This is a genomic window from Pseudomonas sp. Pseusp49 (assembly GCF_059491875.1).
The window spans coordinates 4,254,354-4,311,694 of record NZ_CP168514.1 but is presented as its reverse complement, the minus strand read 5'-3'; the positions used below and the strand labels follow the sequence as shown (position 1 = coordinate 4,311,694).

Annotated in this window: 50 protein-coding genes (2 of these 50 cut by a window edge); 10 read left to right on the top strand and 40 right to left on the bottom strand. The window is 60.0% G+C overall.

What is annotated here, in order from left to right; all coding sequences use genetic code 11:
• The 7 genes from ACEN83_RS19265 to ACEN83_RS19235 all read right to left on the bottom strand — a co-directional run.
• Window positions 1-518, bottom strand: partial view of a polysaccharide biosynthesis/export family protein gene (locus tag ACEN83_RS19265; protein WP_116581611.1) — the 5' portion only. The gene continues 511 nt to the left of window position 1, outside the view; 518 of the gene's 1,029 nt are visible here — the first part of the coding sequence; its start codon is at window positions 516-518; the stop codon falls past the left edge of the window.
• A gap of 22 nt (window positions 519-540) precedes the next feature.
• The gene (locus tag ACEN83_RS19260; RefSeq protein ID WP_495578103.1) at window positions 541-1,188 is read right to left on the bottom strand and encodes a CpsD/CapB family tyrosine-protein kinase; all 648 of its coding nucleotides are present in this window, start codon (window positions 1,186-1,188) and stop codon (window positions 541-543) included.
• Window positions 1,189-1,935, bottom strand: coding sequence for a sugar transferase (locus ACEN83_RS19255; protein ID WP_495578102.1), 747 nt, complete (start codon window positions 1,933-1,935; stop codon window positions 1,189-1,191).
• A 144-nt stretch (window positions 1,936-2,079) separates the two neighbouring features.
• A complete protein-coding gene (locus ACEN83_RS19250) occupies window positions 2,080-3,096 on the bottom strand; it encodes an NAD-dependent epimerase (protein WP_495578101.1) in 1,017 nt (338 codons plus the stop codon).
• Window positions 3,093-4,445, bottom strand: coding sequence for a UDP-glucose dehydrogenase family protein (locus tag ACEN83_RS19245; protein ID WP_495578100.1), 1,353 nt, complete (start codon window positions 4,443-4,445; stop codon window positions 3,093-3,095). The genes ACEN83_RS19250 and ACEN83_RS19245 overlap by 4 nt, the downstream gene beginning before the upstream one ends.
• 481 nt (window positions 4,446-4,926) lie before the next feature.
• The gene (locus ACEN83_RS19240) at window positions 4,927-6,867 is read right to left on the bottom strand and encodes an acyltransferase family protein (protein WP_495578099.1); all 1,941 of its coding nucleotides are present in this window, start codon (window positions 6,865-6,867) and stop codon (window positions 4,927-4,929) included.
• A 724-nt stretch (window positions 6,868-7,591) separates the two neighbouring features.
• The gene (locus tag ACEN83_RS19235; protein ID WP_495578098.1) at window positions 7,592-8,656 is read right to left on the bottom strand and encodes an AraC family transcriptional regulator; all 1,065 of its coding nucleotides are present in this window, start codon (window positions 8,654-8,656) and stop codon (window positions 7,592-7,594) included.
• Window positions 8,657-8,727: 71 nt separating this feature from the next.
• Between ACEN83_RS19235 and ACEN83_RS19230 the strand changes: the two genes are divergently transcribed.
• A complete protein-coding gene (locus ACEN83_RS19230; RefSeq protein WP_495578097.1) occupies window positions 8,728-9,642 on the top strand; it encodes a LysR family transcriptional regulator in 915 nt (304 codons plus the stop codon).
• A 201-nt stretch (window positions 9,643-9,843) separates the two neighbouring features.
• Here ACEN83_RS19230 and ACEN83_RS19225 read toward each other — a convergent pair whose 3' ends face one another.
• Complete coding sequence (locus ACEN83_RS19225; protein WP_495578096.1) at window positions 9,844-10,761, bottom strand: LysR family transcriptional regulator; 918 nt, start codon at window positions 10,759-10,761, stop codon at window positions 9,844-9,846.
• A 97-nt stretch (window positions 10,762-10,858) separates the two neighbouring features.
• Between ACEN83_RS19225 and ACEN83_RS19220 the strand changes: the two genes are divergently transcribed.
• Complete coding sequence (locus ACEN83_RS19220; RefSeq protein WP_495578095.1) at window positions 10,859-11,698, top strand: AraC family transcriptional regulator ligand-binding domain-containing protein; 840 nt, start codon at window positions 10,859-10,861, stop codon at window positions 11,696-11,698.
• Window positions 11,699-12,361: 663 nt separating this feature from the next.
• Here ACEN83_RS19220 and ACEN83_RS19215 read toward each other — a convergent pair.
• The 8 genes from ACEN83_RS19215 to ACEN83_RS19180 form a co-directional block, all read right to left on the bottom strand.
• Entirely contained in the window at window positions 12,362-12,925 is a 564-nt protein-coding gene (locus tag ACEN83_RS19215; protein ID WP_258681567.1) for an NUDIX hydrolase, read from the bottom strand.
• Between the two features lies 1 nt (window position 12,926).
• Window positions 12,927-13,679: a GntR family transcriptional regulator gene (locus ACEN83_RS19210; protein ID WP_007978695.1), complete on the bottom strand. Its 753-nt coding sequence runs from the start codon at window positions 13,677-13,679 to the stop codon at window positions 12,927-12,929.
• Window positions 13,680-13,767: 88 nt separating this feature from the next.
• Window positions 13,768-14,157, bottom strand: coding sequence for a carboxymuconolactone decarboxylase family protein (locus tag ACEN83_RS19205; RefSeq protein WP_495578094.1), 390 nt, complete (start codon window positions 14,155-14,157; stop codon window positions 13,768-13,770).
• 110 nt (window positions 14,158-14,267) lie between these two features.
• On the bottom strand, window positions 14,268-15,719 hold the full coding sequence (locus ACEN83_RS19200) for an NAD-dependent succinate-semialdehyde dehydrogenase (RefSeq protein ID WP_495578093.1): 1,452 nt from the start codon (window positions 15,717-15,719) through the stop codon (window positions 14,268-14,270).
• Window positions 15,720-15,866: 147 nt separating this feature from the next.
• Entirely contained in the window at window positions 15,867-16,352 is a 486-nt protein-coding gene (locus ACEN83_RS19195) for a flavin reductase family protein (protein ID WP_007978701.1), read from the bottom strand.
• A gap of 12 nt (window positions 16,353-16,364) precedes the next feature.
• Entirely contained in the window at window positions 16,365-17,846 is a 1,482-nt protein-coding gene (locus ACEN83_RS19190; RefSeq protein ID WP_495578092.1) for an aldehyde dehydrogenase, read from the bottom strand.
• Complete coding sequence (locus tag ACEN83_RS19185; protein ID WP_007978706.1) at window positions 17,843-18,676, bottom strand: alpha/beta fold hydrolase; 834 nt, start codon at window positions 18,674-18,676, stop codon at window positions 17,843-17,845. Before ACEN83_RS19185 ends, ACEN83_RS19190 begins: the two co-directional genes overlap by 4 nt.
• Window positions 18,677-18,720: 44 nt before the next feature.
• A complete protein-coding gene (locus ACEN83_RS19180) occupies window positions 18,721-19,311 on the bottom strand; it encodes an amino acid synthesis family protein (RefSeq protein WP_007978708.1) in 591 nt (196 codons plus the stop codon).
• Between the two features lie 1,088 nt (window positions 19,312-20,399).
• Here ACEN83_RS19180 and ACEN83_RS19175 point away from each other — a divergent pair.
• Window positions 20,400-21,800 (top strand): J domain-containing protein, encoded by a 1,401-nt coding sequence (locus ACEN83_RS19175; RefSeq protein ID WP_495578091.1) that lies wholly within the window; start codon window positions 20,400-20,402, stop codon window positions 21,798-21,800.
• Window positions 21,801-22,479: 679 nt separating this feature from the next.
• A complete protein-coding gene (locus ACEN83_RS19170) occupies window positions 22,480-22,839 on the top strand; it encodes a DUF6124 family protein (protein ID WP_495578090.1) in 360 nt (119 codons plus the stop codon).
• 154 nt (window positions 22,840-22,993) lie between these two features.
• Here the strand turns inward: ACEN83_RS19170 and tssA are convergent, their stop codons facing one another.
• The 15 genes from tssA to ACEN83_RS19095 form a co-directional block, all read right to left on the bottom strand.
• On the bottom strand, window positions 22,994-24,091 hold the full coding sequence (gene tssA, locus ACEN83_RS19165; protein WP_495578089.1) for a type VI secretion system protein TssA: 1,098 nt from the start codon (window positions 24,089-24,091) through the stop codon (window positions 22,994-22,996).
• Between the two features lie 94 nt (window positions 24,092-24,185).
• Window positions 24,186-24,704, bottom strand: a complete 519-nt coding sequence (locus tag ACEN83_RS19160; protein WP_495578088.1) for an Hcp family type VI secretion system effector — start codon at window positions 24,702-24,704, stop codon at window positions 24,186-24,188.
• 163 nt (window positions 24,705-24,867) lie between these two features.
• On the bottom strand, window positions 24,868-27,342 hold the full coding sequence (gene tssM / locus ACEN83_RS19155; RefSeq protein WP_495578087.1) for a type VI secretion system membrane subunit TssM: 2,475 nt from the start codon (window positions 27,340-27,342) through the stop codon (window positions 24,868-24,870).
• Complete coding sequence (tagF, locus tag ACEN83_RS19150) at window positions 27,339-28,265, bottom strand: type VI secretion system-associated protein TagF (RefSeq protein WP_495578086.1); 927 nt, start codon at window positions 28,263-28,265, stop codon at window positions 27,339-27,341. Before tagF ends, tssM begins: the two co-directional genes overlap by 4 nt.
• Before the next feature lie 31 nt (window positions 28,266-28,296).
• Complete coding sequence (locus tag ACEN83_RS19145) at window positions 28,297-32,184, bottom strand: type VI secretion protein IcmF/TssM N-terminal domain-containing protein (protein WP_495578085.1); 3,888 nt, start codon at window positions 32,182-32,184, stop codon at window positions 28,297-28,299.
• A gap of 30 nt (window positions 32,185-32,214) precedes the next feature.
• Window positions 32,215-32,928: a type IVB secretion system protein IcmH/DotU gene (gene icmH / locus ACEN83_RS19140; protein ID WP_495578084.1), complete on the bottom strand. Its 714-nt coding sequence runs from the start codon at window positions 32,926-32,928 to the stop codon at window positions 32,215-32,217.
• Window positions 32,925-34,268 carry a type VI secretion system baseplate subunit TssK gene (tssK, locus tag ACEN83_RS19135; RefSeq protein ID WP_007978722.1) on the bottom strand — a complete coding sequence of 448 codons (1,344 nt, stop codon included), beginning with the start codon at window positions 34,266-34,268 and terminating at the stop codon, window positions 32,925-32,927. The genes icmH and tssK overlap by 4 nt, the downstream gene beginning before the upstream one ends.
• Complete coding sequence (gene tssJ / locus ACEN83_RS19130) at window positions 34,265-35,011, bottom strand: type VI secretion system lipoprotein TssJ (protein WP_495578083.1); 747 nt, start codon at window positions 35,009-35,011, stop codon at window positions 34,265-34,267. The genes tssK and tssJ overlap by 4 nt, the downstream gene beginning before the upstream one ends.
• Window positions 35,012-35,034: 23 nt before the next feature.
• Complete coding sequence (gene tssH / locus ACEN83_RS19125; RefSeq protein ID WP_495578082.1) at window positions 35,035-37,638, bottom strand: type VI secretion system ATPase TssH; 2,604 nt, start codon at window positions 37,636-37,638, stop codon at window positions 35,035-35,037.
• A complete protein-coding gene (gene tssG, locus ACEN83_RS19120; protein ID WP_495578081.1) occupies window positions 37,635-38,705 on the bottom strand; it encodes a type VI secretion system baseplate subunit TssG in 1,071 nt (356 codons plus the stop codon). Before tssG ends, tssH begins: the two co-directional genes overlap by 4 nt.
• Window positions 38,669-40,501 carry a type VI secretion system baseplate subunit TssF gene (gene tssF / locus ACEN83_RS19115; protein WP_116581629.1) on the bottom strand — a complete coding sequence of 611 codons (1,833 nt, stop codon included), beginning with the start codon at window positions 40,499-40,501 and terminating at the stop codon, window positions 38,669-38,671. Before tssF ends, tssG begins: the two co-directional genes overlap by 37 nt.
• Window positions 40,501-40,983: a type VI secretion system baseplate subunit TssE gene (gene tssE, locus ACEN83_RS19110; RefSeq protein WP_102701753.1), complete on the bottom strand. Its 483-nt coding sequence runs from the start codon at window positions 40,981-40,983 to the stop codon at window positions 40,501-40,503. The genes tssF and tssE overlap by 1 nt, the downstream gene beginning before the upstream one ends.
• Window positions 40,984-41,008: 25 nt before the next feature.
• A complete protein-coding gene (tssC, locus tag ACEN83_RS19105) occupies window positions 41,009-42,511 on the bottom strand; it encodes a type VI secretion system contractile sheath large subunit (protein WP_007978737.1) in 1,503 nt (500 codons plus the stop codon).
• Window positions 42,512-42,521: 10 nt separating this feature from the next.
• Window positions 42,522-43,055, bottom strand: coding sequence for a type VI secretion system contractile sheath small subunit (gene tssB, locus ACEN83_RS19100; RefSeq protein ID WP_007978739.1), 534 nt, complete (start codon window positions 43,053-43,055; stop codon window positions 42,522-42,524).
• Between the two features lie 68 nt (window positions 43,056-43,123).
• Complete coding sequence (locus ACEN83_RS19095) at window positions 43,124-43,876, bottom strand: hypothetical protein (protein WP_007978741.1); 753 nt, start codon at window positions 43,874-43,876, stop codon at window positions 43,124-43,126.
• A 698-nt stretch (window positions 43,877-44,574) separates the two neighbouring features.
• Here ACEN83_RS19095 and ACEN83_RS19090 point away from each other — a divergent pair.
• The 4 genes from ACEN83_RS19090 to ACEN83_RS19075 all read left to right on the top strand — a co-directional run bounded on the left by ACEN83_RS19090 (window position 44,575) and on the right by ACEN83_RS19075 (window position 48,675).
• On the top strand, window positions 44,575-46,740 hold the full coding sequence (locus ACEN83_RS19090; RefSeq protein ID WP_495578080.1) for a M48 family metallopeptidase: 2,166 nt from the start codon (window positions 44,575-44,577) through the stop codon (window positions 46,738-46,740).
• A 126-nt stretch (window positions 46,741-46,866) separates the two neighbouring features.
• On the top strand, window positions 46,867-47,409 hold the full coding sequence (locus tag ACEN83_RS19085) for a CbrC family protein (RefSeq protein ID WP_495578079.1): 543 nt from the start codon (window positions 46,867-46,869) through the stop codon (window positions 47,407-47,409).
• 19 nt (window positions 47,410-47,428) lie between these two features.
• A complete protein-coding gene (locus tag ACEN83_RS19080; RefSeq protein ID WP_495578078.1) occupies window positions 47,429-48,196 on the top strand; it encodes a hypothetical protein in 768 nt (255 codons plus the stop codon).
• 5 nt (window positions 48,197-48,201) lie between these two features.
• Complete coding sequence (locus ACEN83_RS19075) at window positions 48,202-48,675, top strand: hypothetical protein (RefSeq protein WP_495578077.1); 474 nt, start codon at window positions 48,202-48,204, stop codon at window positions 48,673-48,675.
• A gap of 269 nt (window positions 48,676-48,944) precedes the next feature.
• Here the strand turns inward: ACEN83_RS19075 and ACEN83_RS19070 are convergent, their stop codons facing one another.
• The 9 genes from ACEN83_RS19070 to ACEN83_RS19030 all read right to left on the bottom strand — a co-directional run bounded on the left by ACEN83_RS19070 (window position 48,945) and on the right by ACEN83_RS19030 (window position 54,680).
• On the bottom strand, window positions 48,945-49,223 hold the full coding sequence (locus tag ACEN83_RS19070) for a DUF6966 domain-containing protein (protein ID WP_495578076.1): 279 nt from the start codon (window positions 49,221-49,223) through the stop codon (window positions 48,945-48,947).
• Window positions 49,224-49,242: 19 nt separating this feature from the next.
• Window positions 49,243-49,590 carry a DUF7957 family protein gene (locus tag ACEN83_RS19065; RefSeq protein ID WP_495578075.1) on the bottom strand — a complete coding sequence of 116 codons (348 nt, stop codon included), beginning with the start codon at window positions 49,588-49,590 and terminating at the stop codon, window positions 49,243-49,245.
• A 39-nt stretch (window positions 49,591-49,629) separates the two neighbouring features.
• On the bottom strand, window positions 49,630-50,538 hold the full coding sequence (locus ACEN83_RS19060) for an immunity protein Tsi6 family protein (RefSeq protein ID WP_495578074.1): 909 nt from the start codon (window positions 50,536-50,538) through the stop codon (window positions 49,630-49,632).
• A gap of 61 nt (window positions 50,539-50,599) precedes the next feature.
• Entirely contained in the window at window positions 50,600-50,863 is a 264-nt protein-coding gene (locus tag ACEN83_RS19055; protein ID WP_495578073.1) for a hypothetical protein, read from the bottom strand.
• Window positions 50,850-51,200, bottom strand: a complete 351-nt coding sequence (locus ACEN83_RS19050; protein WP_495578072.1) for a hypothetical protein — start codon at window positions 51,198-51,200, stop codon at window positions 50,850-50,852. The genes ACEN83_RS19055 and ACEN83_RS19050 overlap by 14 nt, the downstream gene beginning before the upstream one ends.
• Before the next feature lie 24 nt (window positions 51,201-51,224).
• Window positions 51,225-52,352 carry an ADP-ribosylarginine hydrolase Tri1 gene (gene tri1, locus ACEN83_RS19045; RefSeq protein WP_495578071.1) on the bottom strand — a complete coding sequence of 376 codons (1,128 nt, stop codon included), beginning with the start codon at window positions 52,350-52,352 and terminating at the stop codon, window positions 51,225-51,227.
• Between the two features lie 42 nt (window positions 52,353-52,394).
• On the bottom strand, window positions 52,395-52,778 hold the full coding sequence (locus ACEN83_RS19040) for a hypothetical protein (RefSeq protein ID WP_495578070.1): 384 nt from the start codon (window positions 52,776-52,778) through the stop codon (window positions 52,395-52,397).
• Between the two features lie 109 nt (window positions 52,779-52,887).
• Window positions 52,888-53,343: an SMI1/KNR4 family protein gene (locus ACEN83_RS19035; RefSeq protein WP_495580892.1), complete on the bottom strand. Its 456-nt coding sequence runs from the start codon at window positions 53,341-53,343 to the stop codon at window positions 52,888-52,890.
• Window positions 53,344-53,348: 5 nt separating this feature from the next.
• Window positions 53,349-54,680, bottom strand: a complete 1,332-nt coding sequence (locus ACEN83_RS19030) for an HNH/ENDO VII family nuclease (protein WP_495578069.1) — start codon at window positions 54,678-54,680, stop codon at window positions 53,349-53,351.
• Between the two features lie 711 nt (window positions 54,681-55,391).
• Here ACEN83_RS19030 and ACEN83_RS19025 point away from each other — a divergent pair.
• On the top strand, window positions 55,392-57,245 hold the full coding sequence (locus ACEN83_RS19025; RefSeq protein WP_495578068.1) for a type VI secretion system Vgr family protein: 1,854 nt from the start codon (window positions 55,392-55,394) through the stop codon (window positions 57,243-57,245).
• 12 nt (window positions 57,246-57,257) lie between these two features.
• Window positions 57,258-57,341, top strand: partial view of a hypothetical protein gene (locus tag ACEN83_RS19020; RefSeq protein ID WP_495578067.1) — the start only. The gene runs 498 nt beyond the window's last position; 84 of the gene's 582 nt are visible here — the first part of the coding sequence; it begins with the start codon at window positions 57,258-57,260; its stop codon lies beyond the right edge, outside the window.

Here is a 57,341-nt window from a genome sequence, read left to right as displayed (position 1 = left end):
CCCACGGTGATTTCCCGGCTCATGCCGGTGCCGGGGTGGTTGAGCACGGACTTGAGGTTCTGTTCATTGGTCAGCGGGCTCACCAGGTTCACCGACAGTTGATTGCGGTTGGGCTGGAACAGCTGTTTGCGGTCGTAGGCGCGCTGAATCGCTTCGCGTGCCTGATCGCGGGTCAGCCCCTCGATTTTCACCGAGGTGTTGGCCCCTGGCAGTTCGATGGTGCCATCGGGCAGCACCAGCTGGTTGCCGTTGAGCTGGCTGGCGGCGGTGAAGTTCAGCGAGATCATGTCCCCGGACTGCACGCGATAGGCGTCCGAACCACTGGTGCTGATGTGGAAGATCACGTCCAGGACATCTTGTGGCCGCAGGGTCTGTTCGACCTTGGGCACGTCGGTGGCCTGGGCGTTGGCCGGCGGGGCCGTGAGAATTTGCACCGGCATGCTTTGGGATTGGTCGGAGGAGGTGCTGGAGCAACCTGCAAGCGGCAGCAACAGCAGGACAAGCATCTTGGCGTTCATGGCGTCATCCTTATCTGGTTGCTCACAGGTTTTTGTACAGCCACTTGGGCATGTAGTACTTGCGTCGGTTGAACACGCTGCCGACCAGTTTCGCGCCGGCCTGGCTCAGGCGCTGGGCCGCGGCCTGGGCCACTTCCCAGCGGGTGTCTTCAGAGCGCACGACCATGACCACGCCGTCCGCCTGGGTGCTGATGGCCAGGGTGTCGGAATCCGAATACACGGCATCGCCGTCGATCACCACGAACCGGTACTGACTGCCGAGTTGATCGAGCAGCGGGCCCAGGCGTTCAGGTGTCATGTGTTCGTTGCCCCGGGACTGGCGGCCGAGCGGCAGGACGTGGAACGGCAGGCTGGACACGTTCACCACACAGTCCTGCAACAAGGGCGGGTTCTGGGTGTTGAACAGCAAGTCGTGAAACCCTCGTTCCCTGGTCAGCCCCAACTGTTGCGTGAGGTTGGTCGCCGACTGGCTGGCGTCCACCAGCAGCACCAGGCCGCTGCTCATCTGCGCCAGTTGGCTGGCCAGCGCCAGGGCGCTGGTGGTGGTGCCCGCGCCGGGGTTGGCGGCGGTCAGGAACAGGATCCGCAGGTCCTGATCCAGCACGGTCGATGTCAGGTTGGACTCGCTCGGGCTGGCAATGCTGAGGCTTTTAGCAGTTGAACCGTCCATTTAACTCGCTCCGTGGCCGCTGAATACTTTGAAAGGGGTTTTCAACAGAATCTTCAAATCAAGCAGCAGGCTCTGTTGGGCGATGTAACGCAGATCCAGCTCGACGCGCTGGTCGAAGTCGATATTGCTGCGCCCGGAGATCTGCCACAGGCCGGTCATGCCGGGGTAGATGCTCAGGCGAACGAGGTGATTGTCCTTGTAGCGATAGGCGTTGAACGAAGTGGGCCGGGGGCCGACAAGACGCATGTCGCCGCTCACGACGTTGAACAGGTTTGGCAGCTCGTCGAGACTGGTGCGCCGCAGAAAGCCGCCGATGCCGGTGATGCGCGGGTCCTTGTCGATCTTGAAATCGATGGCGTCGGCGCCGTGCTTGTTCAGGTGCCGCAGGGACTCCTTGAGCTCCTCGGCGTTGATGACCATGGTGCGGAACTTGTACATGCCGAACAGGCGGCCGCGGTAACCGGTGCGTTTCTGCACGAACATCACCGGCCCCGGGCTCGTGCATTTGATGGCCAGCGCCAGGCCCAGCAGCACCGGCGCAATCAGCACCAGGATCAGCAGCGCACCGCAGCTGGCCAACACGCGGTTGGTGCGCGACAGGGTCCAGGGTCGGCCACCGTCGCGACCGGTAATCCAGCCACGTCCCTGCATGTGAATGGCTGCGTCCATGCGCATGCGGTGCTCGGGGTCCATGCGCTTGTCTCTGCGCATTGTGTCCAGGGGCACACTTTTCTCATGACCAGTCATAATTCCTCCGCAAAGTTCAGCCGCGTGCGGCGTGGGCGATAGGCAGTTAGTTAGTGTTAATCACTAATTAATTAGTTGATTAGTGCTAATTATTTAATTGCTGGATTAGTGCTGATTATTTAACTACTCAGTTAGTACTAATTATTAATTAGTTGGTTGGTAATAAGCGCGGAACCAGGCAACAAACTGCCCAAGTCCCTCATCCAGCTCTATGCGCGGCTGGAAATCGGTCGCGCGAGCCAGGTCGCTGGCATCGGCGCAGGTATTGAGGACATCGCCGGGCTGCAGCGGCAGTAGCTCGACCCGGGCTTTTTGCCCCATGTGTTTTTCCAGCAGCGCCAGGTAATCCTTGAGCGCTACCGGGTGCTGGCCGCCGATATTGAAAATCCGCCAGGGCGCCATGCTCGTGGCCGGGTCCGGGTGTTCGCGGTCCCATTGATCATTGGCGTGCGGTGGGCACTCGATCAGGCGCGTGATGCTCTCGACGATGTCGTCGATGTAGGTGAAGTCGCGCTGGTGCTCGCCGTGGTTGAACAGCTTCAGTGGCTGCTCTTCGGCAATGGCCCGGGCGAACTGGATCGGCGACATGTCAGGCCGTCCCCAGGGGCCGTATACCGTGAAGAAGCGCAGCCCGGTGCAGGGAATGCCGAACAGGTGGCTGTAGCTGTGGGCCATCAACTCGTTGGACTTCTTGGTCGCGGCATACAGCGAGAGCGGATGATCGACACCATCGCGCACCGAGTAGGGTGTGTGCTGGTTGGCGCCATACACCGAGCTGGACGAGGCGTAGATCAAGTGTTTGACCGGGTGGTTGCGGCAGCTTTCGAGGATATTCAGGAAACCGCTCAAGTTGCTGTCGAGGTAGGCCCGGGGATTTTCCAGGGAGTAGCGCACACCGGCCTGGGCGGCGAGGTGGATCACCACCTCGGGTTTCTCCCTGGCAAACAGTGCCTCTATGGCCGGCGTATCGGCCAGGTCAACCGTTTCGAGCTGGAAAGGGCGTGCCTGCTCCTGCACCCAGCGCACGCGATCGTGCTTGAGTTGCGGGTCGTAGTAGCTGTTGAAGTTGTCCAGGCCGAATACCTGGTGGCCATCGCGCAACAGTCGCAGCACGCAATGGGCACCAATGAAACCGGCCGCTCCGGTGACGAGAATCTTCATGGACGCACGGCCTCGGGCACGATGTGGCGCAAGCCGATGCCGCTGTAGTGCAGGCCGGCAGCCGCCACCTGCTCCGGGTTGTAGAGGTTGCGCCCGTCGATGATCACCCGGCAGCGCAGTTTGCTCGCCAGCAGGTCGAAGTCGACCACGCGGAAGTTCTTCCACTCGGTGCAGATCACCAGGGCATCGGCGTCTTCGAGTGTGTCATCGCGGGTGGCGCACAGGTGCAGGTCGTCACGGTAGCCGTAGAGGCGCCGGCATTCGGACATGGCCTCCGGGTCGTAGGCCTGCACGCTTGCGCCTTCGGCCCAGAGTGCCTCCATCAGATAACGGCTGGGGGCTTCGCGCATGTCATCGGTGTTGGGTTTGAACGCCAGGCCCCACACGGCGATGGATTTGCCGGCCAGTCCGCCGGGGAATTGCGCCTTGAGTTTGCTGAACAGAATATGGCGCTGGCGGTCGTTGACCTCGGTTACGCTGCGCAGCAGACGCAAGGGCATGCCGCTTTGCTCGGCGGTGTGCAGGAGGGCGCGCAGGTCCTTGGGGAAGCAGGAACCGCCGAAGCCGCAGCCGGGGTAGATGAAGTGGTAACCGATGCGTGGGTCCGAACCGATGCCTTTGCGCACCGCTTCGATATCGGCGCCCAGCAACTCGGTGAGGTTGGCCAGTTCGTTCATGAAACTGATGCGCGTGGCCAGCATCGCGTTCGCCGCGTACTTGGTCAGCTCGGCACTGCGATTGTCCATGAACATCAGTTTTTCGCGGTTACGGCAGAACGGCGCGTAGAGGTCGCTCATCTGGCTGCGGGCTTCATCGTCAGCGGTACCGATGATGATCCGGTCCGGACGCATGCAATCGGCCAGGGCACTGCCTTCCTTGAGAAACTCCGGGTTGGACACCACCCGAACCTTCAACGAGCCTTTGCCGCGGCGCTGCAACTCTTCGACCGCGGTGGCACTGACCTGGTCCGCCGTACCGACCGGCACCGTGGACTTGATGATCAGGGTGCGGTCGGCCTCCATGAAACTGGCAATCTGCCGGGCCACGTTCAGCACATGGCTGAGGTCGGCGGAACCGTCTTCGTCGGAGGGTGTACCGACGGCGATGAAGATCAGATCGGCATGCTCCACCGCATCGCTGGCCTGGGTGGTGAAGAGCAGGCGACCGGCCTTGATGTTTTCTTCAAGGGTGCCGGAAAGCCCTGGCTCACTGATCGGTGGCACGGCCTGTTGCAGTTGCCGGATCTTGTTCGGGTCGATGTCGACACACAGGACACGATGCCCGACATCGGCCAGTGCCGCTGCTTGTATCAGGCCAACATAGCCCGTACCAAATACGCTCACGTCCATATTGGCGTGCCTCGTAAGACGGTGGAGAGTTGCGAAGTAAAACTGTCAAAAGGGGTATAGACCAGCCTCGGAAAACCGCGTCAGCCATCCGGCATGTTAAATGGGCAAGACACCCCCAAACTCGGGGGGCCAAATGCCATCAACCTCGCACCACTGTTGGGTTTTCCCCCGATTTTGGGCGATTGGCGAAAATCCAAAGAAAGCGATAAACGGTCGTAAGCCGCGAAATACAAGGGTTGTAGCAGCTTGAGTGTGTCAGATTTGAGTCACCGGTTTCTTGACGCTTTTCCCCAAATTCCGACTACTCTTACGCGTATGTGGCCATATGCTATCGTCAAGAATCGACCGACAATCTATTGACAGGTGCCTGTCGGGGCATGGCAAATTCAACGATCCGAGAAGTCGACGGGTGGAGGGCCATTGGCCGTTTCATGAGCCGGGCGCACCTTCTGCCGGGCGCCCGTGAGCGGGGGAGGTGGGGTCAATTGACCACGCTGGCACCCGACCTTGCGTCGGCGGTTTGCGGGTTGGACTTGGGGTCGTGCAGGAGGGAGAAGCCACGATCGAGCAAGGCGTGGCCGATAAACCGCGAGCCCACTTCGTTCAAGTGTGAGTCGTCCAGGTACAGCAACTGACCCTCGATGATCGGACTGCACACGCCGGCCGGGCATATCACCTGATTGGGGTCGATGAAGCGTATCTGCGGGAACCTGGCCCGCACGTCCGCCCAATAGGGCGCCAGAGCGCTCTGGGTCACCGAGCAGTTGCGCCCGGTGTCGAACATCAGCCGGCGAATCGGGCAACTCGCGGCCTTTTCGATGTGCTGGTTGCTCAGGATGACGATCACCTGGCCGCTGTTCTCCACCACCCGCCGCAGGCTCGCCTCGACCAGATCCCTGGCCCTGGCATCCTTGGGCCAGATCGCCGCCAGTACCACGTAGCGATACTTGTTCTGCTCGATCAGGCTGAACACCCGCTCATTGCGTTTCGCACAATGGGCCGCATACACCGGAGGCATTTCGGCGGTGTAGCCGAGGATCGGCGGGCAGGAGTCCATGGTGTAGTCCATGAGCATGATGTTGTTGGGCCTGGCCAGGATGTCGACCATGCCGGTGAAGTGATTGGCAAACGAGTCGCCGATCATGATGCCGTCCAGTTCATCCTTGGTTGCGCCCAGCCGGCAGTGCTCGTTGGGTTCGGTCTTGTACAGCGCATTGGGCACATGGCAGCCGCGGCGGACCTCGGCAGGCTTGTTCAGGGTCATCGCTTCAAGCGCTGAAACGTCGGCGTTGAAGCGTTGTGGAAAGCCGTTGAACTGCAGGCTCAGCCCCGCCAGCACGGCCAGCCCCAACGCCGGAAGGGCAAACCGGCGGGTGAACACCCGGGCAAAGTGCAGGCTGGCCCCGGTACGGCGAAACGGCACTTCGACGTACCGCCAGGACAGCCACGACAGCAGGACAGCGGCGGCAATCAGCAGCGCGCCCACGGGCAGGTCGATGGGGATTTCCACGTAGCTCAGGAAGGCAATCAGCGGCCAGTGCCACAAATACAGCGAGTAGGAGATCAGGCCGACAAACACCATGGGCCGGCTGGTGAGCAAGCGTGAATGGCGTTCACCGCTGCCGGCCAGGATCAGCAAGGCGGCGCCCAGGCAGGGAATCAGGGCGTTGATCCCGGGAAAGGTGGAATTGGGGTTCAAGGCAAACAGCGAGAAACCGATCAGCAGATAGCCCGCCAATGCATAGCCATGGGCCGCCCGTTTGCCGATCACGCGCGGTGAATGGAGGTAGATCGCCAACAGCCCGCCCAGCATCAGCTCGAAAAAACGCGTGGGCAGCAGGTAGTAGGCCGCCGTGGCGAAGACCCCCGTCGCGTACTCGGAAACCCCCACCGCCAGCACCACGCCGATGGCCAGCACGGGCAACACGTAACGCGGCGCCAGGCGATACAGCAACACGATGAACAGCGGCCAGATGACGTAGAACTGTTCTTCGATACCCAGCGACCAGGTGTGCAGCAAAGGCGCTTCGCTGGCATCGGCGGCGAAGTAGTTGCCGTACTTGACCCAGATGTAGATGTTCGAGACACCCAGCAGCGAGAGCAGGGCGCTGACGTTGAGCCGGACCAGATCGACCGGAGACAGGATGAAGGCGCCGGCGATCACGGTCGCCAGCAGCACCGTCGCCAGCGCCGGCACGATGCGGTTGATGCGCCGCTGATAAAAGCCCTTGAGCGAGAAGGCATTGCGCTTGACCTCGGAAAACACCTGGGACGTGATCAGGAATCCCGAGATGACGAAGAAGATGTCGACGCCCACATAGCCGCCGGGCAACAGACCGGCCTTGAGGTGATGCAGCAGCACTGCAATCACCGCGACAGCGCGCAGCCCATCTATGTCGGAGCGATACTTGCCTTGAGCCATGCGCCTGACCATCCGTAAAACCGAAGCCATCCATCGACGTCCGCCCCCTGACCATCGCTGTCAGGATTGCGGACACTCAACCCACCCATCATTTGTAGCTGGAAACCGGGGGGACGCAAAAAACCGATGACACCCGTGACGCACGAGCCTGGTTTTTTTGTGGCTTTCACTGTCCCTTGTGGGAGCTGGCTTGCCAGCGATGGTCGTCAACGATAACGCGGGTGAGCTGGATGAACGCGGGTCCCCTGTAGGAGCTGGCCTGCCAGCGATGGTCGTCAACGATAACGCGGGTGAGCTGGATCAACGCGGGTCCCCTGTAGGAGCTGGCCTGCCAGCGATGGTCGTCAACGATAACGCGGGTGACCTGGATGAACGCGGTCCCCTGTAGGAGCTGGCTTGCCATCGATGGTCGTCAACGATAACGCGGGTGAGCTGGATAAACGCGGCGCATTGGAGTCCATCGCCAGCAGGCTGGCTCCCACAGTTTCAGCGTGGGCACACCCCCTTGTGGGAGCTGGCTTGCCAGCGATGGTCGTTAACGATGACGCGGGTGAACTGGATGAACGCGGCGTACTTGAGTCCATCGCCAGCAAGCTGGCTCCTACAGTTTCAGCGTGGGCATGGTCCCTTGTGGGAGCTGGCTTGCCAGCGATGGTCGTCAACGATAACGCGGGTGAGCTGGATCAACGCGGCGCACTGGAGTCCATCGCCAGCAAGCTGGCTCCTACAGTTTCAGCGTGGGCGCGGTCCCTTGCAGGAGCCGGGCTCGCCAGGCGCCCGGCGCGCACCCCAGCCACCGCAGGCAGGCACGGTTGAAGCTTTGAACATCGCTGTAGCCCAGGCGATCGGAAATCTCCACCAGCTCCAGGTCTGTCCCCTGCAAAAAATCTTCGGCCCGGAAGCGGCGGTACTCGTCGAGCAACTCGGAAAAACTCCAGCCCAACGCCTTCAAGCGTCGGGCTGCGGTGCGCTCGAGCAGATGCTGGGCATTGCACCATTGCTGCCAGTTGGCTTGTGCGAGGTCGACGATCAAATGGTCGCAGACTTGCTCCAGCAAGGTCGGTTCGCTGTTGCGTCGGGTCTGCTCCAGCAGTTCGACCAGTGTCTGCTCCAGTTCATGATTGCCCGGCGTCAACGGGATGACGAACAGTTGTGGATCGAGGCGGATCGAGTGTTGTGCCTGTTGCCACTGCACGGGGGCGCGGAAGGCTTGCTCGTGTTCCTGCGGGTTGGCGGTGCAGGGCCCGGTCAGCCCGATGCCCAGCACCGGATCGCGTTCCAGGCCGCTGGCGAGGAACTTGCGCCGCAACATGCTGCACAGGCTGATGAGGATGTAATCGGCGGTGGCTGTGCTGGCTTTCACGCTGCCGCGATCAAGCAGGCGCAGTTCGACGGTATCGCCGCCGCGCAGGATTTGCGCCTGGAAGTGCCCGTTGAAAAACGGAAAGAAGCGCACGAAATACTGGCAGGCGCTGTCCAGTGATTCGGCCACATCGAACAGGTATGTGAGGCCATTGGTGGCGGTGGAAACGAAGCGCCGACCGGCCGCCAGACCGATCAGCGGGTCGCCGGTCCGCTCCAGGGCAAACGCCCAGAAGCGCCGCGACATGAACAGCGGAACGCGCATGAAGGGCGTGCGCAACTCGAACAGGCTGCGACGGAACAGGCCTTCGATGTGTTCGCGGTCCACGCCACGTGCCAGCAGCTCTTCGATGGCCGGCAGCAGGGTCGGTGCGTAGAACGCATTGGGTATGGCTTGATCGTGCAGTGGCTGATCGCTTTTTGTCATGTAGGGCTCACAGCTTGTTCCGGAACACTGGTTAGGCTGCCCGACGTTAAGCGATTTGCCGGAGCAAGACCATGCTTGATTTACGCCAGCTCGATTTGAACCTGTTGCTCGCCTTCGATGCGATTTACCAGCAGCGCAGCGTCACCCGTGCCGCCGAGGTGATGTGCCTGTCGCAACCGGCCATGAGCAATGCGTTGCGCCGCCTGCGCGAGTTGTGCGGCGATCCGCTGTTCATCAAAAGTCGCCTGGGCGTGACGCCGACACTGGTCGCCCATCGTCTGGCCGACTACGTGCGTGCGGCACTCGAGTCATTGCGCGATGGCTTGCGCATGATCCCCGCCGCGCGGCAGAACAATCCGCTGCTGCGCATCAGTTGCCTGGATTGCCTGCAACCGGTGCTGCTCGATGCCTTGCTCGAATCGCCCCATGCCGATTGGCAGGTACGTTATTTCCAGCCCCGGCGCCGTGACGCCTTGCAGGACCTGGCCAGCGGCAAGCTGGATATCCTGATCGACCTCGACCAGCCGCTGGCCGGGCTGGCCGGCCTGCACAAACAGGCATTGCCCGCCGACCATTACGTGTTCGCCTATGGCGCCGCGCTCAAGGCGCCGCCGCGCACCCTGCAGGAGTACCTGGAGCAACCGCAGATTCAGGTGTCGAGCCGCCGCGACGGACTCAGCCCGGTGGATTTGCAGCTCGGCTTGAAAGGCCTGCGCCGCCATATCGCGATGAGCACCCAGAGCACCCTGGCCGCGAAGCTGATCGCCGACCGCCAGCCGCTGGGCATCAGCCTGCCGAGCCGGGTCGCCAGTGTGCTGGGCCTGCAACACGTGCCGCTGCCCCTGGACGAGCCCGTGGAGTTGAAACTGGCGCTGTACATCGAGTCCCGCTATCGCTTCGAGCGCTGCCGCGAGGAGGCGATGCATTGCCTGCTGCGCGCCCTCGGTGAGCCCCGGGCATTGCAGGCGCTGGCGCGGCGGGCGTGACGCCCACACAACCAGGGTTGTGCATTGCAATGTGGCGAGGGGGCTTGTCGGAACGCCGCATCGCCCCGTTCGACCGCGAAGCGGTCGTAATACCAATGTTGGTTCTACCCGAAGAAATAGGCTGGCAGTTTTAGGGCCGCTTCGCAGCCCAACGGGGGCAAGCCCCCTCGCCACATGGATTTGTGGAGCTGCTTGAGGGGCCTAATTCGACGCCAGCAAACGCCGGTCAACCGTCAGCACTGCCTCGACCATCGCCAGTGCCGCCGGTGTCAGGGAGTGGCCGGCGCGGCTGACGATGCCGTAGTGCAATTGCAGGCCGGGGTCGCCCTTGGGCACGTCGGCAAACTCCAGCAGGCGGATCTGGCCCTGGTCGACCAGTTCGGCCAGGGCTTCCATGGTCGCGATCCCCACCGCGTCGGAGCGCATCACCACGCGGCGGATGGCATCGAACTGCGCGCATTCCACGCTCGGGTTGAAGTCCGCCTCGCCCTGCGCGTCGGCGAGGATCTTGCGGATCATCGGTGGTATTCGCGTGCCGACCACCGCGTAGTCGAGCAGGGCGCGCAGGGACAGGTCCGACTGTTGCGCCAAGGGATGACCGACACGGCAAAAGAACCGCCCGCGCCGGGGGCGCAACAGCTGTACCTGGTATTGCGGGTCGCCGGTGAAGTACCGCGCGTCGGCCACGAGGAATTCGATCTGCTGCTCACGAAGCCAGACCGCCAGTTGTTCCCAGTCGCCCTGGTGGAAACTGATGCGGATCGCCGGGTGCGCCTGGATGAATTCCGCCAGCGCCTCGGGCACCAGCACCTGGGCCGGATACGGGCCACAGCCGAAGTGCAACTCGCCACCGGTCAGGCCGTTGTATTGCGTCAGTTCGTTGTGCAGGGCCTGGCTGCCGGCGAGCAGGCGCCGGGCATGTTGCAGCACCAGTTCACCCTGGCCAGTCAGGCGGAATTCGCGGCTGCTGCGCTCCACCAGCGTGCAGTCGAGGTCGCGCTCCAGGGTCTGGATGCTGCGGCTGAAGGCCGGCTGGCTGAGGTTGATCGCCTCGGCCGCACGCCCGAAATTGCGGTAATCGGCCAGGGCGACAAGGTGGCGAAGTTGTCGTAGATCCATCATGCGTCTCCTGCATTTGGTGGATACTTTTAATGCATTGGATCGATAGCACAGAGGCTGGCATAAGTACACGCCTGTCTTCTCGCCGTAACGTGCCATGACCTGCCAACCGTTCATTTCCAGCGCCTTTACCCGCACCATTCTCAGCCATGCCCGGCAGTCCGGCCTGTGCCAGGACCAACTGCTGCAACGGGCCGGCATCTGTCTTTCGTTGCTCGAAGGGCAGGATCTGCACGTGCCTGCGCACCTGGTCGAGCGTCTGTGGAACGAGTGCGAGCGTGCGGGCGCGGGGGCGTCGTTTGGCTGTGAGCTGGTCAATGGCATGGCGACCACCACGTTGCGGGGTTTGAACATCCTGCTGGATTCCGCCGCCACCTTGCGCGCGAGCCTGGCGTGCTTCACTGATTTCCTGCCTCGGGTGACCAATTATGTTGTGGCGGAACTGGAGGAGGGTGAGGGGCAGGCTCGCCTGCACTTGCGCAGTGCTGGCCGGCAGGCGCATTTTTTCGGCCTCGATGCGGCGACCCTGACGTTGGTGCGCAACATTGCCCGACGCTTGGGGCGGGCGCCTGCCGAGGTGTTTGTCCGTGTGCACCTGACGCCGCAGCAGGCGGCCGGGCAGTGGTTGCGTAGCGTGGGCATCGAAGTGCTGGAGGGGGCACATCCGTGTTTGAGCCTGCCAGCGGCTAGCCTTGATGAGCCGTTGCTGGGGGCCAATGGGTTTTTGCATCAGAGCATGTTGCGGCATTGGCAGACTGCGGCGGCGCAACAGAGTCGTAGCGACAGTCTGGAGTTGGCGCGGCATTGGTTGACGGCCGGCGATCAGCCGATTGAGCGGATTGCCGAGCGGTTGGGGTATCGGCAGGCCAGTAATTTTATTCGGGCGTTTCGGAAGCGGTTTGGGGTTACGCCCAAGCAGTTTCGTCTGGGGGTGTAGGCTTTGTTGGGGACATATCCGTTGCTGCGGTAACGGCGGCTTATGGTTTCGCCCTTACGGCGAGTCACTTTTTTTACAAGCGCCTAAAAAAAGTAACCAAAAAAACGCTCGCCCCGAACGTATGGCCCCTCGCTGAGGCTCGGGGTTCCTTCGCTCCGGTATTCATCCGGGGGCATTGCCCTCCGGTCGGCTTCGCTTCGACCTACATGCAATGAGTTCGACTGCGTCGAACGGCGCTGCGCGCCAATCCCCGGATGAACACCTGCGCTCAGCCTGCCGAGGGGGCGGGTGGATCAAGATCACAAGCTGCAGGCGAGCTAACGGTCGGCCTGTTGAGTGGTGAAGAGCGTTTGTGTACGCCGTTCGGCTAAACGCATTCCCCCTGTAGGAGCTGCCGAAGGCTGCGATCTTTTGATCTTGATCTTCCGCTCTTAAAAATCAAAATCAAAAGATCGCAGCCTGCGGCAGCTCCTACAGGGATTTTTGTCCGTCCACGATATTCGCGGTGTACTCGGTCAATGTAGGAGCTGCCGAAGGCTGCGATCTTTTGATCTTGATCTTCCGTTCTTAAAAATCAAAATCAAAAGATCGCAGCCTTCGGCAGCTCCTACAGGCCGGGCGGCGTTCCGTTTTTCCAGGTACACAGTCAAAAGCAAAGACGAATCAGCGAATAAAGTGAATCTTCCCGCTGTCATCATTGCCCATGTAAATGCCATACACCCCGGCCTGCCGCTCCTCGATATAACGCTCGAGAATCTGCCGGATCGCCGGATAGTAGATGCTGTCCCAGGGAATCTCCTCAGGCGCGAAGAACTTGTAGTCGAGGGTTTCCGGCCCGTATTGCCCGGTGATCTCCAGCGCGATGGCGCGGAAGATGATGTACACCTCGCTGATCTTGGGCACGCTGAAAATCGAGTAGGGCGAGACGATTTCCGCACGCACGCCACTTTCTTCCCAGACCTCGCGCAAGGCCGCCTGTTCGGTGGTCTCGCCGCTTTCCATGAAGCCCGCGGGCAGGGTCCAGGTGCCGGGGCGCGGCGGGATGGCGCGCTGGCACAGCAGGTACTTGCCGTCCTGTTCGATGATGCAGCCGGCGATGATTTTCGGATTGATGTAGTGGATGTAGCCGCAACCGCGGCACATCAGGCGCTCGTGCGTATCGCCCGGCGGCAGTTGCTGACCGAGATCAGCGCTGCCGCACCTGGGGCAAAAGCTCGGGCTGAACATCTCAGCGACCTATGCGCGGTTCTTTCAGCGCGATGGGCAGGGTGATCGCCGGGACGTCGCCGGTTTCTTCCTGCTTGCGCTTGAGGTAGTCCAGGGCCACGGCCGCAGCCGCGCGCACGTGGTCGACGCAAGCCTGGTGGGCGGCCAGCGGATCGCCGCCCTTGATCGCCTCGACCATGCGTTCCATTTCCTGGTTGCTGGCGCCGCGACGGTTTTCCTGGGACACCGAGGTCGCGCGCAGGTAGCTGATGCGTGCCTGCAACTGGCGCAACTGAGTGGCCGCGACATGGTTGCCCGAGCCTTCGAGCAGCACGTCGTAGAAACCCTGCACCGAATCGATGACCTGTTGCAGCTCGCCGTCCTTGAGCGCCTTGCGGTTTTCTTCGAGGGCTTTTTCCAGGGCCTTGATGTCCTTGGCCTTGGCGCGCAGGGTGAACAGTTGCACGATCAGCCCTTCGAGCACGCAGCGCAGCTCGTAGATGTCCACGGCATCGGCCAGGGTAATGATCGCGACACGCGGGCCCTTGGCATCGGCGAATTCCACCAGGCCTTCGGATTCCAGGTGACGCAAGGCTTCGCGCACGGAAGTACGGCTGACGCCCAGGCGATCGCACAGATCGCGTTCGACCAGACGGTCTCCCGGCAGGAGCTGGAAGTTCATGATGGCGCTTCGCAGTTTATCCAGCACGATTTCGCGCAGGGTGACGGGGTTGCGATTGACCTTGAAGCTGTCGTCGAGTGGCAGGCGTTTCATGGGGTCCGCTCTGATTGTGGCTGTCCATGCAAAAAGAGCACTTCGATTACGGGAATCCCGGTGCTCGGTCGGATCAAACAGCCAAGGGTTAACTGGAGGCCTCGGCATCGGCTTCGGCGAAGGCTTCACGGGCGAGCCGGAAACTGTCTACGGCAGCGGGGACACCGCAATAAATGCCGACCTGAAGCAATATTTCGCGTATTTGCTCATGACTCAGGCCGTTACGCAAGGCGCCGCGCACATGCAGCTTGAGTTCATGGGGCCGGTTGAGGGCCGAGATCATCGCCAGGTTGATCATGCTGCGCTCCTTGAGCGACAAACCCTCACGGCCCCAGACATGACCCCAACAATATTCGGTGACCATCTCCTGCAAGGGGCGGGTGAAGTCGTCGGCGTTCTCGATGGAGCGCTTGACGTAGGCTTCGCCCAATACCTGAGTGCGGATCTTCAGGCCTTTCTCGTATTTTTCGTTGTTCATTCCGATTGTCTCCTGTGGGGGCACGGATCTGTAGGAGCCGGCTTGCCGGCGATGGCGTTCTTGAGGACGCATTCGCCGGCAAGCCGGCTCTTACAGGTTGAACGCGCGGCTCAAAGGCCGCCCATCAAGGTGTATTTGAGTTCCAGGTAATCCTCGATGCCGTACTTCGAGCCTTCACGGCCCAGCCCCGAGGACTTGATGCCGCCGAAGGGTGCGACTTCGGTGGAAATCAGCCCTTCGTTGATCCCGACCATGCCGTACTCCAGCGCCTCGCTCATGCGCCAGGCGCGGCCCAGGTCGCGGGTGTAGCAGTAGGCGGCGAGGCCGAATTCGGTGTCGTTGGCCATTTCGATGGCCTGGGCCTCGGTGTCGAAACGGAACACTGCGGCCAGCGGACCGAAGGTTTCATCGCGGGCGACTTTCATCTGTGGGGTGACGCCTGTGATCACGGTCGGCTGGAAGAAACCGTTGCCCAGCGCATGACGCTCGCCGCCGCACAGCAGTCGTGCACCCTGGGCCAGGGCGTCTTGCACGTGCTCTTCGACCTTGGCCACGGCACGCTCGTTGATCAGCGGGCCCTGGGTGACACCCTCTTCGAAACCGCTGCCGACCTTGAGCTGCGAAACCCGCTCGGCAAGGCGTGCGACAAAGGCGTCGTGGATGCCGGCCTGCACCAGGAAGCGATTGACGCAGACGCAGGTCTGCCCGGCGTTGCGGAATTTGGCGATCAGCGCACCCTCGACTGCACGCTCCAGATCGGCGTCGTCGAAGACAATGAACGGCGCGTTGCCGCCCAGCTCCAGCGAGACTTTTTTCAGCGTCGGTGCGCACTGGGCCATCAGCAGTTTGCCGATGGCGGTGGAGCCGGTGAACGACAGTTTGCGCACCTGCGCACTGGTGGTCAGCTCGCCACCGATGGCGATGGCGTCGCCGGTGATCACGTTGAAAATACCCGCTGGAATGCCGGCCTGTTCCGCCAGCGCAGCCATGGCCAGTGCCGAGAAGGGTGTTTCCGGAGCCGGCTTGACGATGCATGGACAACCGGCGGCCAACGCCGGGCCGGCCTTGCGGGTGATCATCGCCGCCGGGAAATTCCACGGCGTGATGGCCGCGACCACGCCAATCGGCTCCTTGCTCACCACGATGCGCGCATCGCCCTTGTGGCTGGGAATGGTGTCGCCGTAGATGCGCTTGGCTTCTTCGGCGAACCACTCGATGAAGCTTGCGGCGTAGAGGATTTCGCCCTTGGCTTCGGCCAGTGGCTTGCCTTGTTCGAGGGTGAGGATTTCGGCCAGGGCGTCGGCATTTTCCAGCATCAGGGCATGCCAGCGCTTGAGCCTATTGCTGCGCTCTTTGGCGGTCAGCGCGCGCCAGGCCGGCCAGGCCTTGTTGGCGGCGTCGATGGCCAGACGCGCATGCCCGGCGCCGAGGTTCGGCACCTGGCCGATCAACTCGCCGGTGGCCGGGTTGAAGATGTCCTGTTGCGCACCATCGGGCGCATCCAGCCATTGGCCATTGATGTAGGCCTGCTGGCGGAACAGTAACGAGGCTGCTGGGCTCATGCCGGCTCCTGACAAAAAAAGAATATGCACCGCGGTACCTGTGGGAGCGAGCTTGCTCGCGATAGCGGACTGACATTCAACATCTATGTCACTGATACACCGTCATCGCGAGCAAGCTCGCTCCCACAGGGGGATTGTGTCGAGCCATCAGGCCAGGGCAGGCAGCGGGCCCAGCTTGCCTTTGTGGTAGATCATCGGTGTCACCGGTTGCTCGGGCAGGATCAGGTTCTTCACCGCGCCGACGATGATCGCGTGATCACCGCCGTCGTATTCGCGCCACAGTTCGCACTCGATGATGGCCGTCGCCTTGGCCAGGATCGGGTTGCCCCGTTCGCTCAGGTGCCACTCGATGCCTTTGGCCTTGTCCTTGCCTTTGCCGGCGAAGGCATAGGCTTCGGCGGTCTGCTCGGCGGACAGCAAATGAATCGCGAACTGCTTGCTGTCGCGCAGCACCGGGTAGGTGTCGGAGCCGTAGTTGGGGCAGAACAGCACCAGTGCCGGGTCGATCGACAGCGCACTGAAGGCGCTGGCGGTGATGCCGACGATGCCGCCGTCCGGGTCCAGGGTGGTGACCACCGTGACCCCGGACGGGAACGAGCTCATCACGTCTTTGTAAATGCCGGGTTCGATCATTTTCCAGGACTCCTAGCGCATCACGAAGGGATCAGGCATCGGTGCCTGGGACAGGTTGATCCACACCGTTTTCAGCTCGGTGTAGGCCAGCACCGAATCGATGCCGCTTTCGCGTCCATAGCCGCTGTTCTTGAAACCGCCGATCGGCGCCATGGCCGAGACCGCGCGGTAGGTGTTGACCCAGATGATCCCCGAACGCACGTCCCGGGCCAGGCGGTGGGCACGGCCCAGGTCGCGGGTCCAGATGCCGGCGGCGAGGCCGAACTGCGAGTCGTTTGCGATCGCCAGGGCTTCGGCTTCGTCCTTGAAACGGATGACCGAAGCCACCGGGCCAAAGACTTCTTCCTGCATGATCTTCATCGAGTTGCGGTCGCACTCGAACAGCGTCGGTTCGTAGAACCAGCCGTCGCCCAGATTCTGCGGACGCTTGCCACCCAGGCGCAGACGCGCACCTTCGGCAATGGCATCGGCCACCAGGCCTTCGACCACCGCCAGTTGCTGCGCGGTGGCCATCGGGCCCATTTCGCTGCTGTCTTCCTGGGGGTTGCCGATGCGAATGCGCTGTGCGCGTTCCACCAGACGGCCGACGAACTCGTCGTAGATTTCATCTTGTACCAGCAAGCGCGAACCGGAGACGCAGCTCTGCCCGGAGGCGGCGTAGATCCCGGCGATGGCGCCGTTGATCGCGCTGTCGAGGTCGGCGTCGGCGAAAATGATGTTCGGCGATTTGCCGCCCAGTTCCAGTGACAGCTTGGCGAAGTTCTCCGCACTGCTGCGCACCACATGCCGCGCCGTGGCCGCGCCGCCGGTGAAGGCGATCTTGCGCACCAGCGGATGGCGGGTGAGGGCGGCGCCGGTGCTCGGGCCATAACCGGTGACGACGTTGACCACCCCCGGCGGAATCCCGGCTTCCAGGGCCAGGCGCGCCAGTTCGAGGATAGTCGCCGAGGCGTGCTCCGACGGCTTGATCACGATGGTGTTGCCTGCGGCGAGGGCCGGAGCGAGTTTGATCGCGGTCAGGTACAGCGGGCTGTTCCACGGGATGATCGCGGCAACCACGCCCATGGCTTCGTGCACGGTGTAGGCAAACAGGTCCGGCTTGTCCAGCGGCAGGGTGCCGCCTTCGAGCTTGTCGGCCAGGCCTGCGGTGTAGTGGAAGAACTCCGGCAGATAACCGACCTGGCCACGGGTTTCGCGGATCAGCTTGCCGTTGTCGCGGCTTTCCAGCTGCGCCAGTTGTTCCTTGTTTTCGGCGATCAGGTCGCCCAGGCGTCGCAGCAATTTGCCGCGCACGGTGGCGGTCAAGCCGCGCCAGGCCGGGCTGTCGAAAGCGGTTTGCGCGGCTTGTACGGCGCGCTCGACATCGGCTTCGTCGGCATCGGGCAATTCAGCCCAAGGTTCGGCCAGCGCCGGGTTGAGGCTTTCGAAGGTCTTGCCGGACAGGGCATCGACCCATTCACCGCCGATGCACATCTGGAAGCGTGCGAGTGTCATGCAACGATCCCCTTGATCTGGTTTTGTTGGGAGTGCGCGGCCTGCAGAAACTCCAGCAACAGCTGGTTGACCAGGCGCGGCGATTCTACGGGCATCATATGCCGTTGCTCGGCGAGCACGGCAACGGTCGCACCGGGAATGCGTTCGGCCAGTTGCCGGGCCATTTCCGGGGTCGAGCCGGGGTCCAGTTCGCCGGTGGCGATCAGCGTCGGCACGCGGATGCTGCCCAGATCGTCGGCGCGGTACATGTCCTGGGTGGCGAACAGTTCATAGGTGGTCAGGTAACCCTGCGGGTCATTGCCGGCCAGGGTCTGACGGATCGCGGCGATCTGCGCCGGGTTCGCGGCCTGGTATTCGCGGCTGAACCAGCGCGACAGCGCCGCTTCGGCATTGGCGTCCGGCCCGTGTTCGGCAGCCTGGCTGGTACGGGCGATGACCCCCGCGCGCTGTTCGGCGCTGCGGTTGAACACACTGTTGAGCACCACCAGGCCTTCCAGGCGTTGCGCGTAGTGCAGGGCAAACGCCCGCGCCACCAGCCCGCCCATGGAAAAACCGATCACCGTTGCCTTGGGCAATTGCAGGTGGTCGAGCAGCTCCAGCAACTGGTCGGCATAGCCGAGCAGCGGTGTGCCACTCTCCGGCCGCGGACTGGCGCCATGGCCGAGCATGTCGTAGGCGATGACGCGGTACTTCGTGGCCAGGCCAACGATCTGGCCGCCCCACATTTCTTTGTTCAGGCCCACGCCGTGGATCAAGACCACGGGCTGGCCTTGGCCGGTCGCCAGGTAACTGGTGCCAGCCGGGGTGAGTTCAGCGGTGAGCCGAATCATGGAGTGCTCCTGCAATGCCTTCTTGTTGTCGTTCTGCCGGCCGGTTACTGGGCTTTTTCGGCGGCCAGTTCTTCCAGGTCGATGTAGCGGTTGCCGATGCGCGGGTGCAGGCGGCCGCCGTCGGCGCAACCCAGGACCACGACGATTTCGTCGGCACGCGGGGCGTCTTCGATCTGCATTTCCAGGGTGATGTAGTGCGAACGCAGGCCTTCGTCGTCCTTGTGCATCATCGGGATCTGAATCGAGGTGCCCGGGCCGCCGCGCTTGTTGGTGAAGCTCAGGTAGCTCTTGGCCTTGACCGCTTCGCGGTAGTGGTTGCCGAAGCGCAGGGTGTGGATCACCGCCGAAGCGTGCTCGATTTCGCCATCGGCACCCACCACCGCAGCCTTGCCGTAAGCCTCGATCTTCTCGGCACCGCCGATGATGCCCACCAGGCGCTCGACCATCAGTGCGCCGAGGTCGGAGCAGTTGGCGCGGATCTGTGGTTTCAGGTCTTCGACGAAACCGTTGCCCAGCCAGGGGTTTTTCATCACCACGGCCAGACCGACCATGGTCACGGGCTTATCGGTGGCTTTGCCGCCTTCAATAAAGGTTTCTTCGACATAGCTGACGATCTTGCGGATTTCGAAACTCATGAGCTGCTCCGTGGAGGTTTTGGGTGTCTGTGCGTCTGATGGTATACCATAATACCGATAGCACAAGTCCCCGAGCGGAGTTTCTGGCTGGATGGCGTGCAAAAGTGTGTGCCACCGGTCGCAGCGGACAAACGGCAGGCAGGGGTTTACGTCGCCTGGGTGGGAGTTTTGTTCAGGAAGGGATGAACACTGTATCTGTGGCGAGGGAGCTTGCTCCCGCGGGGCGCTCCAGTGCGAAGCTGCCAAAAAAAGGTTCTTCACGAAATCCCGGGGGAAAACAGATCTGTAGGAGCTGCCGAAGGCTGCGATCTTTTGATTTTGATTTTGCGATCTGGAGATTGCTGAAGATCAAGATCAAAAGATCGTCCGAACGCGGCCCGAGCCTTCAGCAGCTCCTACAGGGGAACGCGTGCACCACCAACAAAATCCGCCAGCCCGCCATCGCCAGCAAGCCGGCTTCTGCCGTTATCGGTGCTCTCCGGAATTACGTGAACAACCAAAAAAAGGGACTGCTGCGCAGTCCAGCGGGAGCAAGCTCCCTCGCCACAGGGTTATCTATTGATCTTTACAGAGGGGGTAGAAGGAGGGAGTGACGTCGTCAACGAAAACGCGGGTGAACTGGATAAGCGCGGCGCCCTGGAGTCCATCGCCAGCAGGCTGGCTCCTACAAATTTTCAGCGTGGGCAGGCCCCTTGTGGGAGCTGGCTTGCCAGCGATGGTCGTCAACGATAACGCGGGTGAACTGGATGAACGCGGCGCACTGGAGTTCATCGCCAGCAAGCTGATTCCTACAGTTTCCCGGGAATGTGTGAAGGACCAAAGTTTAGGGGGGCGTTAGGGCGACTACCGAGCAGTACTGGTAATAAGGATGCCCAAACCGCTAAAGATATGCTGCCGACGAGCAATTACGATGGACGAAAAAAGTAGCATATGGCTACTATGATGTGTCCCTAGGGAATCACCATCTCTTCTGATTGTTCGATGGAGTACTTTCAGCGGCCAATATTGGGTCTGAGGGATGGATGATGCCCTTTCCTAATATAAAAACAATGTGCCTGGTACCTCGCCGGCGTGACAAGGATCGTTATATGCGACACGACAAAGATGATCCTAAGGGATATTACTTAGTCATGGGGTTAACCTCGACCGCCGGGGATGAACAGATCAAGGCCGCCTACCGAAGGCGCGCCATGGACCTACACCCTGATCGCAACCCTGGAAACGATACCACCCGGCAATTTCAATTCTTAAATGAAGCTTATGCGGTGCTATCGAACCCCGTCTCCAGGACCGAATATGACAGCGGGGGTACTCAAACTGCTGCCACTGAACCCGCGACATCTAAAGTGCCAGACCCTATCGTCTGCTCTCTCTGCACAAAAGTTTCGGCTCAACCAAGACTCGTGGTATTCCGATCTGTAAAAAGCTTCCTGGTGGCAACTGTTCGCAAACCTATCGCTGGTGTGTATTGCAGTGAATGTGCTCAGAAACAGTCTCTGAAAGCATCAGCAACCAGTTGGTTGCTCGGTTGGTGGGGCTTTCCATGGGGGCCGCTTTACACTGCACACGCATTGGTGAGCAACATGTTCGGTGGCACGCATCCACCGCTTGAAAATGCCAGATTGCTGGGTTACCAAGCTTACTATTTCTATGCGACTGGACGTCCTGACCTGGCACAGTCACTCGCCGAAGACGCGATTAAGTACTGCAGGAAAGTGCCGAATACACCTAGCCGCCAAAGTGCCGAAGAAAGTGAGCGAGACAGTCTGATCAGCAATCTTGAAGCATTTATGGTCGAATTGGGTGGCAACAACAAAGCCAATCGATTGAAAAACAACTGGGGACCCATACACGGTCGTTTTTTTGTCCATCTTGGTGCGATTGCGGCGGCTGGAGTGATTGCCGTCGCGATAATTAATTCTCCCCAGACACACTATTCCCCGCCACCTGGACCAATGCCGTATTCCGCGCAACCTGCCCCATTAGCAACCTCCACAAATGGGCCGGGTGGTATAGCTGTTCAGCCTGCGTCGACTACCAACACCCCACAGCAGGTGGTGGCAAAAAAACCGGCCTATGTGCGTTCAAAGACGGCCCCAAATGGCCGACCATGGCCTAAAACCGCGGGGTACTTGGTTGGTGAACCTCAAACGCACAAGACTGGCCATTCGGAGGTGACGATCGACAATGGGCAGAACAACTCGGACGTTCTGCTGAAACTCGTTGCGTTGGAAGGTAAGCTAGCCCGGCCGGCCAGGCAGATTTTTATTCCTGCACGCAGCAGCTTCACCATGAAGAATCTTACTGCTGGCAACTATGATGTACGGTATCGCGATCTGACTTCCGGCGGCCTTTCGCGCTCGGAATCTATGGAGCTAACTGAATCCACCACATACAAAGGGACCCAGTACAGTGTTATCACGCTTACTCTCTACAAGGTGGCGAATGGCAACACTGCAACTTACGGGCTTTCAGAGGATGAGTTCTAACGAACTTGAAAGGCTTCAAAGCGTTTCATGATTCATGTGAGCCAATAAAAATCGTGGTGCTGCAGTCCGTGTAATATTTCATATCGACTCCGTAGTGAGAATTGCTTTTCAGAGTGTATGGCTCGGCGGCACAGTATGTAAATTTGAGCGTAGATGGATTCAATGTGAATCATGTGGCCCACGATGAGTTTTACCAGTTGCCGCGCGTGTCTGGGCTGCTCATCGCCTGAGGTCATTAGTGCACCGAACTGCTCTTCGTTGGTGAACTCGCGACTAGCCTGCACCTGGATTTCACTTCGTATAAGAGGTGCACATCAGATCAATCAACATCGCCAAAGAGCACTTGTTTAAAAGCGTTGTAGGTTACGACCCGAAAGCTACAAGACCTTGCGCCGTTGCCTACGGTTACGCCAGAATCCGCCGGCTTGTACGCCTTGGGGCCGGCCTCTATCGTTTCCCTGCCACTGCCCATCAGTGGTCGGGTTTAGTCGCTCGCGTTAACTCAGTTGTGCATGCATCTGTCAGCAGGTCTTTTTTGCCTGTATTTGATGGTGGCTGTACGTAGGGCGCCTTCGGGCGCGCCGGATTGCTGAGTTTCCCGGTCGACTAACCTGCGTGCAGCTGCCTCCCCTTTCGTTTAGTCGCAAGAGGGGTGGCACACCAATAGGAAACTCAGCATATGTTCAAGGTCACCCCAAACCCGCCGGACACCGATCCGGCATCCCCGTACGAACCCGATTCAAACAAACTCAACGAAGCCGCCAAGCGCGCCCTCGATTTCCACTTCCCCTCGACCGCCGATATCAAAGCCACACCGCGTAAGGTAAGCACCCTGTTTACCGTCGACCCAGAAGTCGATACCGAAACCCTGGTGGTTTATCTGGTCGAGACGCTGGCCTCGGTGGATGTGATGGTCCACCAGTTGGTGGATCATCTGGACGGTGGCTCGCGCAATGCGCTGCTGGGGATTTCCAACAGTGTGATGTTGGCGGAGATCACGGCGAACCGGGTGCTGGATCAGATTGATCCGCCTGCGTAGGTGCAGTTCGCTTGAGAGAGAGGGATGCTCATGGTGATGCGCGGCGGTCTCTTTTTTGGGGCTGCTGCGCAGCCCAACGGGGCGGTGCGGCGATCCGACAAGCCCCCTCGCCACAGGTTTTTCTGTGTTTGTGCTGAAAGCCTGCCGTCAGCAATCAGGACTTCGCTTCCTTGGTCCCCAGCACATCACGGATGTTGTCCACCACATTGCTGTCCTTGATCACATCATTCAGCCAACCCTCGAGCGGCATGTTGCCCCATTTGATCGCGCGTTCGATCAGGTAGGGGACAGGGCTCTGGGGTTCGGTCTGCTTGAAGAATTGCGCGATACCCGCCAGCAGGGTGAACGCCTCGTCGCGGGTCTGTGGTGTGGTGCGCAGCGGCGTGACTGGAAGGTCTTGCTGGTTCTGGGTCATTGCAGCACCTGTGGGTTGTACGCCGGCGCTTTCGGAGACGGCCGGGGTGGGCGCGGCAGGGGCCGGGTTCAGTTCGATGCCGCGATCCTTGAGCAGCTTCTCGGCCAGTTGGCCGGCGCGGGACAACACGTCGTGGAGCCCGGCAAAACTCGGCGCGTCATGGCCGAACAGCCTGTCGACCGTGTTCTGCAGCCGTTGGCATGCGTTGAGGCTGGCGGCTATTTCGCCGGCCTTCTGGCGCAGGTGATCGGAGTCGGTCAGCACCACCGAACGCTGGAACACCTCGGCGTTGATCTTGCCTTCGTCGAGGGCGGCACGCATGGCCTGGGGGTTCTGCAGCCCAAGGTTTTCCATGTGCCGGGATTCGTCATAGCGCAGCAGGCCGTATTGTTGGCCCTGGGTGATGGGCAGTCCGCCCACCACATCCGCCAGTGACGTTTTCATCCATGCCAGGCGGGCAGCGCGTTCATCGACCCCATCCTCGAGGGACGGGAAGAGGTCGGTCCAGAAATTGTCCAGTATGCGTTCGGCCAGGGTCAGGCCGAAGGTGATACCGGTGAAATGGTACTTGTGCGCCAGGGCTTCGCTGAGCCAGGCGACGAGCATCAGGTCCTTGCTCTGGCGAGCCAGGCCCTGGGCAGCGAGGGTGAGGGTCAGGTCCCAGTCGGATGACTTCAGGTCGGTTTGCCAGTCACCCTGGGTCAGGTAGTCGGGGTCTGCTCGCCGTGCTTCTTTCACCTGATCGAACAAGGAGGAAAAGCTCAGGTCTTCGCCGCTCCCCTCGTTGATGGGCGCTGTCAGTTCGGCCAGCGAAAGGTCGTTGAGAAATTCAGACATGGGAAACTCTGATCAGGCTAAAAGAACACCGTGCCCGCCGGGCAGGCACGGTGCTGAAAACGAGCCGCTTGCGCGGCCCGTCGTTACCACGGTGTTATGCGAAAACCTTGTTCGAGGTGCGGTCCCAGCCACCGGTGACGTTACCGCCGCCCTGGCCATTTGCACGGCTCTGCTGGGTGTAGGTGGTCTTGATGCGAGCGAAGTTGAAGCTGATTTCTTCGATCGGCAGATCGCCAACATCTTTGTCTTCACCGTTCTGGCTGCCGCCGGCGATCGCTTTCACGGAAGACACCACGACTTCTTCCAGGTTGATGGTCAGGTAGGTCACCTTGTCGCCACCGGCGCGGTTCACGTTCAGCTGGATCTTGGAAATGTGCTTGCCATTGCAGCAGTGTTCGAACAGCTTGGCAGAAGCCTTGTCCACGGCTTTGCGGATTGTGAAGTCGCTCAACGATACACGCTCCGACGAAGCACCGCCCGACGAGCTGGCCGTCGCGGAAGTCGCTTGGGTGGCGCCGTACTCGTAGCCCAGCACTTCGATCCAATCCTTGTGTTTGTCGTCCAGAACTTCACCTGGAATGCCGTCGATCTGGATGTATGCGTCAAATGCCATTTCTATTTTCTCCTTACCTTCATTTAAAGGGAGGCGACTTGCGCGCAAGTCACAGCCCTTCGCTTTAACCTCTTTGAAACGATCAAGAGAGGTGTCTTATGCCGGCCCGGGCCTCTCGTCGAGATGACCCGGATGCCGGTATTTCTTCACAAGGCGCGCCTTCTCAGTTGAGTGCCCGCACTTCGATTTCTACTCGCCGGTTAGGCTCCAGGCAGTGAATCAGCTGGGCCCTGGGTTGCTGCATGTCGCACTTGACCAGAGGCTTGGTGCTGCCTTCGCCGATCGCTTCCACCAGCTCGCCGGGCACGCCTTTGCCCACCAGGTAGGTCTTGATGGTTTGCGCCCGCTGTCTGGAAACCTGCAGGTTGCCCTGGGGATCGCCGAGTTGATCGGCGTGCCCGGCGATGATGATTTTTCCGATGTTGGGGGTGCTGAGCAGCTTGCCGGCGATCGCACTCAGCTGGCTTTGCCCTTCAGTCTTCAGGCTCTGGAAATCCGCACGGGCGAAGGCGAACAGGGTGTCCGACTCCAGCGTGATGGTTTCGATCGAGCGCAACGACTGGGTCAGCAGGCTGTTGATGTAGTTGCGCGAGCTGGAGATCAGGAACGCGTTGTCGAGGATCCGCGGCACGTCCGGCTCGTGGATCTGGTCGCTGTAGAAGTTGATCTGGCGGCTGGCGAACTCATAGTCCGAGGCGGCGACACTGGCGTTGCCGACCTGACGGGCAATCGCCGGGTACCAGTAATCCGGGATTTTCGCTTTCAGGAACCCGGGGTCGGCCTTTTCACGCTGGGCGCGCGACAGCATGACGTAGGTGTCCAGCGTCGCCTTGCCGAAACCGGCGATGGACTGCGCCCGGTTGTCATTGGGCAGCGCCTTGGGTTCGACGCTGTCCACGCCGGTCACGGGCATCAACTCTTTGGCGTTGCGCTGATAGACCTTGAGGGTGGTCAGCAAATACAGCGAACGGGTCAGGTTGTCGGCCGTGGGCTTGAGCATCACGCTTTCCAGGCGTTCGAAATAGCGGCTGCGCACCAGTGGCTCGACCTTGTGGCCTTGATAGAGCCCCAGGCGCAGGCGCAGCGGCACGCCCTGGTCGTGGTGTTGCGCGTAGTAGTGCGCAGTCCAGAAGCGCAGGCGATCCAGGGTTTGCCAGGCGGTGTATTGCCCGGTGGCCGAGTGATCGTCGGCGGCGGCCTGGGTCAGCTCTGTGGACAGGCCCTGCAGGGTGTTCTTGTTGTTGACGTACGACCAGCCCAACAGGCTGCACAGCAATGCAGCGATCAGTCCGGCACCGCCGATCCAGGCGGCCCTGCGCCGACGCTCGCGGTGGTTGGTGGTGTACAGCGCCACCAGGTGCTGGTCGGGAATGATGACCTTGCGGAACAGGCTGTTGATGAACAACGGACGCGGCTGCGCATTGCCGTCGGCGATCTCCCGCTCACCTTCCAGCGAAAAGCGCTCCGTCACCTGACGTGCATGACCACCCAGTTCCGGCTGGTCGGCATCGAGGGCGCTGGTGAAATAGAAGCCGCGCAGCAGTTCCGCACTCTGATATGGGTTGGCGCGCAGCAGGGCATCGACGAACAGTTGAAGCCGTGGCTTGAGGGCCGCCAGTTCCAGCGGGAACCGGTACACCGCCGAATCCTGCCGAGTGATCTGGATGTCCTGCGTGACCAGTTGCTGGCTCGCCACCTGTTGCCAATAGCTGACCAGTTCGTCCATCGCGACGCCGAAGCGCTGCCCCCAGTCGGCCTGCTCATAGCCTTTGTGGGAAAAGGTCTTGCCCATCACTTCGCCACGGGCGGTCTCGTCCAGTTGGCGATAGAAGGGCGCAAAGCCAGGCACCAGGTCGCACTTGGTGAACACCAGGTAGACCGGCAGGCGCACTTCCAGCAAGGCATGGGTTTCCTGGATGCGTTCGCGCAGGCGTTTGGCGATGCGCTCCTGATCTTCGAGCGAGGCTTGCAGGATGTCGTGGATGCTCACCGTGACGATCAGGCCATTGAGCGGCCGGCGCTGGCGATGCTGGCGCAGCAGTTGCAGGAAGGCGCGCCATTTGCCGGCTTCTTCCTGGTTGTTCATGTAGCGCCCGGCGGTGTCCAGAAGCACGGCCTCGGAGCTGAAGAACCAGTCGCAATTGCGCGTGCCACCCAGACCGGCGACCCGCACGCCTTCGCGCTCGGCGTAAGGGAAATTGAGCCCCGACTGGTAAAGCATGGTGCTCTTGCCTGCCGCAGGCTGGCCGACCACCAGGTACCAGGGCAGGGCATACAGCGCATCCTTGGGGTTGCTGCTCCGTGGCTTGTTGCTGTGCAAGCGCTCGATGCTCTGCAACAGGCGCTCGCGCAACAGGCTGACCTCCTCGCGATCCGCCGGGCTCGCATTCAACACGGCCTGGTCGGCATCCTCACGCAGCAGTCCTTCGAGGTTGTGATGCCGGGACACGCCGCGATAAAGCAGCAGTACATAACCGGCGGACAGACCCAGGAACACACCGATGCCGGTCAACAGGCTGTTGAGCGAACTGAAGCCGAACGCGCGCCCGGTGCCCCACACCACGAAGATAGCGAGGAAAAAGCACACCCCCAGGATGTAGGGCTGATAGCGCAAGAAGTAATACTTGATCTTGTTCATACGGACTTCGAATCCAGGGCATCGACAAAACGGTCGATAACGTCACCCAGAGGGCGGTCGATTTCGGGAAAGGCGTGTGTGCGGTGGTGCTCGTCAAAGGCATCGAATGACGCCAGCACGTCATAGCTCTGCGAGCGGTCATGGATGCCGGTCAGCAGGCGATAGGCATCGCTGGTATTGCGTGAGGCAAAGCAGATCAGCCGGGGGCGCATGAAGTCGTCCGCCAGCAGGTTGATCTGCGGCACGGTGCGTTCGGGTGTCATTTGCGTCAGCCAGGTGACCCACAAATCGGCGGTCGGGTTTTTCAATCCCCGTTCCGCCGGCAAGGGCAGGGCGATGCCGATCGGCGTGGCCTGATCGAGGTGCCTTTTCAGGGCCTGGAGCCGGGTCAGCACGGCGTTGGTGACGAACTCCGGGTAGGTGCCCTGCAACGCGCAGGCGATGTCGCCCAGGTTGAAGTTCACCAGGAACTTGTCATGCACACGACGGAACAACTCGAAGTCCTGTCCTTGCAACGGGCGCAGGGCTTTGATGCGCTCGAACAGCACCGAAGTGCTTTCGCCCTGGACCGCCATGTGCAGCAGCGGCCTGATCTGCCCGCTGAACAGTTCGCCCAGGGTGAACGGATTGACCAGCGGTTCGGCTTCGCTGGCCTTGAGCGTCTGGAAAATGAAAAACGGATAGCGTCGGCCACTCGAATCCCTCGAGCTGATCAACCCACCCAGCAACCAGTTGCCGCTGCGCGCGCGATAGCTGAAAAAGCACACCGGCAAAGCGTCGAACAACGCTCGCCAGTCTTCGCGATGCTGCAGGGCGGCCAGCGCCCCTTGCAGCCAGCTATCGAACTCGCAGACCTCGTCGCCCGCACCTTGCAGGCTGACGAAGTCCGGGCTCGCGGGGACCTTGCCGAAGCAGCCGATCATTGGCCGGTTCCCGGGTTCAAGGTTCGACGGCTCACAGCGCCTGCCCTTCTTTGGCGTTGAGCGCGCTCAAGGCCTTGACGTTGGCCAGGTCGGTCAACTTGACGCCGCCGTAGTTGCGCACGGCGAGGCTGACCGGGCCACTGCCGGTGTTCCAGCTGAAGCGTTGCTGGATGCCGTCCAGATCGCTGACCCGTGCGCTGTCGTTCATGCGCAGCAGGCCCCAGCGGCCCGGGTAGTCGAACACCGTGATGCGCTCGCCGGTCAGGGTCACCACATCCAGGCGTGCGCCCGGCGTGGTGGTCGTGCCCGGCCAGGAGAAGCGGCTCCAGCTGGTCTTGCCGTTGCGGTAGTGCTGCACCTGGCCGTCGAGGGTGAAGATGATGTCGGTCAGGTTGGCGGAAGGTTCGAGCATGATCTCGAAGCCGTTGTCGCGGTCCGACAGGCTGGCGATCACCTGACCCAACGAGCTGGCCTTGTCGATGCTGTTGACCATGTTCGGGTTGACCAGCGGCGTTGCCTTGCTGTTGCTGCTCATCCCCAGGCCTTCGCCACCGGACAGATTGCCGATTTCGTTGCGCTTGAAGTTCGGCAGCAGCCCGGACTCCGGGTCGACGAAACGCTGCAGGTCCTTGACCGAAGCTTCATTGCGGCTGCCTGGCGCAATCGGGTAACGGTGCGCCATGACCTGCTCCCACGGCTTGGCGATCTGCTGTGCCCAGGCCTTGGCAATCTGCTGGCCGGCCGGGTCGCGCAGGGTTTCCCAGGCAAACTGGATCGGCAGGCTGAACAGGCCCTGCAACGATTCGGACAGGCCACCCTGGCTGGTGTCGACGGTGGTCTCGACATAGTTGCGCACGCTGGTCACTTCGCTTGGCAGCCCTTCGAGGGTTTCGCTGATCAGCTGCTTGCTGCTCTTGCCAACGTCCTGGGAGCGCTGGATGTTGTTCATCCGCACCTTGAGCTTGCGCAAGGCCGCGAGGTAGCGGTCCATGATCGTGCTGTCGGCACCTTCGGCGTTTTGCACGGCGAACACCCGCGACACAGGCTCGAAGCGCTTCGCCAGGCTGCCGTCATCGACCGCCGGCAAAGGCGAAATCAGCGCGCTGGGCGACGTGTTCTTGCCATCGAAAATCCCGCTGACGCTGCTCCAGAAGCCGTCATCGGGCTTGACGCCCGCCGGCAGTGTTTCGCGGGGGGCCGGGACATCCCATTGGGTGTTGTCGTTGACCGCCGCCAGGAGGATTTTCACCGGCGAGTTCTGCACGTCGCTGAGCAGGGCCAGCTGTTGGGTGGCGTTGGCCATGTCGGTGAAATGGCGAACGCCGACGCTGTCGATCAGGGTGTACCAGGCCTGGGTGTAGTCGCGCTTGTAGCGCGTCATGAACTCGCGGATGAAATTGGCTTTCTGCACGATGCTGTCGCCGCCTTCGCCGTCGAGCACCCAGTCCGATTCGTTCTGCAGGTTGCCCGACACCAGCTTGATCAGCTCAGGCTTGACGAACTGCTCCCAACCCTGGCGGGTGAAAATCGCCGGCACCGCCTCGGTGCCGTACAGCAGCTGCCGGCCGGGCATCGGCACCAGGTCGCTCAAGCCCACGGCCGGGAACTGCCGGCTGGATTCGAGTTGCAGGCGCAGGTATTCACGGTCCACCAGCGAGCTGGAAATCATGAAGGACTTCAGGCTGTTGCGGGTTTCGCTGATGAGTTGCTCGTTACGCGACAAGGACGGTGCCTGGCCATTCTTGAGCAATTGCACGTAGACCGGCGAGTTGTCCTGGATCACCGCGGTGCTGACAGGGTTGTCGGCACTGGCGGTATTGGCCCAGGCCACCGGCAACGCAGCGCCGACGAACTCCGGGTCCGGGTGGGTGCCGGGTTGCGTCAGCATCAGGTAGAGCTTCAGTGCGTTATAGGACTCGATGATGGACGCGACTTGTCGCTCATCCAGGCGCCCGAGCATTTCCTCGGACAACGATAGCCCGCCGGTGGTCGCCGACAAATCCGCGGCATCGCTGGCCGTGGCCGGGTTGCGCAGTGCTGCCAGCGCTTCGCCGCGAGCCTTGTTGGCCGCGCCCTTGGCCGCGCCGCTCAGGCGACTGGCCGCCTCACCGGTACTGCGCGGCAAGCCGTTCAGGCGGGTGGGCAGCTTCAGGCCTTGCGCACGGCCTTTGGCAGCGTCGGCCTTGGACGACGCAGTTGCAAAGCTGTTCTGCGGGTCCATGGTTTTGGCGAACTCGTTGAAGGCGCGCATCTGCAATTGCAGTTGCAAGGTGACGGGTTCCAGCGCCTGGGTACGCAGTTGTTGCAGATAGGCGGCTTGCGCGACGCGGTAGATATCGTCACCGCGATACAGGCCTGCGCCCAGCTGCAACGGCACGCCTTTGGCACGGTTCTTCTCGATGGCCGATAGCTGCTCGCGCAACAGCTCCAGGCCTTGGCCCGAGGCGAGCAACCCGGCACGCTCCGGGGACTGTTGCAGCTCGGTCAGTTGCTCGCGCAACGTGGCCAGCCACTGACGGTTGTTCTGGAACGACAGGGCTTGCCAGCCAATGAACGCGACGCCGGCCAGTACCGCCAGGCCCAGCAGGGCAGGGCTGACGGAGCTGTTCTTGCCAAGGCGCGACTGATAAAGGGTCAGGTCACGGTCCGGGAAGATCACCCGGCGGAACGTATCGGTAATGAAATAGCTGCGGTCGCTGATTTTCTTGCCGGTGCCTGGCGACCCTTGCTCATGTTCCGGTTGCTCATGTTCCGGTTGCAGGGCGAACGACTCGGCCAGGTCGTCTTCATACACCTGGCCCAGCTGCTGGTCGGTCTGCAGGGCGCTGGTGAAATACAGCCCGCGCAGCAACAGCGGCGCACCGCTGCGACCGGTCTCGGCGAAGTGCTGGAGAAACTGCTCCAGCACCCCGGACAGTTCGGCGAAATAGTTCGGGAAGTTCAGCAGTGCGCTGTTGGCATCGGCACCCAGCGCAATCATCTGGGCGTCGACGTGACGGCGAATATGGCTGTGCAGGTTGGCCAGCTTGGCATCCAGCACCGGGCGCAGGCCTTGGTTGCGGATCTCGGACAAACCGAAGGTCATGCCCAGCGGTTGCTGGCGTTCGTTCAGGTCCAGGCCCTCGAACGCCTGGCTGAAGCCCGGCAGTTGATCGGTCTTGCTCAGCATCAGGTAGATCGGTGGACTGGCGTCCAGGCAAGCGTTGTACTCCTCGATGCGCGACACCAGTTGTGCGGCGAGTTCGTTGCGCTCGGCGGCACTGCATGCCAGCAGTTCAGGCAGGCTCACCACCAGCACCAGACCGTTGACGGCGGCCTTGCTGCGTTGCTTTTTCAGCATGCGCAGGAAGGCGGCGAATTCGCTGGCCGACGGGTCGTCCCGCAGGTAACGGCCGGCCGTATCGATCATCACGGCCTCGGGGCTGAAATACCAATCGCAATGCTGGGTGCCGCTTTCGGTGTCGTTGGCGCTGCTGGCAATGCTTGCGGAAAGACCAGAGCGGGTCAGCAATGAGGTCTTGCCCGCCGCGGACATGCCGATGACCAGGTACCACGGCAAATCGTAAAGTGCCGACGAGCCGCCGCCACCGGCCGAGCGGTCGGTGCGCAGCATCGCGATGGCGTGCTTGAGGCGTTCGCGCAGTACCTGCTGATCGCGGAACTCACCGGCGGATTTGAGCGAGCGATCGACTTCGAGCTGCACCAGGTTTTCAAGGTTGTGCTCCGCCCGGATACGCTTGTACTGACGCAGCACAATGATCAGCAGGTAGAAGGCGCTGACGATCGCCATCGCCTCCGGCGCATAACCGCGCAGCCAGCTCACATGCGGCGCGACGAACCAGCAGACCGCCAGGCTCGCCAGCCACAGGGCGGGAACGAGGAACCAAAAGCTTTTCAACAAACGCAATAATGTCTTCATGTCTTCCTGACTCGGTTACCTGACCTGTGCTCAGGCACTGAACAGCTGGCTGATTTGTTCGGACAACGCGGCTACGTCCTTGGCCAGCAACCAGTCCAGCGTCAGGTAGACACCTGCGCAGACCAGCGCAATCAGCGCCAGGTAGAGCCAGAGGGGAACTTCATGGCGCAGCATTTGCGAGACCTGGTCGGGCAACGCCCAGTCGGGCGAGAGGGCCTTGGGTGTCTTGCGATAACGCGCGATGTCCTGGCCCAGGGTATTGGCCAGGTAACGCAGCTGATCCTTTTGCCCGAGGCTGAACTTGCCTTCGAAACCCAGGGCCAGGCACAGGTGGTAGACCTCGAGCACATCGAGGTGCTGTTTGACGTCGCTACGCAGGGCATCGATTTTTTCGAAGAAGCCTTCGCCGGCCAGGTGCACGCCGAAATAGCGGAACTGCAGCGGCTGCAATTCAAAGTGCCGGCGCAACTCGTTGTCCCCGGAGCGCAACACGCTTTCATCGAGGAACGCACACAGGGCGTACTGGGTGTCCTTCACTTGTTCGACGCTGTAGTTGGCGCTGCGGGCATCGCGCTCCAGTGCCTTGAAGAAGGTGTCGACACTGGCCTCGAAGGCGCTGACCGACGTCACTTGCCGGCCCTTGCGCACGATCAGCGCCATGCTGATGAAGTCTTGCACCAGGTCTTTGAGCGTCGGTTTTTCACGGGCGGCCGCAACGGCGCCTTGCAGTACGGCTTCGGTCATTTGAGTACCGCCATCAGTTCAAGCTTGAGGTTGGTGAAGGCGCTGGGCGCGTAGAAAGAGATGGCCTGGGCGCTCATCATTCGTTCATACACCCGGCCATGGGGCTCGATGGAGAAGTAGTGATTGTCCAGTCGCACCGGAATCGCATTGGGCAGGCGGGTCGAATGATTGAGGGTGACGCCGGGCATGGCGCTGTTGACCACCACTTCGATGTCTTCCGGCGAGCCGACCTTGAACGCCCGTGGCACCAGCTCCAGCAGGCTTGCGCCCGGCATGTCGGCGTGCACGGAGATGTAGAAGTCCGCCTCGGCCAGCCGTGGGTCGTGCAACTGCCCTTGCCAGTAAGAGGGTTTGGTCTGGGTCAGGTTGATCACCACACACTGGTTCGGCACGACGTTGTCGAGCAGCACGCGAATCATCTCGTCGAGCTTGACCAGCGAGGCCGCCGGGTCGTGGTGGTCGTATTCGGGGATGTCGTTGAGCTGTGTATCCAGCGAGAACGTCAGCAGGCCGCCGGCGAGTTCGGCCAGGAACAGATACAAGCGCTCGGGGTGCAGGCGCGGATGCGCGAGCAGGTGCGCCAGGCTCGGGTGGGCACGGTTCACCGTGTTCAACAGCCAGAACAGGGTGACGTCGCTGGAGCCAAATTCGGCAATCTGGTCTGCGCGCTCGCGACGCCGCCCCGACAACGCCTTGCTCTTGGATTGCAGGGCGCCGAGCAAACGCTTGCCCAGTCCGACCAGGGTGTCGTGGGTGCCCAGGTGCAGCGTCGGGTGCACGAAATGCCCGTCGAGGTTGAAGCCGCCGATGTTGTTGCGCGACAGCCGGGCAATCGGGCACCAGGTGTAGCCATCGAGGTTGTCGCCGTCGATCAGCATCACCACGTTCAGGCGCAGGCTGGTGATTTCGTTTTCCAGGTCGCCCTCGTTGAGGTCCGGCAAGGTGTCGAACTGCTTGCGAAAGCGCCGCCCGGTCTTCTGTTCCTGGCCGTCTTCGACGTAATTGAGGCCGAATGGCTCGGGCAGTTTCAGCGCGGCGTAGACCTTCAGGTCGTTGCCCTTGAGCAGGTCCTTCAGGTCACGGGCCGCCGGCAACGGGTCGTGCTGCGGTGCGTCGAACAGGCTGCCGTCGGGAAACACCAGCTTCAGGCGCTTGAGCTGCAGGGAGCCGGTGGCGAGGGCTTCCTCGTCCACTTCCAGCAGCTGCACGCCCCAGTGAAAAGGCGTGTTGCGCAGGGTCGCCTGCGCCAGCTGATGTTGGTGGAACTCATCCTGATACTGGAAATGTTGTGGCAAAAGGAACATACCTTCGGACCACATCACCCGGCTTTGCTTACTCATTGAGCGCTTTCCAATAATGAATTCAATTTCGATTCCACGGCTTTTTGCGCGGAGGCACTCGCCTGGTCCTGGGCTTTTTGCACCACGGCGTCCTGCACGCGCTCGGTCAGCGTGGGTTCGGCCGGTTGCTCAGCGGCTTTGGCCAGTTGTTCCTGGGTCTTGGGTTTATCGAGGACATCGACACCACTGACGGCAGACACCGTGTTGTTGTCCACCAGCACACGCAAGCCGTCGGAGGAGAACCAGATGCCGTCCTTGCGCAGGGAGTTGGCGTCGAACGCGACCTTCCAGCGGCTGTTCTCGTCGCTGCGGAAAAAAGCCGCGACACCGACATAACCTGCCGCCTTGTTCAGCGGCCACTTGTCGACTTGCCCCATGCCCGGCAACAAGGTGATTTCGCGGTTTTCGATCAGCGTATTGCCGAGGGCCTTTTGCGGGTCGTCCCACAGCGAGTCGGCATCCACCGACGCAAAGCGCTCCAGCGAAGTCAGCTGGTACACCCGCAGCACCACCGACAGCGGCTTGCCGGACGCGTCGGGGTTGAGCTGATTGCCGCCGTCGGACGTCAGGATGACTTTCTCGTTATCCTCGAACAGCATGTCGCCGGCCCAGGTGTTGTCGACCCGCTTGCCGACCCGATCGGTGACGCCGCAGGCGCTGAGTACCGTCATCATCGCCACCGCCGTCAGGCATTTGGCCAACGTCGTCCTCGCGGGACGCTTCCCTGAATATCTCTTGTCCATGACCACTACCTGTTAATGCCCGATCAGTTCAGGCGATAGGCGAAATCGCCGTCGCTGCCCAACTCGATGTTCAAACTCTGAATCGGTTTGTCCTGCGCCATGCGCTCCAGGACCCGCTGGGCCAGTTCCGGCATCAGGGTCTGGGACAAAATGTTGTCGATGTTGCGGGCGCCGCTGTCGACCTCGGTGCAGCGCGAGGCAATCGCCTTGACCAGTGCTTCGTCATAGCTCAACTGCGCTTGATGATTGCGCTCGAAGCGCTGGCGGATGCGCGCAAGCTTGAGCGCGACGATGCGTTCGAGAATCGCGTCCTTGACCGGGTAGTAGGGGACGATGGTCAGGCGGCCGAGGAAGGCGGGCTTGAACACCTGGTTCAACTCGTCACGCAGCCCTTCGACGATGTCCTGCGGCGTCGGTTGCGGCTGAGCATTCAGGCACCACTGCATGATGCGGTCGGTACCGGTGTTGGACGTGACGATGATCACGGTATTGCGGAAGTTGATCTCGCGACCTTCGCCGTCATCCAGCACGCCTTTGTCGAACACCTGGAAAAACAGTTCGAGCACGTCCGGGTGGGCTTTCTCCACTTCATCGAGCAGCACCACGCTGTACGGCTTGCGTCGCACCGCTTCGGTCAGCACACCGCCCTCGCCATAGCCGACGTAGCCCGGTGGCGAACCCTTGAGGCTGGAGACGGTGTGGGCTTCCTGGTACTCGGACATGTTGATGGTGATGACGTTGCGCTCACCGCCGTACAGGGTGTCGGCCAGCGCCAGTGCGGTTTCGGTCTTGCCGACGCCGCTCGGGCCGAGCAGCAGGAACACGCCGATCGGTTTGTTCGGGTCTTCCATGCGCGCGCGGGAAATCTTGATGCGCTTGCCGATTTCGTGCAGTGCGTGGTCCTGGCCGAGCACCCGCTCGCCCAGCAACGCCGGCAGGCGCTGCACGGTTTCGATTTCATCGCGCAGCATCTTGCCCAGCGGAATGCCGGTCCAGCCGGAAATCACTTCGCCGATGGTCCCGCCATCCACCAGGGCATGCACCAGCGGTTGCTCACCCTGGACGCTGGCCAGTTCGGCGCGCACCGCGGCAATCTCCTGGGCATCCGGTGTCTGATTCTCCGGGTGGCTGAGGGCGCCGAGTTTTTCCACCAGTTGCAGTTCGCGTTGCCACTGTTGTTCGAGGGCGTCGCGGGTCTGCTGTGCGCTTTGCAGTTCGGTATTGAGTGCAGTCAGGCGTCGGGCGTGGTCGCTGCCTTTGGCGGCTTCCTGCTGCAGTACCGCGATTTCCGCCTGCAGGTTGTCGATCTGGCGTTTGCAGTCTTCCAGCGGTCCCGGCTGCGCCGATTGACCGAGGGCCACCCGGGCGCAGGCGGTGTCCAGCACGCTGACGGCCTTGTCCGGCAACTGGCGGCCGGTGATGTAGCGATTGGACAGGCGCACGGCCTGCACCAGCGCTTCGTCCATCACCGTGACCTTGTGATGCTCCTGCATCTTGGCCAGCAGGCCGCGCAGCATGTGGATCGCCTTGTCTTCGTCCGGCTCTTCGACCTTCACCACCTGGAAGCGCCGGGCCAGTGCGGCATCTTTCTCGAAGTACTTCTTGTACTCGGCCCAGGTGGTCGCGGCGATGGTGCGCAGTTCGCCCCGGGCCAGGGCTGGCTTGAGCAGGTTGGCGGCATCGTTCTGCCCGGCCTGGCCACCCGAACCGATCAGGGTGTGCGCTTCGTCGATGAACAGAATGATCGGGTGCAGGCTGCGTTTGGTTTCTTCGATCACCGACTTGAGCCGGTTTTCGAATTCGCCCTTCACGCCGGCACCGGCCTGCAACAAACCCAGGTCCAGGGTGTGGATGGCGACGCCCTTGAGTACCGACGGCACGTCGCCCTGGATGATGCGCAGGGCCAGGCCTTCGACCACGGCGGTTTTGCCGACGCCGGCCTCACCGGTGAGGATCGGGTTGTTCTGGCGGCGGCGGGTGAGGATGTCGACCATCTGCCGCACCTCGAACTCCCGGCCCAGCACCGGGTCGATCCGGCCTTCGCGAGCGCTTTGCGTGAGGTTGATGGTGTATTGATCGAGGGCCGGGGTCTTGCCGTTGCCTTTTACCGTGCCGGCGCTGGCGACGTCGGACGTGCCCAGCGGTTTGGCCTGTTTCGACTCGGCGCTGCTTTCCACCAGCGCGCCGAGGTTGACGCGCAAGTCGTCGGCGTTGATTTTCTCAAGCTCGGCGGCGCTGGCGACCACCACGCGGCGCAGTTCGTCGTCATCGAGCAAGGCTTGCAACAGATGACCGGTGCGGATCTGCGCCTGGCCGAACTCGATGGACGCCAGGACCCACGCCTGTTCGATCATGCGGGTCAGGTGCGGCGACAGTGCCGGCGTGCGCGTATTGCCTTTCTTGAACGTCCCCAGTGCCGTCACCAGCTGCGCCTGCAAGCGTTCGGGCACCACGTCGTAATGACGCAGGATGGCCGGCAGGTCGTTGTCGTGGCTGTCGAGCAACTGCAACAACAGGTGCTCGATTTCGACATCGTAATGGTGTTCCGACAGGCACAAGGCGGCGGCGCTTTCAGTGGCGGCGCGGCTGGTGTCGTTGAGCTTGGCAAACAGGGACTTCAGGTTCACAGGGAGACCCCATCAAAAGGAATGTGGAAGAGGGCACAACGGGATGGCTCGACGTCGGCGTCCGGGCGCTTGAGCCAGCCGAGCCAGCCCAGCGAAACGTTGCCTTGGCGCCCCAGGCGGGCAACGGGCACGGCCTGGGGTTTGAGCCTGGGCGCCAACTGGAAGTCGAGTTCGGCGCCGACATAGAAACGCACCAGTTCCACCAGTTTCCGGTAGTCCTCGGTGCCTGGCTGGAAGCGTTGATAGTCGGCCAGCTCCAGTGGACCCATCTCGATGCGTATGCACGACTGGTAGTCCCAGACCCGGTTGCCGGCGACGGCGCTTTGCCCGAGCACGGCGTTCTTGCGCCCCAGTTGCGTGCACTGGCCGGCGTCGAGTTTCAGCCAGCGACCGGCAAAGGGCCTGACCTTGAACGGCAGCGAAAAATAAAAAGACAGCATCGCTTCCAGGTTCAACGCGTTGCGTGGTTTCTGGGCGAACAGGCCGGAGAAATAGCTGAACAGTTCGCGGCGCAGGGGCGAGCCTTGCCGGTCGAATTTCTGCTTCTGCGCCTCAGGCCCGAAACCCACCAGGTTGAGCAGGTAGCGATCGAAGTCCGAAGTACCGTTGCGTTCGTACTCGATGTAGAACTTGTACTTTTGCCAGGCCTCGTAGAACAGCGTGGTCATGCGGTGCGAAAAGATGTCGAGGAAGGCATGGGCCGCGTCATCGCGGTACTGGACGTGCCGCTCGATCAACAGCTCGGTGTACGGGCGCGGCAACACACCCGATGGCCCGACCAGGCCCATGAAGGTGACTTGCATCTCGGACAGCGGCAGGCCGGCCACGGACACCTTGCCTTCACGCTCGAACTGCAGGTCGCTGACTTCACTGGCCGGGAAGTTGAGCGACAGCTGCGAGCGAAAACGCAGAGGGTCTTCGTGCGGTCGGGTTTCCAGGTCCATGCGCCCGGTTCTGCTGTAATGCAGGCGAAGCAGGCGCACCAATTGGAAAAACTCGAATCGGTGCGGCTCAGCCCTTGCCTGGTCGATCAGACCAGGGGTTGATCGCCGGTTCGCGGTGGCCATTGGACGACTCTCTTTTCGCGCTGCAAGGTGCGAAGGGTTAATTGGGTAAAACTGTTCATGGTGCAGTACTGACCAAAGAAGTGATCGAGCACCATGCCGAACAGAAACACACCGCTGCCGGTGTATTGGCTTTCATCGAAATTGAGGGTGATGCCGACGCCGCGCACGAAGTTCGGCCGCGGGTGGCCGATGCGCGCCACCACCGGCTCGCTGCTTACCGAGACGATGCCGTTGATCTGTTTGCGCAGTGCCGACAGGTTGCGGTAGTTGTAGAGCGACAACAGCTCCAGCAGCACTTCGCGACCACGGGACACCAGCGACATATGGTTCAGCGACAGGTGTGAAATCAGTCGCCAGATCACGCCGTTGCCCAGCGGCACGCGAGCGGTGGCGGTGGGCTTGCGCAGGCAACGGATGTCCTTGATCACCGAGTTGCCCGGGATAGTGAAATCGCCGCGCTCGCCACCGAAAGGCAACATCAGCGGCAGGTCGCGGTTGCTGCAGGTCAGGCGGATGCTCAACGTATCGTTGTTGGCTTCCATCAGCCCCAGTTCTCGATCGACCACCCGGATAAACACGTTCGAGCCATCGCGCTGGCCGGTCTGTACGGCTCGACGCCGGGCAATCCAGAAGCTCTGGCCCGGGCCCTGATCGCCACGGGGCTCGAAAAACGGATGGCAGGTGCCGACCTGATCGATGCTGCCCACCTTGCGCACGCGTCGCACGCGGTCGATGGACACCACTTCGGCCGAGCTTTGCAGGCGCACATCCGGCGTCACCGCGTACTCGTGCTGGGCGTGGGTCAACTTGATCGGCTCGGCCTGCTGGCGGAACAGATTGATGATCGGCGTGCAATTGAGCTTGAAGTTATTGCGCCCGATGTTCTGCGTCAGGCGCGCCAGGCGGTCGCTCAGGTCATAGTCGGAGAAGTAGAAATTGACCTCGACGTTCTCGACCTCCTTGCCTGCCAGAATCCGTGCAAAGCCCGACAGGTCGAAGAACATGAACTTGTCGGGGAAGGTGAAGTACTCGTGGAGCAAGCGGTAACCGAGGAACGAGCGCTCGGAGTAATCCACCAGGCCTTCGTCCAGGCCATAGCCGACGGTTTTCAGCGCGTTGGCCGGCAAGGCGACTTCGCGGGTGCGGCCCTGATCTTCGAAGGTCAGCGTGGCCTTGGCCAGGTTGTTGAACAGCAGTTCGTACAGTTGCAGCATCAACGTGCTTTCGCCGTCGAGGAAGAACCGCAGGCGGTCCAGTTCCAGCTTGCCGAACATCATGTCGCCGGTCGCCACCAGGCCGATGCGCAAGCGTGCGACCAGGTCAGCGCTGTGGCCGTTGAACGCCGAACGTTCCATCTCGATGAACGACGCCTGTTGCACCGCCACCGGCCACAGTTCGACCGGGTAGCAGGTGCGGAATTTACACACCACGCCATCGATCGGGTTGGCACTGATTTCGGTATGCCGGGGCACGTGGAAGGCTTCGGTGACTTTTTCCTGCTTGCCCAGGTTGAACTCGACGATCGACATCGACGGGGTAGGGCGCAGGTAGTGCGGGTACAGCACTTCGAGAAACGACTCGACGATTTCCGGCAGCTCGTCGTCGAGTTTTTTGTGTACCCGTGCAGACAGGAACGAGAAGGCTTCGATCAAGCGCTCGGTATGCGGGTCTTCGCAGTTATCGCCCTCGATGAGCAACCGCGAAGCGATTTTCGGATACTGGCTCGCAAACTCCTGGCCCAAAAAGCGCAGGTGCGACAGTTCCTTTTCGTAATAGGGCAGCAGATCGTCGAGCATCAGTTGAGGTTCTGCACTTTGTATTCCTGGGTGTTGACCTGCAGCACCGCGTCGAAGGACACCTGACGGGTGACGTCCTGCAGGCGCAGGACCGCGTCCACGCGAAAGGTCAGCATGCGTTGGCCGGTCTGTTGGGCGAGCAGTTGGACTTTGACGCTGCGAAAGCGCCGGTCGCCGACCGAGATCGCCTTCTCCAGTTGCCGCTGGATCAACAGGCGATCCTTGGGGTCAAGCACGCTGCGACTGGTGAAATCCGGCATGCCGTAGTCGAGGATGGTGCCGCCCAGATTGACGAAGCCTTCCAGCTCGTTGGCGACCAGGGACTGGCGGGTGTTGACCAGGATCTCCAGGTCGCGAACGATGCTGGCCTTGTAATCGGCCAGCGAACACAAGCGCTGCGATGACGCTTCGATGGACTGGTGCGGACGATCGTCCAGCAACCGGTCCAGCAGTGATGGCAACAGCTTGTGTTGACTACTCATATTGCCTCCCTGGCAATGTGCTCGATCAGCCGCGGGTCGATTGCGGCAATTCAGCCACCAGGCGCAACGAAGCGGTGAGCTCGTCCAGTTGGTAGTGCGGGCGCAGGTAGGTCACGGCCTTGTACACCCCCGGCTTGCCCGGCACTTCGAACACCTCGGCGCGGGCTTCGCGCAACGGGAACTTGGCCTTGGCTTCCTGGCTCGCGGTGTCGTCCAGCAGCACGTAGCTCGACAGCCACTTGTTGAGGAACAGCTCGACATCCTTGCGCGAGGCGAAGCTGCCGATCTTGTCGCGCATGATCGCCTTCATGTAGTGGGCGATGCGCGAGGTGGCGAAGATGTACTGCAACTGCGCGGAAAGCCGGGCGTTGGCGTTGGCGATGTCGGTGTTGTACTGCTTCTGCTTCTGCGCCGACTGGGTGCCGAAGAACGCGGCGTAGTCCGTGCCCTTGCAGTGCACCAGCGGAATGAAGCCGAGGTCCGACAGCTCTTTTTCACGGCGGTCGGTGATCGCGATCTCGGTCGGGCACTTGAGGGCGATTTCACCGTCATCGGTCTTGAACGTGTGGGTCGGCAGGCCTTCCACCAGGCCACCACCCTCGACGCCACGAATCGCTACGCACCAGCCGTAACGGGAAAACGCATCGGTGACCCGGGTGCCCAGCGCGTAGGCGGCGTTCATCCACAGGTACTTGTTGTGGTCGCGTCCGTCGACGCTTTCGACAAAGTTGAATTCCTCGACCGGCGTGGTATCCGGGCCGTAAGGCAGGCGACCGAGCACGTGGGGCAGGGTCAGGCCGACATAACGCGAGTCTTCCGAGGCGCGGAACGACTTCCACTTGGCGTATTCGACGGTGTCGAAAATCTTCGCCAGATCCCGTGGGCCGGACATGTCGGTGAACGAATCCCAGCCAAACAGCTCAGGCGAAGCCGCCGAGATGAACGGCGCATGGGCGGCCGCGGCGACGTGGGAAATCTCTTCGAGCAGGTACATGTCTTCCGGGCTGCGGTTGAACTCGTAGTCACCCAGCAGCATGCCGAACGGTGCACCGCCGAAGGTGCCGTATTCTTCTTCGTAGATCTTCTTGAACAGCGCGCTCTGGTCGAATTCGGAAGCGGCCTTGAGGTCGCGTACCAGGTCTTTCTTCGACGCGTTGAGCAAGTGGATCTTCAGCGTGGTGCTGGTCTCGGTCTGGTCCACCTGATACTTCAGGCCGCGCCAGGAGGCTTCCAGCTGCTGGAACTCACTGGCGTGCATGATTTCGTTCATCTGCTCGGAGAGCATCGCGTCGATCTCGGCGATACGCGCATCGAGCACGGCGATCAGGTCCTTGCTCGGCGTCATTTCGCCTTCCAGGATCTGGTTGACCAGTTCGCCGATCAGGTCGCGGGTACGGGTGCGTTCAGTCTCGGAACGGGCCACGCGGCTTTCGGAAATGATGCTGTCGAGCAACGAGGATTGCGCGGTGAAGCTGTCCACTTCAACCAGCGTGCTGTCCTGTTGAGTCACGGTTTGCTTGTCGTTCATCGTCAGGCTCCTACGCTTTGCCGTCGGTGGCCGGAACGGCGGCTTCACGGCCGAATTCCTTGCCCAGGGTTTTCAACTTCTCGGTGTTCTGCAATACGTCCATCAGCAGCTCTTCGAGCTTGTCGTTGCCGCCCATCTTGTTGCGCAGGTCCGCCAGCTTGTTGCGCACTTCCAGCAGCTTGCGCAGCGGCTCGACCTGCTTGACCACGTTCTGCGGTTCGAAGTCTTCGAGGGCATTGAAGTTGAGCTCGACGCCCAGCTGCGTGCCGTTTTTCGCCAGGGTGTTGTCGACGCGGTAGGTCAGGCGCGGCTTGATGCCCTTGAGCACGCCGTTGAAGTTGTCGCGGTCGATGAAAATGAACTTGCGGTCCTTGAGCTTCGGCAGCGGCTCCAGCGGGTTGCCGGAGAAATCGCCCAGCACACCGACGACAAAGGGCAGCTCTTTCTTTTCCTGAGCGTCACCGATATCCACGTCGTAGGTGATATGGACCCGAGGCGCGCGGACGCGGTCGAGTTTGTGCTGGGTACTTTCCTTCTTCGCCATCGTGATCTCCTGTGCGAACAATTCGCTGCAAGTCGTTTGCGTGTCGGTTCAATGGGTGGCCGAGCGCGTTACATTCCTTCGATCGTCAGCAGCAGGCGCTGACGGATTTCATCGTTCATTTCCATGATGTTGGCGTGCCCCACCAACTCCTCGAAGCTGGTGTTGCCGGCGATCTGGGTGCTGCTGCGGATCACGGCCTCGTCCGGCAACTGCGAGCGAACCGGCGAGCTGATGACGCAGAAGGGCAGGTCGCCGAACTCCTTCAGGCGCTCGAAACTGACGGGGAAACGCAGGCCTTCGAGCAGGCGGCTGATGCCGGGCGACTTGCTCAGGCAGTAGAACAGCACCAGGTAATGCACCACGAAGCGGTACAGCTCGGCGCTGCTGCGATTGGGGTCTTTGATGACGGTGCGAAAACGGGCCAGGTCGAACGAACTGAAGCCCACCACCCAGCGCACGGGGCTGGTGATGCGAATGGATTGGCCGCTTTGGGACAGCACCTTGTCGTACTCCAGCGCAAACAATTGCGGGGTCGTACTGAGCAGGTTGAGGGGCACTTCGAGTTCATTGACCAGCTGGAACGGAGCGGCCGAGCCGATGCGGTCGAAGAGCTCCTTGAGTTCCTTGAAATGGTGCTGGGTCTCGCGCCCGCTGCTGCGTTGCGCACCTTGCAGGTATTCACCGAAAAACGCTTGCGGACGAATCAGCAAAGCCAGGGTCGCCAGATAATCCGAGGCCTGCGCCTTGAGCGCATCGGAAATGGCCCGGGTCTGGCTTCGCAGCTGGATCAATGCTTCAACATCGAAAAACGTCTGAGTCATCGGTACATCGTCCTTGAGCACTTCGCACCTTCCTGGAATAAAACCGGAGAGCATGTCGAGTGACTTGATTCACAAGTGGACATCCGTCCACGAGAAGTGATTGCTGGTGTTCGTCATCAAAAAATCACACTACCGGAAACAACCGGGAGTGTGATGCTGGCATATGGATATTGAGTTGCCAGTAACGTCGTGTATGGCAACACGTCGTATCGAAAAGTTCATTCGGGGGCGGATTTTTTCTCGTTTTTGTTACATGCTGCAATGATGCCTTAGTGCCACCACTTACAGGATGTGTCTGTCAGACAGTTCCGAAAGCCAGTCAATTCAATGGTTTCAGAGGCGTGGTGGATCCAATTTTTAATTGAAAATAATTTGTAAAAGGTGAACCGGTTCACCCAATGCCCGCTTGAGGGTCTGTTAAAGAAAAGATTGAAGGATAAGTGTCATATAGCGGGCAAGGAAGTGATGGCATCTCAGAGTATCCGGGATATACAAGGCGTAATTTCCATTGCTGAACGAGTGTTCGGGCAATTTGGCGTTACATACAGTCGATATTTCTGTATAACGCGCCGGGTACGAGTGCACCCCGTAACTTTCATGTCGGGCCGTGCAATAGCGTGAGGCCTTTCGGGCCTTTGTTAAATGGAATTTATGCTCGCCACGGATATCTGGCGACGCGACTATTGAGGCCCTGTCTCATGAGAACGTTGAAACTCATTGCCGTACTTATTCTCCTGCCGCTTTGCCTTGGTTTGTTTGGCGTTTGGGAGTTGCAACGCAGTACCGAGAGCATTCGGGACTTCGCCGAAGCCAAAGCCGAGTTGGGCGTGATGCGTCCCGAAATCGAAGCGATGGTCGCCAAGCCGTTCTCACGCTCGGCCAAGGTCGATATCAACGGTGAGAGCATGGGCGTTCACCAGGCATTGTCGCTCGTTACCCAAGTCGAGCATGAACTGACCATCCTGCAACCGGTGGCAGCCGTGATGAACAACCTGGCCAAGGGCGTCATCGCCCTCGGCCTGCTGGCCTCGCTGGTCGGTGTGCTGGGGTTGCTGGGTCTGCGTTGGGCCGGTGCCCGCGCGAGTCATTCCCGTGAACGATTGCTGCACACCTTCAGCCGGGTGAGCCGCCTGTTGCCGTACCTGCTGGTGGGGCACATCGTCGCCATGGGCGCGGCGGTAGCGGCCATCCTCGGTTTCGAAGGCCTGGGGCTGTGGCACATGGGGAAAATGGCCACTGGTGAATTCAAGCTGATGCTCATCGTGCTGATGCTGATGCTCGGTTTCCTGTATTCGATCTGGCAGATGGGCAAGCAGCTGCCGGTCATGCTGCACATGTTCCAGTCCACGCCGATGAGCGTGCTGGGCCAGGTGGTCACACCGGAACAGGCGCCAGCGCTGTGGGCCTTTGTTCGCGAACTGGCGGATCAACTCGGCGCGCTGGCACCCGAGCACATCGTGCTGGGCATGACCGAAGGCTTTTACGTCACCTCCAGCGACGTCAACCTGCTCCCGTCAGGCACCGCGCTCAAGGGCCGCACCCTGCACCTGCCGATGATGTACCTGGGCTTGCTCGATTCGGCAGAAACCGGCGCGGTCATCGGCCACGAACTGGCGCACTTCGCCGGTGCCGATACCGAGTACAGCCTGCGCTTCGTACCGATCTACGAGGGTATCGGCCGCAGTCTCGGGGTGATTGCCGAGACAATGCTGCAAAGCGATGTGCTGCAACGCACGACGCTGTGGCCGGCCTTCATGCTCGGTGAGTATTTCATGGAGCGTTTCGATCATGCGGTGAACCACTGGAGCCGCGTGCGGGAGCTGGCGGCGGACGCGGCGGGTGCGCAGTTGACGGGAAACATCGCCATCGCTTCGGCGCTGGTGCGCATCTCTGCCATCGACCCCTTGTTGCACCAGGGTGTTTCGACCCATGTGGTCCGCGCGACCAACCCGAGTGCCGAGCACGTCCTGACCCGCGACTTGCCAGGCAGCGTACTGCAGGAACTTGCCGCGCAGCCGCTGACCCTGCCCGAGGAGGAAATGGCAGCCAGCCTGCCTCATCCGTCGGACACTCACCCCTCCAACCGCGAGCGGCTGGCGTCCCTGCAAGTCACGGTCGAAGAGGCCGTCAGCCGCGGCACCCGCCCGATCATCGCGGCACAGGCCAGCGCCGCGATGGATCACTATTTTGCCGATCCCCAGGCATTGCGTGCGCGCATTACCGAGGACTTTCTCGGCCACTACGTGGAGCAGGATGCGGCGGTGGTGCAAGCGTTGCGTAGCCATGCCGGTAATGCCACGGAGGAAGTCCGACTGCATGAAGGCGCACGATTGCGCGGGTGGATTACCCTGGGTTGCTTCTCGCTCTTTTTGCTGCTGGGCTTGGGCCTGCTGGTCTTGCCGTGGCTGTTGCCGCAGGCTTTGGGGAGTAACAAATCGATGATACTGGTCGCTGGTGGGGTGCTCGTTGTATTGATGGCATGCCTGCTGCCGTTTTCGTTGCGCTTGCTCAAGCGGGCGAACAAGACCGCGTTGCTGCTGACGCCCGAGCACTTCGTTTTTGCCAACCTGAAGGCACCACTGCCGATCCGGCACGTTGCTGATTTTGGCCTGCAAATGGGGCAGGGGCTGCACCTGAATTTGCTGCTGGAAGACGATGCCCCCATGCCTGAGTTGGCCTCGCGCTCGTTTTTTTCCCCTGATGCCAAGCTCGACAAGAAAAAGCGCTGGGTCCAGTTACAGTTGATTCAGTTCTGCCGGGACGACAAAAAGCTCAAGAATGAGCAATTGGCGGAACTGATAGGGACCTACCTCAATGCCGGTACTGCACGGCACTTGCTGCAGCAGCGATTCGAGCAGGCTTGAAGGCTTTCAGCATCGGCAGCGTGGGGTTCCGGGTTCAATGGCTCCCTGCGCAAAGCTGATGAAGATCTGAAGGCAGCCCTTGCAGTTGGTTGTTTTGAAAGGCATACATTTTACAAGGATGCGTACATGACACTGCCCCACTTTATTTACCATCCCGATCCCGTCGGTAGCGGTTCGGTGCAACCCTCTTGCGCCACTTGCGTGAGCTGCAATCAGGCGCGAGGCTTCATTTATGTGGGCCCGGTATACGCCATTGATGAATACGAAAACTGCATCTGCCCTTGGTGCATTGCCGACGGGAGTGCGCACCAGCGCCTGGGCGCGACGTTTGTCGATGAAGAGAGTATCGGCCTGGACGGCGAAGACACGCTGAGCGAGGCGCAGATCGCCGAAGTCAGCCAGCGCACGCCTGGTTTTAATGGCTGGCAGCAAGAGCGCTGGTTCACTCACTGCGACGACGCAGCCGAGTTTGTCGGTAAGGCCGGCCATGCAGAGTTGCTTGAACTGGGCCCGGCAGCCATCGCTGCCGTTCAGGACTCGACAGGCTTGGAGGACGGTCCGCAGTGGCAAGCGTTCTTCAATGTCCTGGATAAGGATCATGGGCCTACTGCCTGCCTGTTCAAATGTCGCCACTGCGCCACGCTGGGCGCTTACCAAGACAGCCATTGATACCCAAAGTGCTCAATCCATGGCGACCTACAAGGAAGAAGCTCTGATGACCGACGATCACACCCCCGACTTCACCAAAGTCCCCACCGGCATGCTGCCGTTCCCGCCTGTTGAAGACGTGTTTGTCGCCGATCAACTGGAGCTGGCCAACCATCTGCACCCTTTGTTCAGCTTGGATATCAGCACCGTAAACCCCGAATGGTCGGGCGTGCTGCACATGCTCAGCCCGTTGGAACCGTACGAGGGCTTTGTCGGCGAGCTGACCGAGTGGGACGGGTGCCATGGCTACCTGCTGAAAACCAACTGGATCGGCTTCAAGGTCGAGCAAGGGCGCTATCGCTTGTGCGGCGATCCACGCTACTTCTTTCTGCACGAGGGGAATGCACAGCTGGCTGGTCCTCACCCGGAGGCGAGAGCGGATCTGGAGCGGCACTACGCCGATCAGCACAGCGCTTTTGCCGCCACCGTTGAAAGGTTTAAAACCAGCGGTGTGCTGGCGCGTGAGGATGGCGAACCGTTGCATGCAGTGGAATTTGTCGCGCAACTGGGCGGCGAAGTCGATGGCTGCGCCAACTGGGTGGAGGCGGTCGAATTTCCAATGCACATCGTTGAACTGGACCCCGACCGTGGTGATTCGAATGTCTACCCCCTGAGCCCTGCGGGTAACCGGTTTTTCCACGTGGCAAGCGTTCCGGGCTGGCATTGCCGGACGGCCGGCGCAGATATGATCGTCATGTTCTACGAGCCGATTGAAGGCTTGGTGCTATTCACCTTCGATTACAGTTGAATCCCATGAATAAGGCCGAACTGCAAACGCTTGTAGTCAGAGTTAAAAAGTATCTCGCGATTATCTTTTTGCTCTGCCTTGTAGGCGTTGTCATCTATGCGTACCTGCACAAACCGGAGTTTCCTTCTGAGATAGTCCTGAAGCAAGACTTCATTCCGGGGCAGTCGATCTACATCGTTCAAGATGCCAGGGATGCAGATGAGCCCAAAAGCCTGAGGTTCTACGTCAACAATGGCGACGGTAGGAATAATGAGACGATGAAGGTGCTCCTCGCAAAGACCCCGCCCTTCCTGGTCTCGGACACTGACTTGAAAGACGTGGTAATCCAGCGTGTCTCCAACGGCCTGCACATCAAACTCAAAGGCGCAGTCTCGAATTACCAGAGCGACCTTTACCTTGAAGACGGCGACACTTACACCACCTACCGTGTAAGCCTTGAACAAGTCGAAACGCGACCACCCTTGGCGAGCGGTCGGTAAGCTTGCTTCAGCAAGGCAATCACTGCGCAGACAACCGCACGCAATCGCCAGCGTCGGCCACTGCATCGGCAAATCGATGATACTGGTTGCTGGCGGGGGGCTGGTCGTATTGATGGCGTGCCTGCTGCCATTCTCGTTGCGCATGCTCAAGCGGGCGAACAAGACGGCGTTGTTGCTGACGCCCGAGCACTTGGTATTTGCGAACCTGAAGGCGCCATTGCCGATCCGGCACATCGCCGATTTTGGCCTGCAAGCGTGGGGTGCGAAGTTCAATGGCACCCTGCGCAGAGCTGATGGAGGTCTGATAGCAGCGTCTGAAGTTCGTTATTTTCGGCCAGCAAGGGCTTTGCGTCTTCATACAGAACAACGTCGTTGATCGAGCCCATGCCGCCGTACAGCGACATCAGTCGAGACAGTGCGTACGCCGTCTCCTGGAGCAGCGCAAGGCTGCACTCCTCAAGTCTGTCGGCCCATTGCGGGTGACCGAAACTCCTCAGCAGTTCTGCTGTTCGGGCAAGGTTCGAGGAGATCTTGCAGATGTCTTTCATGGCGCCAGTCCTGAGCGAATCATTTATCAAAGTTCACAACGCTGACGGAACCATTGTGCCAATCGACCGAGTAACTGAGGCCATTCCAGTTACCAACGATCAACGCCCCGTTTTTGTCGCACTGAAGACTCATGTAGGGCTTGTCTGCTTGCGTGCCGTGGGGACTTTCCTGGATGAACCAAAGCACTTTTCCATGCCTCGATAGTGCAAGGATGTTTTTGTTGAAAGTGACATCTGAAGGGGGCTCGATCAGGACCGCGAGCCTGTCGTCATGCTGCAAGGCGACTTTGGCCGGGTGAGGCAGGTGAATGGATTGATCTGCTATCCAAAGGATGCCGTTGTCAACGTGGTACCAGGTTTCGGTCATGACGTTACCTCTAGCGTTATCCGTGAAGTCGCAGCAATTTCATGTGCGAGGAAGACTTTCCGGCGGCAATCCGTTAGGCAGCTGAATCTTCAGGCCGCGTGCAATCTGAATGCCTATGTAGAAGGCATCCCCCAGTACGCCAGCAAGTTCAGGATCGTCGGCTTCAAACTCTTTGCTGGCCCAAACGCCGATGGTCAATTGATGCAACCGGGCTTTATCTTTTTCAACGCCCAGCAACACGTTCTTGATGAATTGCAACTGGATCAACGAGCTTGAATAAATCTGGAATTCTGGACAGCCGTTGTATCTCAGGGCGGTGATGGCTAGCGCATTGTCGATGTAGTCGAGGGCGGTTATCGGCGTTTTCAAGAGGTGGTCCCTCTCGGTACCAGCGCTTTGATTGCTGCGCGACGCCACGTATTGATCAAACATTCGAACCTGCTCTCCGATCCGGGCAGAGTCTCGATTTGAATCAACGTGTTTTCTATAGGTCAGGAATTGTTCCGATTGTGGTCCATGGGCCAGCAACGAAACAATGGCCGCACATTGTATGAGCCAATAGATTTCGAACGAGGATTCGGTGCCTCGACAATAACCAATATCTGTCCCTTTGCTGTACAAGTCACGAGCCAGTTGGCTGGCTTTATCGCGGTTTATCGTCGTCTCTGATGTCCATCCGGCCTGGTCATTTGCGATGACGAATACCCGATAGCGCTGCAACAGGAGGGCATCCACTAGCGTCAGGTCCGGGCAGGCGGGGGGCATCAACGGTACAAAAACCTCTGGCTCACGATTGATCGGCAGCCAGGACAGGTTCCTTTCCACTCGGGAAGGTGGCTTGTCCACTTCGGTCAAGGTGGCTGTATCGACAACCTGCTCGGTGGGGGCGGGTGGAGGAACGGGCTTTTGCCCGAAAAAGGTTTTCAAGCGCTGCAGTAGTTTTGACATGGGATATCCGTTCAAGGATTTTGAGGACCGCGGTCCATGGGGCCGGAGTGACGAGATTGCCTTAGATAGCCGTTCCTCTATTGGCCCCCGGCTGCACAATCAGCAGGTCATCCAGCTCTCTGCGGCGACAGTTCATGGCAAACGCCAGGGCCGTATCAAGATCCGTTTGGAAGAGATCGAAGCGTGCCCGGTCAATTTGGTAATACTCCTCGTAGTCGACCATGCCGTTGCTAACCGGAATCGACAAGTAAAAGCGGCCAGTGGTCTCTTCGATGCCTAGGGCAAACATGTGTTCACGGCTTTTGAACGCGTCACTGAATTTCATCCTGTCCTTGATCTGGTGGTTGGCGGTTTTTATCTTCGCGCATTCTGGATTCAATTAATTTGTACGATGACCAGTCGCGACCACCAATCAGCTCAATGTAAAAGTTCGCGTAAGCGACTTTCAGATCACCCAGCATTCTCAGGTTTGTTTCTTCGAAAAGGCGGTGACCAGGAATATCGCGCGGTTCCATGTTTTCTTTGATGCTTTCCAGTTCTGCCATGGATAGCAATTTGTTTAGATCGGAAAGCAACAATGCAGCTGCCGGATCTTTATGCGTGTAAAGATCCAGCTTTTCTCGCAGGAGCAGTGCTGCTGTTTTCAGGGCGATCCTGTCCATTTTATTCTGATAGCCAGTCTCGTTTCAGCGATTCCCATAAATCACTTCATCCATCTCGTCATGGAGTGGGGCGCTTTCGAATAATTTTTGCGCCAAGTCCTGAATGTGTTCTGACCAGGCGACCGTTTTGACCCATTCTTCAGGCATGCCCGTCACCCCGTACAGCGCCCCGGCTATCTGGCCGGCGGTCGCTGCCACGCTGTCGGGGTCGTCTGCCAGATTGGCCGCCAACAGGATTGCATCCTTGAAGTTGTCGGTGTTCCAGACCGCCCACAGAGCTGCCTCCAGCGTATCGATGACGTAGCCGGAGGAGCGGATCTGATCTCGGATTTTTTGTTTGTATTCGCCAGCGTTGATAATCAAGGGGCGGGGATACAAGGCGCGAACCATTGACGACAAGGCTTCTTCCTTGTCCGCGCCATTGAGGGCCAGGTGCAGCTGAGCGCCCAGCAGTTCGCAGCAATTTACGGCTTCTGCAGTCTTGTGAGTGCAACGGCTTTGTGCCGAGCTTTCCCGCCAGGTGCCGGACAAGGAGTGGCGACGGAAGATGGCGGTCGGTGCCAGCCTGATGATCGATCCGTTGCCGGCTGTGGATGGATGATCGTTGCCGTACCAGTCGACGCCCTGCGCCAATCGACCTTCAAGCGCAGCGCGAGTGGCGTTGCCAATGTCAAAGCATTTTCCGTTATGGCTGTTTTCGCCATTTTTATACCAGCGACAAAGCCTCTGCGTGTAGTCGCGGAAATCGAATTTATTGTTTGCCACGTAAGTGTCTGCGAGAGCCAGTGCCATGCTCGTATCGTCAGTCCACTCACCCGGTTTCAGCTTGAAGGGGCCACCGCCAACCATGTCACTGACATGTTCACTATCACGGGGCAGAAACTCGAGCGTTGTACCCACGGCGTCGCCAATCGAGAGCCCCAGCAGGCAACCCTTTGCGCGGTCCAGCGCCTGCTCTTCAGTGAGGGTGCAAGGCCTGGAAGTCAGCCACTCAGGCTTCCTGTTCGGATATCTGGGTGCGTCCGGCTGCAACATGTAATCCATGCGCTGGCGCAGTTGAGGAGAGGGCGGTGGGAGCAGGTGGTCGTATCGCTCAGTGTATTGGGTGAGTGCTTCGTTTGAGCTTCTGAGATCAATTAGGTTTTTAAACATCTCGGCACCAGGCAATGATCTGTCACGACGAATCGTATGAGTTCAGGCTCGTTCAAATGCGTCCCATAACATCTGTCGAATAGCATCCAGTCTGGCATTGGCTGCGGTTCGCTGCTCCGCAGTACCTTGATCAATGTAGACGTCTGAGAAACCTGATTTACTGCCTGCCATTGTTCTATACATTGAAGTCGCTTGTACCCATTCATTACTGTCCGGCAAAGGATCCTCAGACAGTAAGCGGATTATCGCGTTTATTCCTGAATCAAAATTTTGGCAGTTCTCACCATGAAAGATCTCTTTGAGTGTAATAAGCAGTTCTATTAGGTGTGAGTTTGTCATGCGCATTTGGACACCCAACTCATTCAGGTGAGTAATGATGTATAGGCCGAGAACTGTGGACATCCAACGCCCATCAGTTGTGAACATGATCGTTTTTTTCGACATGCTCAAGTGGCGTTATTAGCTCCATGCTGTGCTTGTGTTGACTGAGCTGGATAATTTTTCACTTGATGGAGAGCGCCAAAGGAAGGAGCTCTTATGGCAAGTGCGCTTTAATTCTCTTGGCGAGATATTCGTAAAAATTGTTCGCATACAATAAGTTTTCCCCTGACGGGATTCTAACGAAAATTTGACATTCTTCGTCGTTATATGTGTCGTAATCGAAGAAAAAAACCTCGCCCAAGTCGGTTTCGCTGATAACTACTTTTTTTGCGGTTGTTGATTTGTGTTTGAGGCCATTAAGGTGCTGAAAAACTATATCGCCACCGTTGATGTCGTCGAAGTCCATTCCATAGACACTATATATTTCCTCCGATCCGACTTCTCCGCCTGCATAGTTCAGAAGGAACCATTTGTAGGACGCAGGTAGTTTATGACAGATTTTTTGCTCGGCTTTTACTAACCAATCATCAGTCACTGCGTCAGCGGGAGATCCAAATGCGGCAATGTCTGGATGTTTTTTAATCAGGTCTTCCAACTCAGAAGGTGTCATGTTTTTCAATTGCCTTTCGCGTAGGTTAGTGCTCGATTGTTCCAGTAGTCGCTTTTCCAGCGATCAAACAGAGATCTGTCGATCCCAGAGGGTATTGTATTCGGGTTTATATGTATAACAGAACTAAATTTTTGATGAAATGTTTGAGTGAGTTCAGCAATCGCCCCGTTTTGAGTCTGAATCAGATGATGAAGGTTGATTGATTTCCCATCGATGCCTATAGGCGCTCGTCCGCTCGCCATGCGTTCAAGATTGGTACCGGACACAAGCTTTCCGCGCTCTCTCCAGGTGGTCATCAAATCTGGGTCAAACAGGTCATCTCTCTGAAACACTTTGTTGCCTTTAAAGTCGACGGGGGGCTTGGACCAGTATTTTCGTAGTTGACCGAGGTAGGTATCGATTTTTTCTTCAGGGATCGGCCTGGTTTTTGGAGCAGTGGTAAAAGGAGCATCCTTTATTTCCTCTGCCTTCACCAAAGGCGCCGGCTCCTTCACCCGCAACTCATCCCGAGCCAGCAGCTTCTGCTCATTCTTTGCCAACCAACCCGCCAGCTCCTTGTTCGAAATCTCCGCCTGAAGCTTCGCGCTGCGGGTCGCTATGTTTTCCATGCTGTTCATCACACCGGCTTTCATCTGGCCCCGGGTCAGGTAGGTGACGATGGCGGTGAGCAACAGGAGTACAAGCTGCTCCTGCCCGCGAGCCAGTTGTCGTGCCGCGCGTTCGACGCGTTCCTGGACCAGTGCGGCGGAGCCGCCGCTGGGGTCGAGGCCGGACGGCTTGACGCCTTCTTCGGCGTGCCAGGCCGTGGCGATGCCTTCCTGCAAGGTCGAGAGGCAGGCGGGCAGGCCCTGGTAAAAATATTCGGCGATGGCGGACAGGCCCAGGCCCATGAGAATCAGATTGCCGACCTGCAAGCCGATACCGGCCCCGGCAGCGGCTCCGGGGGCAGCACCGACGCCAAAGGCGAAGGCCCCCGCTGCGCCGCCGGCCACGGTGCCGATCGCCACGCTGCCGCCGAGAATCATCGAGACTTCTTTGACCAGTTGCAGCAGCACCGGCAGGATCTGCTCGATTTCAATCGAGGCCCACTTGCGCTTGAGGTCCATCTGGATGATCGGGTAGGAGAGGGTCATCGCCTGATGCACCGCATCGATGCGACGACCGCCCATGTAGCCGTAGGCCTGGCTCGCGCCATTGCTGACACGCCGGGTGAAGCCGTTCCAGTTGTCGTGCACGCTCTGCAAGCCGTCGTTGACGCCCTGGTTCAGCTCGTTGAATTTCTGGTCGAGGTTGCGTTCGACATCGGCCCAGCTGGGCACGTTGGCTAAAAGATCCATTTACTCGTCACTGTCCTTGGGGGTAAGGCGCTTCCTTGTTGCTGCGGTCGAGCTGTCGAATATCCGACTTCACATCATTGCCAAAGTGATGGCAATTAGCCGCACTTCAGACTGAGGGGCGGGTAGAAGATTTCAACATGGATCCCATTTTTGTTATTCGCGTTACATTCGGCAATGATGGCAATAAGGCATTAGTCGCCAACACGTGGCCGCTAACTTCCCGTTCATCCTTGATATATCAGCGTTTCTGGCTGGTCAGTGTGGCGATAATTATTTTTCAGGGATTATCCTGAACCGGGTTCCAGGTGCGTGGAAGTGCGCGCATATACGGTGTGCGGGTTGACACAGTGCATGACATGGGTGTCTCCTTCCCGCGTTCGAGCATCTGTGATGCCTGCAAAAGTGTGACAAATTTCTCAAGTATTTTAATGAGTGATGGCACTTTCATACTGTCGTGCGGTCGCAGTTTCTGATGTTTGTTTTGTGTGAGGAATTTCACTCGGCGTTTAAACAAACCCGATGAAAATGAAGAGCTTTTGCCGGCAGTCGCTTACAAGACTTGCAAATTGTCACAGTCCGAAAACATGGGGCGGCGAGGTGTTCGCCCTGATCGATGATGTGGCAGACAGGGTTTTGACCCTCTTATCTGATTCGTTATGCGCAGTGGTTGAGAGAGGGCGGTAGCTTTCCACTGTTTTCAAGGAGATACACATGTTGATGGACCTTGCCGCAATGCTTTCCCCGCAGAATCGGCGCCTGTTCAAGTTCAAGAACCTCGCCAACCCCGAACAGCAATTGTTGCTTGAGTCCTTCAAGGGGACTGAAGGTCTGTCGCGTGCGTACAACTTCGAGTTGCTGCTGGTGTGCCAGGACTCCGGCGTCGAGCTGAAGTCGATGATGGGTCAGCACGTGGTTCTGGAAATCGAGCTGGTAGACACCACGCCTCGTTACCTGGCGGGCTACCTCACGCGTTTTGCCAGTATCGGCAGCGACGGTGGCATGGCCCGCTACACGGCGACGCTGAACCCCTGGTTCTCCATGCTGAAGAACCGTTTCGATACGCGCATTTTCCAGGGTTGCACGGTGGAAGATGTCGTCACCCAGGTGTTTGCCTTGTGCACCGCGTTTTCCCGGCACGAGTTCCGCCTGAGCAAGCCGCTCAAGCATTACACCTACATCACCCAGTACCGCGAATCCGACTTCAACTTTGTCCAGCGCCTGCTGGAAGAAGAGGGGATGTTTTACTACTTCGAGCACACCGCCGAAGGCCACACCATGATCATCTGCGACGACTCCACTACGTTGGTGCCGTTGCCTGAGCAGCCGCAGATCCGTTTCCACACGGCATCGGTCACCGAGACCGCCGACTCCATCACCCAATGGAGCGGCAACCGCCAGTTGCAGTCGGGGAAAATCGCGGTCCAGACCTTCGATTATCGTCAGCCGTCCAACCGCTTGCCGGTCGCCATGAAGAGCCTGAACAAGCAGGGCGATGTCGACGAATTCGAAATCTATGACTTCCCCGGTCAATACACCCACGGCACCTACGACGAAGGCGAAGCGCTGCTGCGGTTGCGGGTCGAAGCGCTTGAACTCAAGGGCAAGAGCTTTCATGGCGCCAGTAACTGCCGCGCGATGAAGCCCGGTTATACCTTTGAGCTGTTGCAGCATTACGATCACGATCAAGGCCCTGCCGATGAGCGTCAGTTCCTGCTGATGAGCGTCGAAAGCGAAGGCCACAACAACTACCTCAACGGGCACCAGGCCAGCTACTACAACACCTTCTCCTGCGTGCGCAAAAAGATCGTCTTCCGCCCTCAACTCACCACTCCGCGTCCGACCATCTCCGGCCCGCAAACCGCGATCATCGTCGGCCCGCCGGGGGAGGAAATCTTCACCGACGAACTCGGCCGCGTGAAGGTGCAATTTCACTGGGACCGCAAGGGCGAGCACAACGACAAGAGCTCCTGCTGGGTCCGCGTCGCCCAGTCCGGTGCCAGCGGCGGCTTCGGTAGCATCCAGATTCCCCGTGTCGGCGATGAAGTCGTGGTGGTGTTCCTCGACGGCAACCCCGACCGCCCGCTGGTCATGGGCAGCCTCTACAACAGCCAGAACACCCCGCCGTGGTCGTTGCCGGCGAACAAGACCCAGAGCGGTTTTTTGACCCGGTCGATGAAGGGTGACGGCGGCACGGCAAACTTCTTCCGCTTCGAAGACAAAGCAGGTGCCGAGCAGATCATCATGCATGCCGAGCGCAACATGGACACCGAGATCGAGGTCGATGAAGTCCATACCGTCGGTAGCAACCGCACGATCAAGGTCGGTGGCACGCACACCGAAACGATCAAGAAAGACACGGTGATGAATGTCCAGGAAGGCTCGCTGACGATTCAGGTCGACAACCAGTTCATTCAGGTCAGTGCCAATCAGCACATCATTCTTCAGGTGGGGGACAGCAGCATCACCCTCACACCGGACGGCATCGAGATCAAAGGCAAGGCGATCACCACGACGAGCACCGGCACGACCCAGATCACCGGTTCCGAGGTCAGGGTCAATGACTGAGGTAACGGCGCCATGACCAGAGTCAGTCTCTACGATCGCATCTCCGAAAAGCGCATTGCGCAGGAGGAAGTCGAACGCCTTGCCCAGCAGAACGTG

What these genes read in the sequence shown, in the direction of transcription:
- ACEN83_RS19030 (WP_495578069.1), bottom strand. Translation starts at nt 54,680, where the DNA reads ATGGATCTTTTAGCCAACGTGCCCAGCTGGGCCGATGTCGAACGCAAC.
- ACEN83_RS19080 (WP_495578078.1), top strand. Translation starts at nt 47,429, where the DNA reads ATGGCGACCTACAAGGAAGAAGCTCTGATGACCGACGATCACACCCCC.
- ACEN83_RS19225 (WP_495578096.1), bottom strand. Translation starts at nt 10,761, where the DNA reads ATGGATCTACGACAACTTCGCCACCTTGTCGCCCTGGCCGATTACCGC.
- icmH (WP_495578084.1), bottom strand. Translation starts at nt 32,928, where the DNA reads ATGACCGAAGCCGTACTGCAAGGCGCCGTTGCGGCCGCCCGTGAAAAA.
- tssC (WP_007978737.1), bottom strand. Translation starts at nt 42,511, where the DNA reads ATGAACGACAAGCAAACCGTGACTCAACAGGACAGCACGCTGGTTGAA.
- ACEN83_RS19250 (WP_495578101.1), bottom strand. Translation starts at nt 3,096, where the DNA reads ATGAAGATTCTCGTCACCGGAGCGGCCGGTTTCATTGGTGCCCATTGC.
- ACEN83_RS19060 (WP_495578074.1), bottom strand. Translation starts at nt 50,538, where the DNA reads ATGTCAAAACTACTGCAGCGCTTGAAAACCTTTTTCGGGCAAAAGCCC.
- ACEN83_RS19085 (WP_495578079.1), top strand. Translation starts at nt 46,867, where the DNA reads ATGACACTGCCCCACTTTATTTACCATCCCGATCCCGTCGGTAGCGGT.
- ACEN83_RS19255 (WP_495578102.1), bottom strand. Translation starts at nt 1,935, where the DNA reads ATGACTGGTCATGAGAAAAGTGTGCCCCTGGACACAATGCGCAGAGAC.
- ACEN83_RS19210 (WP_007978695.1), bottom strand. Translation starts at nt 13,679, where the DNA reads ATGAAACGCCTGCCACTCGACGACAGCTTCAAGGTCAATCGCAACCCC.
- tssA (WP_495578089.1), bottom strand. Translation starts at nt 24,091, where the DNA reads ATGTCTGAATTTCTCAACGACCTTTCGCTGGCCGAACTGACAGCGCCC.
- tssJ (WP_495578083.1), bottom strand. Translation starts at nt 35,011, where the DNA reads ATGGACAAGAGATATTCAGGGAAGCGTCCCGCGAGGACGACGTTGGCC.
- ACEN83_RS19035 (WP_495580892.1), bottom strand. Translation starts at nt 53,343, where the DNA reads ATGACACCTTCTGAGTTGGAAGACCTGATTAAAAAACATCCAGACATT.
- tri1 (WP_495578071.1), bottom strand. Translation starts at nt 52,352, where the DNA reads ATGTTTAAAAACCTAATTGATCTCAGAAGCTCAAACGAAGCACTCACC.
- ACEN83_RS19090 (WP_495578080.1), top strand. Translation starts at nt 44,575, where the DNA reads ATGAGAACGTTGAAACTCATTGCCGTACTTATTCTCCTGCCGCTTTGC.
- ACEN83_RS19160 (WP_495578088.1), bottom strand. Translation starts at nt 24,704, where the DNA reads ATGGCATTTGACGCATACATCCAGATCGACGGCATTCCAGGTGAAGTT.
- ACEN83_RS19170 (WP_495578090.1), top strand. Translation starts at nt 22,480, where the DNA reads ATGTTCAAGGTCACCCCAAACCCGCCGGACACCGATCCGGCATCCCCG.
- ACEN83_RS19185 (WP_007978706.1), bottom strand. Translation starts at nt 18,676, where the DNA reads ATGATTCGGCTCACCGCTGAACTCACCCCGGCTGGCACCAGTTACCTG.
- ACEN83_RS19205 (WP_495578094.1), bottom strand. Translation starts at nt 14,157, where the DNA reads ATGAACAACGAAAAATACGAGAAAGGCCTGAAGATCCGCACTCAGGTA.
- ACEN83_RS19180 (WP_007978708.1), bottom strand. Translation starts at nt 19,311, where the DNA reads ATGAGTTTCGAAATCCGCAAGATCGTCAGCTATGTCGAAGAAACCTTT.
- ACEN83_RS19195 (WP_007978701.1), bottom strand. Translation starts at nt 16,352, where the DNA reads ATGATCGAACCCGGCATTTACAAAGACGTGATGAGCTCGTTCCCGTCC.
- ACEN83_RS19145 (WP_495578085.1), bottom strand. Translation starts at nt 32,184, where the DNA reads ATGAAGACATTATTGCGTTTGTTGAAAAGCTTTTGGTTCCTCGTTCCC.
- ACEN83_RS19235 (WP_495578098.1), bottom strand. Translation starts at nt 8,656, where the DNA reads ATGACAAAAAGCGATCAGCCACTGCACGATCAAGCCATACCCAATGCG.
- ACEN83_RS19220 (WP_495578095.1), top strand. Translation starts at nt 10,859, where the DNA reads ATGACCTGCCAACCGTTCATTTCCAGCGCCTTTACCCGCACCATTCTC.
- ACEN83_RS19260 (WP_495578103.1), bottom strand. Translation starts at nt 1,188, where the DNA reads ATGGACGGTTCAACTGCTAAAAGCCTCAGCATTGCCAGCCCGAGCGAG.
- tssF (WP_116581629.1), bottom strand. Translation starts at nt 40,501, where the DNA reads ATGCTCGACGATCTGCTGCCCTATTACGAAAAGGAACTGTCGCACCTG.
- ACEN83_RS19095 (WP_007978741.1), bottom strand. Translation starts at nt 43,876, where the DNA reads ATGACTCAGACGTTTTTCGATGTTGAAGCATTGATCCAGCTGCGAAGC.
- ACEN83_RS19230 (WP_495578097.1), top strand. Translation starts at nt 8,728, where the DNA reads ATGCTTGATTTACGCCAGCTCGATTTGAACCTGTTGCTCGCCTTCGAT.
- ACEN83_RS19040 (WP_495578070.1), bottom strand. Translation starts at nt 52,778, where the DNA reads ATGTTCACAACTGATGGGCGTTGGATGTCCACAGTTCTCGGCCTATAC.
- ACEN83_RS19175 (WP_495578091.1), top strand. Translation starts at nt 20,400, where the DNA reads ATGCGACACGACAAAGATGATCCTAAGGGATATTACTTAGTCATGGGG.
- ACEN83_RS19215 (WP_258681567.1), bottom strand. Translation starts at nt 12,925, where the DNA reads ATGTTCAGCCCGAGCTTTTGCCCCAGGTGCGGCAGCGCTGATCTCGGT.
- ACEN83_RS19070 (WP_495578076.1), bottom strand. Translation starts at nt 49,223, where the DNA reads ATGAAAGACATCTGCAAGATCTCCTCGAACCTTGCCCGAACAGCAGAA.
- ACEN83_RS19190 (WP_495578092.1), bottom strand. Translation starts at nt 17,846, where the DNA reads ATGACACTCGCACGCTTCCAGATGTGCATCGGCGGTGAATGGGTCGAT.
- tssK (WP_007978722.1), bottom strand. Translation starts at nt 34,268, where the DNA reads ATGAGTAAGCAAAGCCGGGTGATGTGGTCCGAAGGTATGTTCCTTTTG.
- tssE (WP_102701753.1), bottom strand. Translation starts at nt 40,983, where the DNA reads ATGAGTAGTCAACACAAGCTGTTGCCATCACTGCTGGACCGGTTGCTG.
- tssM (WP_495578087.1), bottom strand. Translation starts at nt 27,342, where the DNA reads ATGAACAAGATCAAGTATTACTTCTTGCGCTATCAGCCCTACATCCTG.
- tagF (WP_495578086.1), bottom strand. Translation starts at nt 28,265, where the DNA reads ATGATCGGCTGCTTCGGCAAGGTCCCCGCGAGCCCGGACTTCGTCAGC.
- ACEN83_RS19025 (WP_495578068.1), top strand. Translation starts at nt 55,392, where the DNA reads ATGTTGATGGACCTTGCCGCAATGCTTTCCCCGCAGAATCGGCGCCTG.
- ACEN83_RS19065 (WP_495578075.1), bottom strand. Translation starts at nt 49,590, where the DNA reads ATGACCGAAACCTGGTACCACGTTGACAACGGCATCCTTTGGATAGCA.
- ACEN83_RS19050 (WP_495578072.1), bottom strand. Translation starts at nt 51,200, where the DNA reads ATGGACAGGATCGCCCTGAAAACAGCAGCACTGCTCCTGCGAGAAAAG.
- ACEN83_RS19240 (WP_495578099.1), bottom strand. Translation starts at nt 6,867, where the DNA reads ATGGCTCAAGGCAAGTATCGCTCCGACATAGATGGGCTGCGCGCTGTC.
- ACEN83_RS19075 (WP_495578077.1), top strand. Translation starts at nt 48,202, where the DNA reads ATGAATAAGGCCGAACTGCAAACGCTTGTAGTCAGAGTTAAAAAGTAT.
- tssB (WP_007978739.1), bottom strand. Translation starts at nt 43,055, where the DNA reads ATGGCGAAGAAGGAAAGTACCCAGCACAAACTCGACCGCGTCCGCGCG.
- ACEN83_RS19055 (WP_495578073.1), bottom strand. Translation starts at nt 50,863, where the DNA reads ATGAAATTCAGTGACGCGTTCAAAAGCCGTGAACACATGTTTGCCCTA.
- ACEN83_RS19245 (WP_495578100.1), bottom strand. Translation starts at nt 4,445, where the DNA reads ATGGACGTGAGCGTATTTGGTACGGGCTATGTTGGCCTGATACAAGCA.
- tssG (WP_495578081.1), bottom strand. Translation starts at nt 38,705, where the DNA reads ATGGCCACCGCGAACCGGCGATCAACCCCTGGTCTGATCGACCAGGCA.
- ACEN83_RS19200 (WP_495578093.1), bottom strand. Translation starts at nt 15,719, where the DNA reads ATGAGCCCAGCAGCCTCGTTACTGTTCCGCCAGCAGGCCTACATCAAT.